This is a genomic window from Sulfobacillus harzensis, from assembly GCF_012933365.1.
Lineage (GTDB): Bacteria > Bacillota > Sulfobacillia > Sulfobacillales > Sulfobacillaceae > Sulfobacillus_B > Sulfobacillus_B harzensis.
Genome location: NZ_JABBVZ010000019.1, coordinates 1 through 55,233 on the forward strand (window position 1 = coordinate 1; position 55,233 = coordinate 55,233).

General features: G+C 56.1%; 49 protein-coding genes. 39 read left to right on the forward strand and 10 right to left on the reverse strand.

Going from position 1 to position 55,233, the window contains the following annotated elements; genetic code table 11:
* Window positions 1-602: spore germination protein (locus HIJ39_RS07650; protein WP_207711535.1), on the reverse strand; the 602-nt coding region annotated here is incomplete at its 3' end.
* A gap of 765 nt (window positions 603-1,367) precedes the next feature.
* Window positions 1,368-1,658, reverse strand: a complete 291-nt coding sequence (locus HIJ39_RS25120) for a Spo0E family sporulation regulatory protein-aspartic acid phosphatase (RefSeq protein ID WP_420824565.1) — start codon at window positions 1,656-1,658, stop codon at window positions 1,368-1,370.
* A 320-nt stretch (window positions 1,659-1,978) separates the two neighbouring features.
* Between HIJ39_RS25120 and HIJ39_RS07660 the strand changes: the two genes are divergently transcribed.
* The 10 genes from HIJ39_RS07660 (at window position 1,979) to HIJ39_RS07705 (ending at window position 15,310) form a co-directional block, all read left to right on the forward strand.
* Window positions 1,979-3,388 (forward strand): MFS transporter, encoded by a 1,410-nt coding sequence (locus HIJ39_RS07660; RefSeq protein WP_169098338.1) that lies wholly within the window; start codon window positions 1,979-1,981, stop codon window positions 3,386-3,388.
* A 73-nt stretch (window positions 3,389-3,461) separates the two neighbouring features.
* The gene (locus HIJ39_RS07665; RefSeq protein ID WP_169098340.1) at window positions 3,462-4,838 is read left to right on the forward strand and encodes an MmgE/PrpD family protein; all 1,377 of its coding nucleotides are present in this window, start codon (window positions 3,462-3,464) and stop codon (window positions 4,836-4,838) included.
* 15 nt (window positions 4,839-4,853) lie between these two features.
* Window positions 4,854-6,230: an MmgE/PrpD family protein gene (locus tag HIJ39_RS07670; RefSeq protein WP_169098342.1), complete on the forward strand. Its 1,377-nt coding sequence runs from the start codon at window positions 4,854-4,856 to the stop codon at window positions 6,228-6,230.
* Window positions 6,231-6,292: 62 nt separating this feature from the next.
* Window positions 6,293-7,582 (forward strand): MmgE/PrpD family protein, encoded by a 1,290-nt coding sequence (locus tag HIJ39_RS07675; RefSeq protein WP_169098345.1) that lies wholly within the window; start codon window positions 6,293-6,295, stop codon window positions 7,580-7,582.
* Window positions 7,583-7,727: 145 nt separating this feature from the next.
* Window positions 7,728-8,414, forward strand: coding sequence for an FCD domain-containing protein (locus HIJ39_RS07680; protein ID WP_169098347.1), 687 nt, complete (start codon window positions 7,728-7,730; stop codon window positions 8,412-8,414).
* 376 nt (window positions 8,415-8,790) lie between these two features.
* The gene (locus HIJ39_RS07685; RefSeq protein WP_243239425.1) at window positions 8,791-10,353 is read left to right on the forward strand and encodes a GAF domain-containing protein; all 1,563 of its coding nucleotides are present in this window, start codon (window positions 8,791-8,793) and stop codon (window positions 10,351-10,353) included.
* Window positions 10,354-10,441: 88 nt separating this feature from the next.
* Window positions 10,442-11,632 carry a M20 metallopeptidase family protein gene (locus tag HIJ39_RS07690; RefSeq protein ID WP_169098349.1) on the forward strand — a complete coding sequence of 397 codons (1,191 nt, stop codon included), beginning with the start codon at window positions 10,442-10,444 and terminating at the stop codon, window positions 11,630-11,632.
* Window positions 11,629-12,795, forward strand: a complete 1,167-nt coding sequence (locus HIJ39_RS07695; protein ID WP_169098351.1) for a M20 metallopeptidase family protein — start codon at window positions 11,629-11,631, stop codon at window positions 12,793-12,795. The genes HIJ39_RS07690 and HIJ39_RS07695 overlap by 4 nt, the downstream gene beginning before the upstream one ends.
* Before the next feature lie 13 nt (window positions 12,796-12,808).
* A complete protein-coding gene (locus tag HIJ39_RS07700; protein WP_243239426.1) occupies window positions 12,809-14,035 on the forward strand; it encodes an MFS transporter in 1,227 nt (408 codons plus the stop codon).
* A gap of 27 nt (window positions 14,036-14,062) precedes the next feature.
* Window positions 14,063-15,310, forward strand: a complete 1,248-nt coding sequence (locus HIJ39_RS07705) for a metal-dependent hydrolase family protein (protein WP_169098353.1) — start codon at window positions 14,063-14,065, stop codon at window positions 15,308-15,310.
* Window positions 15,311-15,449: 139 nt separating this feature from the next.
* Here HIJ39_RS07705 and HIJ39_RS07710 read toward each other — a convergent pair whose 3' ends face one another.
* The gene (locus HIJ39_RS07710) at window positions 15,450-16,349 is read right to left on the reverse strand and encodes a LysR family transcriptional regulator (RefSeq protein WP_169098355.1); all 900 of its coding nucleotides are present in this window, start codon (window positions 16,347-16,349) and stop codon (window positions 15,450-15,452) included.
* 125 nt (window positions 16,350-16,474) lie between these two features.
* On the opposite strand from HIJ39_RS07710, the gene cuyA reads away from it, so the two are divergent.
* The 10 genes from cuyA (at window position 16,475) to HIJ39_RS07760 (ending at window position 26,753) form a co-directional block, all read left to right on the forward strand.
* Entirely contained in the window at window positions 16,475-17,491 is a 1,017-nt protein-coding gene (gene cuyA / locus HIJ39_RS07715) for a D-cysteate sulfo-lyase (protein WP_169098357.1), read from the forward strand.
* A gap of 19 nt (window positions 17,492-17,510) precedes the next feature.
* Window positions 17,511-18,236: an aspartate/glutamate racemase family protein gene (locus HIJ39_RS07720; protein ID WP_169098359.1), complete on the forward strand. Its 726-nt coding sequence runs from the start codon at window positions 17,511-17,513 to the stop codon at window positions 18,234-18,236.
* 180 nt (window positions 18,237-18,416) lie between these two features.
* Window positions 18,417-18,659 carry a DUF3311 domain-containing protein gene (locus tag HIJ39_RS07725; protein WP_169098361.1) on the forward strand — a complete coding sequence of 81 codons (243 nt, stop codon included), beginning with the start codon at window positions 18,417-18,419 and terminating at the stop codon, window positions 18,657-18,659.
* Window positions 18,659-20,179, forward strand: coding sequence for a sodium:solute symporter family protein (locus HIJ39_RS07730; RefSeq protein ID WP_169098363.1), 1,521 nt, complete (start codon window positions 18,659-18,661; stop codon window positions 20,177-20,179). Before HIJ39_RS07725 ends, HIJ39_RS07730 begins: the two co-directional genes overlap by 1 nt.
* Window positions 20,180-20,200: 21 nt before the next feature.
* The gene (locus HIJ39_RS07735) at window positions 20,201-21,328 is read left to right on the forward strand and encodes an amidohydrolase (protein ID WP_169098365.1); all 1,128 of its coding nucleotides are present in this window, start codon (window positions 20,201-20,203) and stop codon (window positions 21,326-21,328) included.
* Between the two features lie 238 nt (window positions 21,329-21,566).
* On the forward strand, window positions 21,567-22,631 hold the full coding sequence (locus tag HIJ39_RS07740) for a sugar ABC transporter substrate-binding protein (protein ID WP_169098367.1): 1,065 nt from the start codon (window positions 21,567-21,569) through the stop codon (window positions 22,629-22,631).
* Between the two features lie 59 nt (window positions 22,632-22,690).
* A complete protein-coding gene (locus HIJ39_RS07745; protein WP_169098369.1) occupies window positions 22,691-23,446 on the forward strand; it encodes an ATP-binding cassette domain-containing protein in 756 nt (251 codons plus the stop codon).
* Complete coding sequence (locus tag HIJ39_RS07750; protein ID WP_169098371.1) at window positions 23,443-24,405, forward strand: ABC transporter permease subunit; 963 nt, start codon at window positions 23,443-23,445, stop codon at window positions 24,403-24,405. Before HIJ39_RS07745 ends, HIJ39_RS07750 begins: the two co-directional genes overlap by 4 nt.
* A complete protein-coding gene (locus tag HIJ39_RS07755; RefSeq protein WP_169098373.1) occupies window positions 24,406-25,392 on the forward strand; it encodes a LacI family DNA-binding transcriptional regulator in 987 nt (328 codons plus the stop codon).
* 206 nt (window positions 25,393-25,598) lie between these two features.
* Window positions 25,599-26,753 (forward strand): aminotransferase class V-fold PLP-dependent enzyme, encoded by a 1,155-nt coding sequence (locus HIJ39_RS07760; RefSeq protein ID WP_207711537.1) that lies wholly within the window; start codon window positions 25,599-25,601, stop codon window positions 26,751-26,753.
* Between the two features lie 144 nt (window positions 26,754-26,897).
* Here HIJ39_RS07760 and HIJ39_RS07765 read toward each other — a convergent pair whose 3' ends face one another.
* Window positions 26,898-28,478 carry a putative PEP-binding protein gene (locus HIJ39_RS07765; RefSeq protein ID WP_169098375.1) on the reverse strand — a complete coding sequence of 527 codons (1,581 nt, stop codon included), beginning with the start codon at window positions 28,476-28,478 and terminating at the stop codon, window positions 26,898-26,900.
* A gap of 161 nt (window positions 28,479-28,639) precedes the next feature.
* On the opposite strand from HIJ39_RS07765, the gene HIJ39_RS07770 reads away from it, so the two are divergent.
* From HIJ39_RS07770 to HIJ39_RS07820, 11 genes are all read left to right on the forward strand, one after another.
* On the forward strand, window positions 28,640-30,115 hold the full coding sequence (locus HIJ39_RS07770; protein ID WP_169098377.1) for an FAD-dependent oxidoreductase: 1,476 nt from the start codon (window positions 28,640-28,642) through the stop codon (window positions 30,113-30,115).
* Window positions 30,102-31,268: an FAD-binding protein gene (locus HIJ39_RS07775; RefSeq protein ID WP_169098379.1), complete on the forward strand. Its 1,167-nt coding sequence runs from the start codon at window positions 30,102-30,104 to the stop codon at window positions 31,266-31,268. Before HIJ39_RS07770 ends, HIJ39_RS07775 begins: the two co-directional genes overlap by 14 nt.
* A gap of 2 nt (window positions 31,269-31,270) precedes the next feature.
* On the forward strand, window positions 31,271-32,443 hold the full coding sequence (locus HIJ39_RS07780) for a heterodisulfide reductase-related iron-sulfur binding cluster (RefSeq protein ID WP_243239427.1): 1,173 nt from the start codon (window positions 31,271-31,273) through the stop codon (window positions 32,441-32,443).
* Window position 32,444: 1 nt separating this feature from the next.
* Window positions 32,445-33,032, forward strand: coding sequence for a glycerol-3-phosphate responsive antiterminator (locus tag HIJ39_RS07785; RefSeq protein ID WP_207711538.1), 588 nt, complete (start codon window positions 32,445-32,447; stop codon window positions 33,030-33,032).
* The gene (locus tag HIJ39_RS07790) at window positions 33,029-33,289 is read left to right on the forward strand and encodes an HPr family phosphocarrier protein (RefSeq protein WP_169098381.1); all 261 of its coding nucleotides are present in this window, start codon (window positions 33,029-33,031) and stop codon (window positions 33,287-33,289) included. The genes HIJ39_RS07785 and HIJ39_RS07790 overlap by 4 nt, the downstream gene beginning before the upstream one ends.
* Window positions 33,290-33,434: 145 nt before the next feature.
* Window positions 33,435-34,331, forward strand: a complete 897-nt coding sequence (locus HIJ39_RS07795) for an MIP/aquaporin family protein (RefSeq protein ID WP_169098424.1) — start codon at window positions 33,435-33,437, stop codon at window positions 34,329-34,331.
* Between the two features lie 26 nt (window positions 34,332-34,357).
* On the forward strand, window positions 34,358-35,875 hold the full coding sequence (gene glpK / locus HIJ39_RS07800; protein WP_169098383.1) for a glycerol kinase GlpK: 1,518 nt from the start codon (window positions 34,358-34,360) through the stop codon (window positions 35,873-35,875).
* Window positions 35,872-36,882, forward strand: a complete 1,011-nt coding sequence (gene dhaK, locus HIJ39_RS07805) for a dihydroxyacetone kinase subunit DhaK (RefSeq protein ID WP_169098385.1) — start codon at window positions 35,872-35,874, stop codon at window positions 36,880-36,882. Before glpK ends, dhaK begins: the two co-directional genes overlap by 4 nt.
* Window positions 36,875-37,471, forward strand: coding sequence for a dihydroxyacetone kinase subunit DhaL (dhaL, locus tag HIJ39_RS07810; RefSeq protein WP_169098387.1), 597 nt, complete (start codon window positions 36,875-36,877; stop codon window positions 37,469-37,471). The genes dhaK and dhaL overlap by 8 nt, the downstream gene beginning before the upstream one ends.
* On the forward strand, window positions 37,468-37,848 hold the full coding sequence (locus HIJ39_RS07815; protein WP_169098389.1) for a PTS sugar transporter subunit IIA domain-containing protein: 381 nt from the start codon (window positions 37,468-37,470) through the stop codon (window positions 37,846-37,848). Before dhaL ends, HIJ39_RS07815 begins: the two co-directional genes overlap by 4 nt.
* Window positions 37,849-37,887: 39 nt before the next feature.
* Complete coding sequence (locus HIJ39_RS07820) at window positions 37,888-39,003, forward strand: PucR family transcriptional regulator (RefSeq protein WP_169098391.1); 1,116 nt, start codon at window positions 37,888-37,890, stop codon at window positions 39,001-39,003.
* 35 nt (window positions 39,004-39,038) lie between these two features.
* On the opposite strand, the gene HIJ39_RS07825 is transcribed toward HIJ39_RS07820, so the two are convergent.
* Both HIJ39_RS07825 and HIJ39_RS25125 read right to left on the reverse strand, forming a co-directional pair.
* Window positions 39,039-40,172, reverse strand: coding sequence for a glutathione-independent formaldehyde dehydrogenase (locus HIJ39_RS07825; RefSeq protein WP_169098393.1), 1,134 nt, complete (start codon window positions 40,170-40,172; stop codon window positions 39,039-39,041).
* Window positions 40,173-40,595: 423 nt separating this feature from the next.
* Window positions 40,596-41,780 carry an MFS transporter gene (locus HIJ39_RS25125; RefSeq protein WP_420824566.1) on the reverse strand — a complete coding sequence of 395 codons (1,185 nt, stop codon included), beginning with the start codon at window positions 41,778-41,780 and terminating at the stop codon, window positions 40,596-40,598.
* A 235-nt stretch (window positions 41,781-42,015) separates the two neighbouring features.
* Between HIJ39_RS25125 and HIJ39_RS07835 the strand changes: the two genes are divergently transcribed.
* The 8 genes from HIJ39_RS07835 to HIJ39_RS07870 all read left to right on the forward strand — a co-directional run bounded on the left by HIJ39_RS07835 (window position 42,016) and on the right by HIJ39_RS07870 (window position 50,867).
* Window positions 42,016-42,750 (forward strand): UTRA domain-containing protein, encoded by a 735-nt coding sequence (locus HIJ39_RS07835; protein ID WP_169098397.1) that lies wholly within the window; start codon window positions 42,016-42,018, stop codon window positions 42,748-42,750.
* A 146-nt stretch (window positions 42,751-42,896) separates the two neighbouring features.
* Complete coding sequence (locus HIJ39_RS07840) at window positions 42,897-44,567, forward strand: ABC transporter substrate-binding protein (protein ID WP_169098399.1); 1,671 nt, start codon at window positions 42,897-42,899, stop codon at window positions 44,565-44,567.
* Window positions 44,568-44,620: 53 nt separating this feature from the next.
* Window positions 44,621-45,598, forward strand: a complete 978-nt coding sequence (locus HIJ39_RS07845) for an ABC transporter permease (RefSeq protein WP_169098401.1) — start codon at window positions 44,621-44,623, stop codon at window positions 45,596-45,598.
* Window positions 45,599-45,614: 16 nt separating this feature from the next.
* Window positions 45,615-46,568 carry an ABC transporter permease gene (locus HIJ39_RS07850; protein WP_169098403.1) on the forward strand — a complete coding sequence of 318 codons (954 nt, stop codon included), beginning with the start codon at window positions 45,615-45,617 and terminating at the stop codon, window positions 46,566-46,568.
* Entirely contained in the window at window positions 46,565-47,542 is a 978-nt protein-coding gene (locus HIJ39_RS07855; protein WP_169098405.1) for an ABC transporter ATP-binding protein, read from the forward strand. The genes HIJ39_RS07850 and HIJ39_RS07855 overlap by 4 nt, the downstream gene beginning before the upstream one ends.
* Entirely contained in the window at window positions 47,532-48,536 is a 1,005-nt protein-coding gene (locus tag HIJ39_RS07860) for an oligopeptide/dipeptide ABC transporter ATP-binding protein (RefSeq protein WP_207711539.1), read from the forward strand. Before HIJ39_RS07855 ends, HIJ39_RS07860 begins: the two co-directional genes overlap by 11 nt.
* Window positions 48,529-49,455: a carbohydrate kinase family protein gene (locus HIJ39_RS07865; protein WP_169098407.1), complete on the forward strand. Its 927-nt coding sequence runs from the start codon at window positions 48,529-48,531 to the stop codon at window positions 49,453-49,455. The genes HIJ39_RS07860 and HIJ39_RS07865 overlap by 8 nt, the downstream gene beginning before the upstream one ends.
* 50 nt (window positions 49,456-49,505) lie before the next feature.
* Window positions 49,506-50,867, forward strand: coding sequence for a family 4 glycosyl hydrolase (locus HIJ39_RS07870; protein WP_169098409.1), 1,362 nt, complete (start codon window positions 49,506-49,508; stop codon window positions 50,865-50,867).
* A 596-nt stretch (window positions 50,868-51,463) separates the two neighbouring features.
* On the opposite strand, the gene HIJ39_RS07875 is transcribed toward HIJ39_RS07870, so the two are convergent.
* The 4 genes from HIJ39_RS07875 to HIJ39_RS25135 form a co-directional block, all read right to left on the reverse strand.
* Window positions 51,464-52,360 (reverse strand): dihydrodipicolinate synthase family protein, encoded by an 897-nt coding sequence (locus HIJ39_RS07875; protein ID WP_169098411.1) that lies wholly within the window; start codon window positions 52,358-52,360, stop codon window positions 51,464-51,466.
* A 35-nt stretch (window positions 52,361-52,395) separates the two neighbouring features.
* Window positions 52,396-53,733 carry an MFS transporter gene (locus HIJ39_RS07880; protein ID WP_207711540.1) on the reverse strand — a complete coding sequence of 446 codons (1,338 nt, stop codon included), beginning with the start codon at window positions 53,731-53,733 and terminating at the stop codon, window positions 52,396-52,398.
* Between the two features lie 548 nt (window positions 53,734-54,281).
* Entirely contained in the window at window positions 54,282-54,383 is a 102-nt protein-coding gene (locus tag HIJ39_RS25130; RefSeq protein ID WP_169098412.1) for an FCD domain-containing protein, read from the reverse strand.
* An 8-nt stretch (window positions 54,384-54,391) separates the two neighbouring features.
* A complete protein-coding gene (locus HIJ39_RS25135) occupies window positions 54,392-54,562 on the reverse strand; it encodes a GntR family transcriptional regulator (RefSeq protein ID WP_420824567.1) in 171 nt (56 codons plus the stop codon).
* Between the last annotated feature and the right edge of the window lie 671 nt (window positions 54,563-55,233).

Here is a 55,233-nt window from a genome sequence, read left to right on the forward strand (position 1 = left end):
GCCATCGCTACGGCCACGGGATAGCGCGTGCCGAGGCTCAGTTGTTCGAAGACCAGGTGGGGCGTGGCCAGACGATGACGCAATTGGCTCAGTTGAATGGCTAACACGTCGGTAAAGGCTTCCTGCGGACCGCGCACTGCGATCTCGGTTTCGGGACGATCAATGCTGCGCTGGGGGATCTTGGCGGTGTCAAAGAGCCAGGCTTCGGGCACGGCCTCGAGACAGACCGCGGTTTGCCTCTGCAAGATGGCGTCCAGGATGGGGTCCCACTGGGTCTGTCGGGCGACCGGGCCCACAGGCAGGCGCCGAATGGTCCCCTCTTCCCGTTCAAGCAACGGGGCCAAAATATCCCGGTCGACTTGGTTCAGGTCCACCAGATTGTCCAGGTAACAGATAAGTCCCGCTCGGCCCGTCCGCTGATGGAACCGGCGAATCACCACGTCGGGACTGGGGCCCAACACCGCGATTAAGCGGTCGGTGGCCGCCTCGAGGTCCGGAACGTATGCAGTGGCATCGCCTTTGGCGTGCAGGCCGGGCAGCAGGCTGGTTAGATACCGCTCTAGACGCTCTAAGTCGCTCACCAGCGATTGGAGAAGCTCCATACGTGGCCTCCCCTAAAGAGTTTTATGGATATTTTGTGGTATCGCCGCCGTCATTATGCACATACGGCGTGATGCTGCACCCTAGCATGGGTCGGTTGAGTTTTGGATTCCTCGGTCCGAAGGCATAAATTAATGTCGTTCTTGGGATTGTACTTTTACCAGGCCGGATGTTACCGACAAGCGGGGTGTTGAATTCACCGTGGCCTTCGAGTCAGCGATGCACCCGGGTCGAGTGGCCCCCGGGGCTGACCGTATTGCCTACTGGCTGCGCGCAAAGCATTTTTTAGTGGGTCGTTTGTCGTCCGCTCGGTCGTCTTTACATCATCCAATATGTGTCCGGACCGAGACGGCACCCAGCTCGACGTCGTTTGCCGCGTTACGAACGGGGCTCACGTATGAATGCTTGATAAAGAGGCTTTTCCATTCAGGGGAGAACATTAAGGGCGACCTGAGTCGGGTGTTGGGGATGCTGTTGGAGCGGTGGCAGCTCCTTGTGGAGCGAATGACGCTTTCGTACACAAGAGTGGCAGGGTCCCGGGCACGGTAGCGAAGGGGGATGGCATTGGATTTAAATATACGGCCGCACGCCCTCGGGATCAAGTCTACAACCCTGAAGCGCCCATGCCCGAGAAGGCTCAGGGCTGGGCGCGGCGCACGCAGAATGAACTTCCGAGGGCGCCTCGGACGCCGTCCTGAGGAACAGATTGGGGGTGATCGCACGATGCCGGAGATTCGCTCCATCGTTCCAAACCTTTCCGTAGGGTTTTAGTCCCATGTGCTACTGGCACACTCAGTTCGATAACACTCCACGATTAGCCGATCTAATTGCACGGAGCATTCAAGAACGGCTGGATGCGTGAAAGCCGCATGCGTCTCGTACAGACGACATAGTTGACGCGACAGCGTTGCGATATCATCGCTGATGGTTCGTTCTAACCCGTCCATGGAGCCCTTCTCCAATACTAGAAATTTTCTGTCCCACGATACTATACTCCGCCGGTTTCCACGAAGATCGTCGAAATGGGTCGGCCTGAAAGAAAACTCGTGACCATCCATAGAACGATGACTGCTCGTGTCACTTTTATCCGTGATGCTCCTGAAGGCCGAGATGGGGGATGGGACCGTTGGTCCTCGTTCTCAGTTGCGGTGGTGGAACCCCAAGAAACCCTCTGCGCCGTTATTTTCGTCGATCAACGCCGTTCGAATGAGTCTCGAATTTTCAATGTCGACTCCTCGGGGCGATCGATGTCGCATGATTCAGATACAACATGGCAATTTTCAGTTGACAGATAATAATAAAATATAATTAATTAGAGTTGGGAGCTGGGCTTCTGTCTGATTGGACGCCGCCTGGTATGGGCGGAAAGGAGATGGATATGTCTACGATTGCCAGTGTCGACACAGATATGGCGAGTATTGCCGCTCGCGTTGACCGTCTTCCCCCCTCACGGGGATTGGTTGGATTGGTTGCTCGCATTGCAGCGGGCGGTTGGTTGGAGTTCTTCGAGCTAGCACTTCCAGGCTATATTTCGCTCGGACTCATTAATGCAGGGCTCTACACCAAAACCGCGACGGGTCCCTTGTTTGGTCTTCTCGATCCGAAGGCTTACGCGACCTTCATTGCGGCGTTCCCGGCGGGCATGTGGATTGGAACGTTGGTTCTTGGCCGATTGTCGGACAAATACGGGAGACGGACAGTGTTCACCATTCCCATGATTGGCTATTCAATCATGATGCTCTTAATTGCCGTTTCGAGCTCGCCGCTTTTGATTGATATCCTACGGGTCCTCGCAGGAATCGGCGTCGGTATTCAATTAATCAACAATGATGCCTTCATCTCAGAAATCACCCCTCGACGCTTGCGGGGAAAATACTTAGCGACTGCGCTTGTGATTATCCTGACGTCGTATCCGATTACCGCCCTCCTTGGCTATGCACTGGTACCCAACCATCCGTTTGGGATTGCGGGATGGCGCTGGGTGGTCGTGATTGGCGGAATTATGGGCTTTGTTGTGTTGCTGGTACGACGTGGGTTGCCGGAATCGCCCCGGTGGCTGGCTGCCCATGGTCGAAACGAAGAGGCGATGACGGTGCTGGCGGAGATTGAGCAAAAAATCCGAAACGAGATTGGCCGTGATCTTCCCGCTCCCGATGCCGTGGTCGTGGAACAAACGGTGAAGGGTTCATGGGTCGAGATGTTTCAACGGAAGTACGGCCGACGTACGCTAATGATGTCCATCTTCCAGTTTACGCAGACTATCTCCGTGTTCGGGTTCACCAGTTGGGTCCCGGTGTTTTTGGCGGATAAGGGGCTTAGTATCGTCCATTCGCTCCAATACACGTTCGAGATTGCCATTTTGACGCCCTTTGGCGGGCTTCTGGCGATGCTCTTGGCGGAACGCATGGAAAGAAAATGGCAACTGGTTTCAACCGGGGTTATTATCGCCATTGTCGGGCTAATCTTTGCGGCGATGAACGCCCCGGCCTGGATTGTCATTATCGGTGGCATGTTGACACTCGCAAACTACTGGATGATCGGAATATTCCACACGTACAATGCCGAGATCTTCCCCACCCGGATTCGTGCCCAAGCCGTGAGCTTTACTTTCAGCTGGAGCCGGATTTCTGCAATATTCGTCGGCTATGCTGTCTCGAGCTTGTTGGCGGCGTATGGCGCCGGGGCAGTGTTCGCCATGATTGCTGGTGCCATGGCCGTTCTGGTGGTTGCCGTCGCAACCATGGGGCCTCGGACAAATGGCCAACGCTTGGAAGAGCTAGCGTCCTAGTCGGTTGCTGTGGCCCCGTTGTGCAGAGTTCATGCGGGCGGGGCCATTAAGGTGTCGCGGGGGAGGGTAGGACATGGACCGAGTCATTGAACGCATCGTATCGATGGAACAGACAATCGCCTACAATCGGCTACCAACAAACGCGGTTCAGGCAGCGCGACGCCATCTGGTTGATGCCATAGGCTGTGCCCTAAAGGGCTATCGAGAGCCGGTTGCGGAGATAGCGCGCGCCCTGGCATCCGAAGTGACCGGTGCCCGTCCGGTCAGTGTATTGGGGATGGGACGCGGGACCACGGCCGAAATGGCGGCATTTGCTAACGGGGTAATGATCCGCTGCCTCGATTTGAACGATACCTACTCTTCCAGTGGAGGGGTTGGTCATCCTAGTGACTATATCCCGGCCGTCCTAGCAGCCGGTGAAGAGGCTGGGGCACCGGGAACGGTGATTATTGAAGGCATTGTGCTTGCCTATGAGGTGTTTTGCCGACTGACTGACGCCACGCACTATGGAGTCACGGGATGGGATCACGTGTGCAATGGGGTCATCGCCAGCGCGGTCGCTTCGGCCCATGTGCTGGGATTGGCGCCGGAGGAAATCGCGAATGCGGTATCGCTTGCCGCCATTTCGAATTTCGCCCTTCATGAAACCCGCGTGGGTGTGGTGTCCATGTGGAAAGGGGCCCAAAGTGCCAATGCTTGTCGAAACGGCGTATTTGCCACGCAACTGGCTCGACGCGGCATGACAGGACCTGAGGCCGCCTTCGAAGGGCGGGTGGGCATCATTAAGGTGGCCGCTCCACAATTCGATCTCGACTTGTTGACGACGGACATGGACCGCTTGGCGATTTTGGAATGCCACGTTAAACGCTATCCTGCCGGGTTCTTCTCGCAAAGTGCCATCGATGCGGCGCGGGAGATCCATCGACGCATTGGCCATCCCGCACGCCTCCGAAGCGTTCAATTGGGCACCTTTCCTTTCGGCGTTCAGGTGATGGCGGGCGATCGCGAAAAATGGGCGCCTAAGACCCGTGAATCCGCCGATCATAGTCTCCCTTATCTCGTAGCGAAGGCACTTCAGACGGGCGATGTGAGTTTTGACGCTTTTGCCCCCGAAGCTTTGGCAGACCCGGACGTGGCACGCATCTTGAGTGTTCTGAGCGTCGTGGAGGATCCCGATTCGGCAGCGTCTTGGCCCAATGAAGCGCGAAATGTTCTGGAAGTGACCTTAGATGATGGAACGGTTGAACGCGTGGTGGTGGAAAATTACCTAGGTCATAGCAGAAACCCCATGCCGGATGACATGATCAGTGAAAAATTTCTGGATGGTGCGCGACCGCTTCTCGGTGATTCGGCGGCCGACACCTTTCTTCAGCGGTTGTGGCATGTTGACGAGCTTTCGAATATCGATGAGCTCATGGCAACGTCGTTGGTTCGGCAGCCGCAGCGGTAAAAGAGGAGGATACCCATGTCAAGCATCAGTGAGGAAATGGCGCAGTTAGCTAACTACCTGGCCAATGTAAGGCACCAAACACTGCCCGACGAGGTTTCGCACCGAGCCTCCTTGCACATTTTGGACACCATTGGTGCCATTGTGTCGGGAGCCGAGATGCCAGCCGGACGGGCGGCGAAGAACTGGGTGGATTTGGTGTGTGGTCAAGGCGGAACCGGGTCGGCTACGGTATTTGGACGGACGGGACGGGTCGGCCCCATCGCAGCGGCGCTGGCTAACGGGATGTCAGCACATGCAGATGAGACGGATGATTCGCATATGGAGTCCCATGGCCATCCCGGATGCAGCATTGTGCCAACGGCTCTTGCCGCAGCCGAGGATGTTGGAGCAACGGGCAGGGATGTGGTGCGGGCGGTTGTCGCGGGTTATGATGTGGGGTGCCGCGTGAGTCGAAGCGTCGGGGCTGCGGATTTTGATCTTCGTACTGGGCAGCGCAGCAGCCATGCATTGGTGGGCGCCTTTGGATCTGCCGCTGCCGCAGCGGTGCTGTATGGGTTGAGTGAGCGAGAAATTCGATACGTTCTCTCCTATACCGCACAGCTCAACTCCGGCGTAACCAGTTGGATGCGTGATGTTAACCATGTTGAAAAGGCGTTTGTGTTTGCGGGAATGCCGGCTAGCCAGGGAATGGAGGCCGTGTCCCTTGTCCGGTCTGGGTGCACGGGGGTAGAAGATGTGTTTTCGGGCACCCCCAACTGGTTCGAAGCGATTGTGCCAAACGCAGACCGCGGAGCCTTAATCCGAGGACTTGGATCCGACTACGAAATTCTCAAAGCCACCATCAAAAAGTACTCTGTTGGTTCTCCAGCTCAAGCTGCCGTTGTGGCAATCGAAGAGATGATGGCCGAGGAAGGACTCATGGCGAGTGGCGTCCAGAGTATTCTTATTCAACTCCCGACAAGTTCTTATGTCATCGTGAACAATCGTACTATGCCCAGCATCAACGTGCAGTATCTCGTATGCGGCACGCTTCTGGATGGCAAATTTAGCTTTGCCATGGCGCATGATGAGGAGCGGATGACCCACCCGGACATTGTCTCGTTGATGGAAAGGACCACGCTCGTCCCAGAAGATGCCATCACGGGCACACGGAACGCCATTGTGACAGTGGTAAGGGATACGCCCGAGGGCACCAAAACGTATCGCCGCCACGTGACGCATGTGCGTGGCACCTCGTATCTTCCCATGACGGCTGACGAAGTGCGCACCAAGGTGATGGATTTGGTGGAGGGGATTCTTGGCGCCGCCCCCGCCGCCAAGCTGTGCGACCGTATTCTTAACCTTCAGGAGGAACCGCGGGTCCGAGATGTGATTGCCGAGCTTTATCCCTAGGATTTCACCGTGGAGAACATCCAAACGAAGAGACGATCTCAATTCCTCGGGAGGGACGAATCATGACATTGCTTCAGCGTGTAGCAGAATTTATTGATGAGCAGAAGGCTGCTGCTTTGCCGGAAGAGGTAGCAGAGCAAGCGCGGCGGGCATTAGCGAATTGGACGGCGGTCGCGTTGCACGCCGCAAAAACTTCGGAGGGGCAGATTTTCTTAGAGGCCGCCAAGGCTCTCGGACCCGGCACGGCATCGTTAGCGGATGGCACGCGGGTCATTGCCGCGGAAGCTGCCTTAGTAAACGGCGCGTTAGCGCACGTCGACGACTTTGATGACACGCATTTAGCCACCGTGACCCATCCCAGCACCCCAGTGGTTGCAGCCGCACTCGCCGCATGCGGGGGTGACACGGATTGGAAGGCCTTTTTGAAGGCGATTGCCATCGGAACCGAGATTAATATTCGAATTGCGGAATTGCTAAACCCCGGGCATTATGATGCCGGTTGGCACATTACGGCGAGCGTCGGAGCCATTGGGAGCGCCGCGGCGGTGAGCTATTTGTGGGATCTTCCGGTTGATCAAACAGTCCATGCGTGTGCGCTGGCTGCCATGCAACCGGTTGGCCTTCGCGCCGCTTTCGGCACGATGGCGAAGTCATATCAGGTGGGCTGCAGCGCTCAGAACGGATGGAAATCCTCATACTATGCGCGGTTCGGAACCACCGGTCCTAAGGATGCGCTCGAGCATCGCAGGGGTCTTCGTATTACCAGCCCGGATTTCAATCCGGAACGATTGAATACGTTAGGGAGGGAGTGGACCTTTCTCCATGATACGTTCAAACCCTACCCATCCGGGATTGTGACCCACCCCGCCATTGATGCCGCCCGAGCGCTCCATGGCCAAATCACTCGGACGGCTGACATCGAACGCGTTGTCGCGGAGGTTAATCCGTGGGTCGTCGAGTTGACGGGTCTGCGAGCTCCCAAAGATGGATTGGAGATTAAATTCAGTGCGACCGGACTGGTGGCCTTGGGACTTGTCCAAGGAAATATCGGACCCGAGGATTTTGTGGCCGGATTGTCCGAGGAAGCATCGCGTCTAGAACAAAGTGTTACCCTGTCAGCGTCGGAGGGTCTAGAGCGTGACGCGGCGGTGGTCACAGTATTCTTGCGTTCCGGAAAAGAGCTCTCAGAACGCATAGCCCACGCACGCGGAAGTCTCGAGCTGCCACTTACTTGGGCGGAATTGGAGGAAAAATTCCGTGTGTGTACCGCGTCGTATTCGAGGAGCTATGCCGACAGCGTGTGGGACCGTATTGCGGTCGGGACAGACGGGCCGACCAACCTCTTTGGATAGCGGCTTGCCATATCTTCGCAAGTGACAGGAGTCATATTAGGGCTTATTCGGCGACACAGAGGCTGGTGTCGCCGAATCTCTTGCATAGCGACGGGTAACTTTGAATTAGCGCTGGGATATCATTTATAATTATGAGAAAACGGGGGTGGGCCAGACGCACAGCACCTTGGCTCGGCAGATCCATGAGAGTCTTCGGGCTCGCTTCGTTGCCGGAGAATATTTGCCCGGGGTCCGGTTATATGAAGAGAAATTAGCCAAGGAGTTCGACGTGTCTTTGACGCCGGTGCGCGAGGCAGTCAAGTTGCTGGAGTCGGACGGGCTGGTGGTGAGAAAGGCGCATCGAGCGCTCTTCGCGCGGCAATTTACCTTGAAAGAGGCTCAGGAAGTCTATGATGTGCGTCAAATTCTTGAGCCGCATGCAGCGTCGCTCGTCGCGCAGCAGCTTGATCCCCAATGGCTTGATTCCATGAAGCTTTTGTTGCAGGAACAGAAGCAGGCGTTGAATGCGGAGGAATTTGGGAAAGTCCAAACCCTCACAGCCACCTTCCATATTCGCATAGCCCAAAAGTCGGACAATCACCTGCTGGCATCAATGATTGAACGGATATGGCTAATGGTGCCATTGTTGCGGGCTTTGGCGTGGTATGAAAGCCATTACATGCGGCCTGTGCATGTTGTCGATGAACATCGTGCCATGCTGGATGGAATGCTGCTCGGACCAGAACAGGCTGCCCAATTGGCGTTAAATCACGTGCGTACAAGTTGGGAAGGGGTCAAAGGCGCCTTGGAAAGGGCGCTTGGCGCCTCGGAGTCGGGCCGAGATTCCGTATAGGTTGGAGTTGGCTTTGGCGTGTGCAAACTTGATACGGTTCAACGAGATGCTTATGGTCTCCGCCAGTCCGCGTCGAACCATGGTTTCCTTTCGGGAGAGATGATCCAACCTCGCCAGTAGTACCATCGCGCAAGAAGGCGCGTCCCAGAAGTGGAGACGGCAATCTCCTTGGCGGGTGTTGCCAACGTGCTTGACGTTATGGCGACCGTATATCCGTGTTCATTGTGGGCTCGCAATTCGGGGTAGGTTGCGAAGTGGGAGCAGGCCATCTATGAGGAACCGGCTAGCGGCGCTTCCCCGACCGCAGTTGTTGCTCAATGGGTCAGAATTTGAATCATAGTCGAGGAGTCAGCGCCCAAGGTCAAGGAGGAGCGGGATGTTTAGAGACGTGCCACCGAACACGTTGGAAAAACTTTTGTCCTTGACGCGCCGATTGACGGCCCGGCGTGACATGGACAGCTTGCTGCAAGAGCTTCTGGACGGGAGCACAGCGTTGATTCCGGGGGCTGATTTTGTCTGCGTGTTTTTGTATCGGCCTGATCTCAATGCACTAGTGCCGGTCGGAGGGATTGGCTTCGATCTCGGCATCTTGAGCCAAATCCAATTAAAGCCCGGCGAATCCATGACGGGAAAGGCATTTGTTGAGGGCCGGCCGTTGCTCTTGCCTAGTCCAGAGGTGATTCGAGAGGCTCAAGCAAACCTTTCGCCCGACCATGACAGGGCGGTGCGCCGCGCGGTGGGGCGGCCGGACAATCCGGTGCGGAGTTCCCTTGCGGTTCCCATGGCGACGGACGATCGCATTCTCGGGGTGCTCGTGATCGACAATTATGATACCGACCGCGATTTCACGACCGTAGACTTAGCTGTCGCAACCTCCTTGGCAGATCACGCTGCGGTGGCTGTACTAAACGCCGAAGAATACCAAGCTGTGCAGACTCTGTCTCAGGAGCTTCAGCGCACGATGACCGTTCAACATCGACTGCTCTCCAGCATGATGTCCTCACACGGAAGTCTCGAAAACCTTCTGCGCTCGTTATGGCGAACGATTCGCCGGCCGTTTCGGCTGTTGGAGGCGAACGGCGAGGTCGTGGCCGAGCGGGGGGCGTTGGCGCAGCCCGCGAGCTTTGCGGTCATGGCAGGTCAGGAGCACTTGGGCGAGCTTCAGGTTTCGGGCCCCGTACACGGGTTTGAACGGTTGGCGGTCGAACAGGCCCTGCCGTTAATCGCGCTCGAGTTCCTCAAAGAGGCAGCGCGCCGCCAAGAGCGATTGCACGCCCAAGCCGAAGCCTTTCGACGGATCTGGGATCGGGATTACGGGGCCGTCGACGCACTGCTTCAGCAGTACGGTCTTCATCAGGGTCATCCCCGCATGGCGCTCATTTCAGGGCCGCCCCCGACTATCGTGGGTCGCCTGACGCGCATGAAAGACGTGCCGGTAATGCAACGCTCACAGGACCTCCTGCTCCTAGTGAGCGACGAGACCTGGCCGCGCATTCGTGCGATGGTGGATGCGGACACGCCCGTCATTCTGGGATGGCCGTTGGATGACAGCCATGATTTGCGGTCGGAGTTTGCAGGACTTCTATTGCTTTTGGAAGCCGCCCGCCGGCTGGGATATCCACGCTTGCACGGGGAGGTGCGGCTCAGCGAGTTCCCGGAGATGACATTGATTGCTGCCGTGCCGGGGCCGGTGCGAAGGTGGTTTTGCGATGCGGTGCTGTCCCCGCTGGCCGGGGAATGCGAGCTCTTCGAGACTATCAAAGTGTGGGTGTTTGCCGATCGGTCGTATGAGCGGACCGCTGCCGTCATGCATACCCATCCGAATACGATCCGCTATCGCGTGGACAAGGCGCGGCGCCGTTGGGGCCAACCGTGGGACGACCGCACGGCGGCGCTCCTTCGGTGGGCGTTTCTTGCCGAATTGGACGCCGATTTGTAATCATATCCAAAGGATTAAGAAAATATTGGAATCACCTCCATGGCGGATGTCGACCCGATGAGATGAGAATGGCCATGGGAGGGATTCCATGTCACTCTTGCGTGAGGCGCAAGCCATGAGCGCCCAATTAACGGCATGGCGCCGGCATTTGCATCAGTTCCCCGACCTTAGCTTTGATGAACGCGCGACCCAAGCCTATCTCATGGAGCAATTGCAATCCATGGGTCTGGTTCCTCGCCCGGTGGCCGGGACCGGGGTGGTGGTGGACCTCGGAGACGGGCCGCGCGGTGTGGTTATTCGCGCAGACATTGATGCGCTGCCTCTGATGGAAGAATCAGACCATCCTTTTCGGTCGCAACATGCGGGCATTATGCACGCCTGTGGGCACGATGGCCATACGGCGATGCTTCTTGGCGTCGCCTCCGTGTTAGCGCGTCAGGAAATATTGCCGGGGCGGATACGTCTTCTATTCCAGCCCGCCGAGGAGCGATTCCCCGGGGGCGCTCAGCCACTCATTGCCGACGGGGCCTTGGACGGCATTGACCGTGTCTTGGGTCTCCACCTGGCCTCGGATTTGGACACGGGGTTGGTAGGCGTGATGACGGGTCCGGTGACGGCCAACGCCGATGAGTTCAGGATCTTGGTGGAAGGGCGCGGGGGTCATGGATCGCAACCAGAAAGCGCCGTCGATCCGATCGTGGCGGCAGCTAGCTTGGTCACGGGTCTTCAGACCATCGTCAGCCGAAACATCAGCCCGCGACAGGCGTCAGTGGTCACGGTGGGGACCATTCAAGGCGGCAGCAATTTTAACATCATCGCTCCCCGGGTCGCGCTGACCGGTACCGTGCGGACGTTTCGCGAGGAAGATCGGGCTCGGGTCCACGATCGGATGAAGACCTTAGTCGACCGCATCTGCCAAGCGCACGAGTGCCAGGGTACGCTTGACTACGCCTATGGATATCCGAGTGTGATGAACAGCCCTCGGGAGGCACAAGTGGCCGAACGCGTCGTGCTGGAACTCCTAGGTCCCGGAGCGGTTTGCCAACATGGCCCATTAATGGCCGGGGAGGACTTCGCCTATTACCTCGAACGAGTCCCGGGGTCATTTTTGATGCTTGGGTGTCGGAATCCCGCTGTGGGTGCGATCTACCCCCACCACCACCCCCGCTTTACCCTGGACGAGGCCGCACTGCCGATTGGGACAGCGGTGTTGGCCGAGACAGCGCTCGCCTATCTCACCTTGGAGATCGAACCCTTAGGAATGGAGGCACGGTCATGATTCCCGCAGCGATTCAATCGTTATTGCCGACTTTGACCGCCTGGCGTCGGCATCTTCATCAGCATCCGGAGCTGGGCTATGAGGAACAGGAGACCCAAGCTTTCATTATGCGGCAACTTGCCGATATGGGGCTCAAACCGTATGCGGCGGGCGAGACGGGCGTGGCCGTGGACCTGGGAACGTCGGGCCCCCGGGTTCTGGCGCGGGCCGACATTGACGCACTACCTATCGATGAGGAAGCAGACGTCCCGTATCGCTCGCAACGCCCCGGCGCTATGCATGCGTGCGGCCACGATGGCCACACCGCGATGATGCTAGGCGTGGCGTCTATTCTCCCCGATCTTCTGGCACAACGCGGAGGCCGGGCCCGTTTGATCTTTCAGCCCGCCGAGGAACGACATCCCGGCGGGGCCTTAAAGATGATTCGCGATGGGGTCCTGGACGATGTTGTCCGGGTCACCGGACTCCATCTCCAGGCCGAGATGGAAAGCGGTCGGATTGGCGCCCGGGTTGGGGTGCAGTCGGCCAACTCCGACCGCTTTGTGATTCGCATCGAAGGGCAAGGGGGGCACGGGTCGGCGCCGCACGAAACGCGTGACCCCGTGCCGGTGTTGGGACAAATGGTGACAGCACTCCAGACTTTGGTCTCCCGCATGGTCAACCCCGTCGACGCGGCGGTGGTCACTATTGGCGCGGTGCAAGCGGGTTCGGCATTTAATGCCATCCCGTCTTCGGCGGAAATTCGCGGTACGGTCCGGACGTTCCGACCGGAGGTTCAAGACCATCTTGAAGAGGCCATGGTCCGCATGGTGGCGGGCATTGCGGAAGCGTCCGGCCTTGAAGCCACATTGACTTACATGCGCGGGTATCCCAGCGTGGTAAACACGCCTGAGGAGCAGCGCCTGCTGCAAGCGGTGGTTGAGGAGCATGCAGGCTCCGGCGTCTGGATGGACGTACCGGAGCGCATGGGCGGCGAGGACTTCGCGTATTATCTCCACGAACGCCCCGGGGTGTTCTGGAATCTCGGCGCCCAACCGAGCCCGCATCCGTACCCTCACCACCATGGGAAGTTTACCTTTGATGAGTCAGTCATGCCGCTTGGCGTTTGGATTATGGCTCAGACCATTCTCGCCTTTTCCCACGCCGCTGTCACACAGTCATAAAGGAGGTCCTCACATGGCGCATATGGAAACACCTGCCCACGGGCAGCCCAAAGAAACGGTTCGCTCGGCCGCGCGACAAAGTTCAGGGCGCTTCATCCTGATTTTGATTGTGGCCGCTATTCCGGCATTTCTTGAGGGGTTCGACAACAACCTTTTCACCTATGGGGCACCGTACATTGTCCATAATGTGCATGGTACGGCGGCGCTGTTGGGGAGCGTGGCCACGGGCTATGCGCTGGGCATCGCCGTGTTTAGCATGCTCGGGGGTTATCTCTTTGACCGGACCCCCGTCAAGTATACGGTCATGGCCTCGATTGTGCTCTTCGCCGGGTTCACGGTGCTGACCGGCTATGTTACCAGCCCGGTGGGCCTTTGGATTTCCCGCCTTGGGGTGGGGCTGGGGGTTGGCGTTTTCCAACCAGCCGGCGCAGCACTGTTGGGCGACATTTTTTGGGAAACACGGGGTCGGGCGCTCTCCGTGTTCTCGGTGCTCTTTGGCCTTGGACTGTTTGTGGGGCCGTACCTCATCAATCCCTTTCTGCCCCATTACCAAACGCCGTTTGTCCTGTCGGGCGTCGCAGCCCTCATTTCGCTTGTGCTGTTTCAGATTTTCATTCCGCGCACGTACAAAGTCCTTGAGCGGCAGCAGTTGAAGCTCTCTGGAATGTTCAACCGCAACGTGATTATTCTTTCTATCGCCATTTTTCTCTTCGGCATCACGCTATTCGGTTTCCTTGGATACTACTCGGACTACCTGATTACCATCCTCCATCTGCCCGGCGGCACGTCGGCCGGCATCTACTCCATGGGCGGACTCGGGGGGCTGATTTGTGCCTTCCCGATTGGGTACGTGGCCGACAAAATTGGCCGTAAGCGCGGCGTGAGCCTGGCGTCGCTCCTCATCGTGATTGGCAGCATCGGGATGTTTTTGGTGTCCCGCGATGTGCCGCTCCTATATGTCCTGACCTTCTTGTTCGGCGCCGGGTGGGGCATCTTTGTGGGCCTCTCGGTCGGCTTGGCTCAGGATTCGACGGATGATGCCATCGCCGGGTCGGTGACCGGGTGGATCTACCTGGTGTTCAACATCGGCGCACTGTTTGGCGGGCCGATCTTCGCGGCACTGATTCCCGTCGGCTTTGTAACGGCCGGCCTCATCACGCTGGGTCTCACAAGCCTCTTGTCGCTGGTGCTGACGTTGTTTACGCGACCCGTCGTGCAGAGCAATATTGTCATCGAGTAGCCAGAACACGAGAGGGAAGGGATCAGGATGCGCACAGCCATTTATCACGTGATGATCGTCAATCCGGAGACGGAGCGGGTGGCGCCGGGAACGGTGCTCATTGGGGACGACGGAGGGATTGAGGCGGTGCAGGGACCGGGCGATCCGCCTTCCGAAAGTTCTGTTGCCGTTCTGGACGGTGGGGGCTTGTATCTGTTGCCCGGCCTTATTGACGCCCATGTGCATCTTAGGTCCGATGCGGTCGGCAATCGCGATATGGATGCCAAGCTCACCGCTGCCGATTTTATGGCGCGGGCGTTGATGAATGCGCGCATCACCCTAGAACGGGGCATTACGGCGGTACGGGACGCCGGTTCCTCGTTTGGCATTGGGGTGGCCGTGCGGCGGGCCGTGGAGGCTGGGTGGCACCCCGGTCCTCATGTGCGCACCGCTGGCGAACCGTTCAGCATAACCGGGGGGCACGGTGATCCCCAAAACAGTTGGCCGTCGCATGTGCACTGGGAGACGGGGACGATTGTGGACTCGGCCGATGATGCACGGCGAGCGGCGCGTCGTCAAGTCCGCGACAAGGTGGACTTCTTAAAATTCATGGCCTCCGGCGGCGTCTCCTCGGTCGGGGACAAAAGCACGGAGATTGGGTTGGGAGAAGAGGAAATGCGGGCCGCCATTGACGTGGCCCGAAATGCAGGCATTCGGACCATGGCTCACGCCCAGGCCGAGCAGGCCATCGACAACGCCATTCGAGCCGGTGTGGACAGCATCGAACACGGCTTTTATCTGTCCGACTGGGCGATTGAGACGATGGCGGCGCGCGGGATAGCGCTGGTGCCCACACTAAGCGCCATGGTGCAGATTTTGCAGCATGAAAGCCAGGTGGCGCCGACAACCGTGGAAAAAGCCAAGCTGGCACGGGATGCGCACTTTGCGAGCGTCCAGCGCGCATACGCTGGGGGCGTGCCGATTGTCATGGGGACCGATGCTGGGACCCCATTCAACTTCCATGGAGAAAACGCCCAGGAGTTGGTCTATCTAAGCCAGGCGGGGCTTTCTATGTGGGACAGCCTTAAAGCCGCGACCTCTGCGGCGGCCCGCCTTCTGGATTTGCCGACCGGTCGGCTGCAATCGGGATATTGGGCTGACCTGACCTTGTGGGCGGAGAACCCGGCGCAGGACTTGGGCGTTTTGTTGAAGGCGGACGCGTTCAAGGGCGTTGTCCAACGTGGGCGGGTCGTGCGATGGGAAGAGCCGAAGACCCAGACTTCGTCCGCCGTGTGACCCTTAAATGAAGGCAACGGCGCGTGAGGCAGCATGGTGAGAGGAATATTGAGATCATCATGAATGGCGTGGGAACATCCCACGCCGGTTGCCTGTGCGCCATTCTCATGGGCACGGGAAGGGGGGAGCAACAACAACGCTAGACGTGGCTGGATTCTGGGATGCGGAATTCTGTGAGGAAGTCCCGAAACACGGTGACCACTTTGGGTTGAAACTCGGAGGCGGCAATGACACAGCAAAAGTTGCTGATGACGGGATAGTTTCGCAAACGGAGCGGCACCAATAATCCCTGACGCACTTCGGAGCGAATGGACCATTCCGACATCATGGCAATACCCAGTCCGGCGATAACGGACGCCTTGATAATTTGGGAACTGCCAAATTCCATCAGGCGATTGGGTGCAATGTGATGGTCCGAGAATACCCGATCGACAATTTGCCGAATGGCGGACCCCGATTCGCGAAGAATCCAGGGTTCGTTGGCGAGATCAGCGAGGCCTATCTCGGGAGTCTGGGCCAGGCGATGTTGGGGAGGCACCACGACGACTAACTCGTCCTCGGCGAACGGCATCCGTATGATGCCATCGACGGTGATGTCGCCTTCAACGATACCGAGCTGCAAGATGCCTTCCGACACCCGCCGGGCAATCCGTCCTGAATTCATAATGGTAATCTTCGGCTGGACCAAGGGGTAGCGGCGGATGAACGCGGCGATCGCGTGGGGCAAAATATATTCGCCGTAAGTGAAACCGGCTCCGATGCTCAACAGGCCCGCGGGTTCATCGCGGAGTTCCCGGAGTTGTTGTCGGGTTTCGGAATCCCGCGTCAAAGCGCTGACCGCGTAATGGTACACAATCTTGCCGGCCGCCGTTGGGCGAACTGACTTCGTGGTTCGGTCCAGCAAGCGAACCCCATATTCTTCCTCAAGCGCCTCAATGATGCGGCTGACCGATGACTGTGTGAGAAACAGCTTTTCCCCCGCCCGCGTAAAGCTTCCCTGTTCCACTACCGTCCTATAGACCAGCAAGCTTCGGATCATGGTGTTCCTCCTCGCAGCATGAAAGATTTGCATGGGATTCACGATATAATCGCATTTTACACATTATTAGTACAACCATACACTGGTCTTGAATCGCGACATCCACTGCGACAGGAGGCAATTTGGTGAATCTCGCTCAATTTCCCCGTAGGCGTTATACCACTGGCTCTACCCCCATCCAACCGCTGAACCGTCTGTCAGACCTCTTGGGGGGGCCGTCCCTTTACATCAAGCGCGATGACATGTTGGGACTTGCCGGAGGGGGCAACAAGGCCCGCAAGTTGGAGTTTTTGATGGCTGACGCCATTGCCCAGGGTGCCGATATGGTGATCACCTGTGGCGCCGTACAATCCAATCATTGCCGGTTGACGCTGGCGGCCGCGGTCCAAGAGGGACTGCAATGCCATCTTGTCATCGAGGAACGGGTCCCGGGGAGCTACCGGCCCGATGCCAGCGGAAACAACTTCTTATTTCACCTCATGGGTGTGGATGGCATGACGGTGGTTCCCCCCGATACGAACATGATGTTGGCCATGCAGGAAGTTGCCGAGAGACTGTCCCGCCAGGGGCGCCGCCCATATATTATCCCAGGAGGCGGGTCCAATGCCATCGGCGCTACGGGCTATATTGCCTGTGCGGATGAATTAGAGTCGCAGCTCTTTGACGAGGCGCTCAATATCGACACGGTGGTGTGCGCCAGCGGCAGCGGCGGAACGCATGCCGGGCTTGTCGCCGGCTTTCACGGCAGCAACTCCCGAATTCCGGTGGTGGGCATCAACGTCCGTTTTCCCAAGGAGCAGCAAGAAGACACCATCTATCGCCTGGCCAGCGAAGCCGCCGACCGGGTGGGCGTTCTTTCTGTCATTCCGCGGGAGAATGTGGTGTGTTTCGACGAGTATGTGGGCCCCGGCTACTCCTTGCCCACATCGGAGATGGTCGAGGCCGTCAACTTGGTGGCGAGACTGGAAGGCATCCTGCTCGATCCGGTCTATACCGGCAAAGCCATGGCTGGCCTGATCGGGCTTATACGTCAGGGATATTTTACGAAATCCCAACGGGTTTTGTTTCTCCACACCGGCGGATGGCCTGCTCTGTTCGCATACACCGACCTCTTTTACGCCGACTGGGCGCGAAATCAGTAGATCCGAGGAAGTGATCGCTTTGAAGACCCTGGGAATCATCGGCGGACTCGGTCCGCTGGCCGGCGCACATTTTTACGAGCGTCTGGTCCATTTCACCCCTGCTGCAGGTGATGCGGGCCACATCCCGACAATTCTCATCTCCGATCCGGCCATTCCCAGCCGAATCCTTCACCTTACGGGTCGGGGCCCCTCGCCGGTGCCGCAATTGGTGTCCGTCGCCGAACGCTTAATTCAGGCCGGCGCCGACATCGTGGCCATGCCGTCAACCACGACCAGTTACTATTGCGATGAAATCCAGACTCAGATATCGGTCCCGCTCATTTCGCTAATCGGAGCGGTACGGGACACCCTGAGCCGCTGCGGAATTCGCAATGTAGGTATTCTGGCGACGACGCCAACCCGCACCCACCGCATCTACGAGGCTAGTTTTCGTGAGCGGGACATTCGATGGGTGTATCCCGATGATGCCTCGCAGCGGCGCGTGATGGACCTCATCACGGCGGTGAAGGGGATGGCTCCGACCGAGGATGCACGAAATCTTGGGTCTGAACTCCACGCGTTGATTGCGGGATCGTGGGCGGACGGCACCGATGCCGTGCTACTGGGATGTACGGAACTGCCGGTGATATGGAATCGATGGGATCCCCGGAATATTTCCGAAACCCGTTTTGTCTTCAGTGCGACGGATATCTTGGCAGAGACGACCGTATCCTTGGTGGTCGGCCATGTTGTCAGGCCGCTTTGACCGCGTCTACCACACACATCGCGAGATCCTGCAGCCAGTCAATGGGAGACCTGTGACTGTTCTAAAGCCACCGCACTTGTCTCGTTTAGGACCAGACCGTGCAGCAAGACCGCATAGCCAAAGGCCGAACAGCCTGTCTTGCCACTTCGACCATGCATTTTAGGAGAGGAGCGTGCATTCATGTTTCGAGCGCGTCGTCATTGGCTGTTGCTCGTGATCCCTTATTTATGGATTGTGTTCGCGGTTCCGCTCATCAATCGAATTCACTATGAACCCGGGGGGATTCCCTTCCTTATGCTCTGGATGGGTGCCGGCGTGGTCGTGACGTCCTTGTCGGTTGGCGCTGTCTTCTCCATTGACCGGCGTCGGAAGGCCCAGGGCAATGCCGGCTCGACAAGCGGCACGGAGGGAGGGCTGAACTGATGCGCTTTTTGATATCGGCCATCATCGTGCTGGGGACGACCATTGGCAGCGCCTGGATGGCCAGTCGCGGGAAGAAAATTAATCTGCAGGACTGGGCGGTCGGTGGACGTCAGTTCGGTGGGGTGCTCTATTGGTTTCTGAGCGCGGGCGACATCTTTACGACTTTCGCCTTCCTCGGCGCCAGTGGTTGGGCTTACGCGTACGGAGCGCCGGGGTTTTACATCTTCGGGAACGTCGCCTTGGGATACACCTTGGGCTATTGGCTCCTGCCGCGTCTTTGGGAAATCGGCAAAAAGCACCGCTTGCTCACTCAAGCCGATTTTTACAATAAGCGTTTCGGCACGCCTTGGCTCGGTTCGGTGTTGGCGGTCGTTGGGATTGTCGCCCTCATCCCATACATTGAGCTCCAATTCACCGGGCTTGGCCTCATTCTCAAGTTGACATTCGGATCGGCGGTTTCGACAGACTGGATGATTGTGTTCGCGGGCTTTATCGTGCTGGTCTTTACATTCTTGACCGGTCTGAAGAGCGTGGCGCTGGGGAGCATCGTAAAAGATGTGCTCATGGTGGCGATTCTCGCTTACATGGCCGTCATGGTGGGGGTGTTTACCCATGATGGCTCGCTAATCACCATATTTCACCACATGGACCAAACGCACCCGTCTTATTCCCGACTGCCGGGGTTGGTTCCGGCCAAGCACTACACCTCGTTATGGTTTATGTCCGCACTGATTGTGACCAACTTGGGATATTGGGTATGGCCCCAGACCTTTCAGTATGCGTTTTCCGCCCGCAGCGGCGATGTGGTCCGTCGCAACGCGGTATTTCAGCCGCTGTATGCCTTGGCGTATTTCTTCACTTTTGCCATCGGGTTTGCAGCCCTGTTGGCCGTCCCTGGACTCTCCAGCAGCAACGATGCCTTATTGGCGTTGGCCGCCAAATATTTCCCCGGGTGGTTTCTTGGCCTCTTGGCCGGTGGGGGGATGCTGGTGGCCATTGTACCGGGATCGCTGCTCATGTTGACGGCAGCTGCGCTTTTTGCCGACAACATCTACCGTGGCCTTCTTAAGCCGAGGGCGGACGACCAAGAGGTTCTCAAGGTCTCCCGCTATGCCTTGATTGGTGTGGCTGCCGTCTCGGTTGGGGTGGCGCTCTCCAACGACAAAACGCTGGTCTCCATTCTGCTGATTGCGTACTCCATGGTGAGCCAGCTAGCTCCCAGCGTTCTATTGAGCCTGCTGTGGCGGCGAATTACGAAATGGGGCGTCTTGAGCGGCGTCGTGGTGGGGCTTCTCGGGGTTACGGTTCCCACCCTCATCCACATCGAAACCCTCATTGGCAAGTCGATTGACACGGCCTTAATTGCGGTCGCCGCCAACTTTGTGGTGACGGTGGTCGTAAGCCTGTTCACCCAGCCGCCAAGCGAAGAGGCAATTCGGGTGGGCATCGAGCCGGCGTCCGGGGAGATGTATGCCGCGCCGGTGGTGGCGGCCGCGCCCCAGCCCGAACTTCATCAGTAATTGGGTAAGGAGGACAAGACTTTGGACGATAGAACGGCAGCGCTCCTCAAACGATCAAGGGAACGTCTGACGAGTGAGATTCTCGACGTCAGCCATTTCATCCATCAACATCCGGAAACTAGATTTGAAGAACGAGAATCCAGCCGGTTTTTGCGCGAAACACTTGAGCGAGCGGGGTTCGCCGTCACGAGCCCTGTTGGGACACTCGCTACCGCGTTTATCGCCAAGACGGGGACACCCGGCGGACCAGTGATAGCTCTCATGGCGGAATATGATGCGCTGCCGGGGATCGGTCATGCATGTGGTCATAACATTATAGCGGCCATGTCTGTCGGCGCCGGTCTCATGCTCAAAAGCGTATGGGATGAGCTAAACATCCAGGGGGAGCTTTGGATCATGGGGACCCCGGGTGAGGAAGGCGGTGGCGGAAAAATTGCGCTGTTGGACCAAGGCGCGTTTGACGGCGTGACGGCAGCAGCCATGCTGCACCCGGCGTCCAGCAACACGGCGTCGCCAATAATGTTGGCACGAGAGGGCATAGACGTGACCTTCTTGGGACAGGCATCCCACGCGGCGTCGGCTCCAGAGCGCGGCCGGGACGCCTTGGGGGCCGCGGTAGCGTTTTTGACGGTTATCAATGCGATGCGCGCCACCTTGAGAAGCGACGCCAACATCTACGGCAATGTTCGCGAGGGGGGTCAATCGCCGAACATCATCGTGGATCGCTGCAGCGTGCGCCTGCAAATTCGGGCGGCGGATACGGACTACATGAGTGAATTGGTTCGGCGCATCAAATCGGCTGCTGAAGGCGTGAGCGCCGCGCTTGGAACCCAGTTGGAATGGACGCGCTTTGTTCCGCCGTATCAGGAACTACGAACAGATCCGACTATGGCCGCCATTTTGGAAGACGCCTTTGCCTGGCTCGACCGGCCTGTTTGTACCGCCCCGCGTTCTGGCGGCTCCACGGATGCGGGAAACATCAGCCATCATGTCCCTACGCTGCATGGCAACATAGACATCGGGCCAATCCCGGGTCATTCCGAAGCTTTCGAATTGGCGGCCGGCGGTGAGTCCGGGGACCGTGCGGCGTTGGATGGCGCCTTTGCACTCGCGTACGTCGCTGCCACCATGCTGCAAGCTGTTCACTAGCCACCCCGTCTCGGCAACAAGAAACATACCGGGCGCCTTACGACTTCGATCGCAGGGCGCTCGTGTTGTTCTAAGCCGGGTTCCAAAACCGGGTCCACACCGCCAACCCACCAAGGTGGTGAAGGTCCATGTATAGGCCATTACGAGGCTAAATAGATGAACGATTCCAGTTAGTATTGACATACTATACTTATCTGGATTTAATATGGAAACGTATCCATATGAAAGGGGTGCAACCATGTTGAAAGGACGCTTAGCTGCGTTGGCACTAGGGTCGCTGTTGGCCAGTGCTGCACTCGCCGGGTGCGGGGGCGGGACCTCAAATTCGGCTTCCGGGTCCGGTAAGGATTTGGTGTACTTCATCTTTACCGGCTATAGTTCACCATATTTTGCTCCGATGGCAACGGCTGTAAAACAGGCCGCTCAGTACTATCCCAATCTCAACCTGAAGATTGTGAACGCCAATGGCTCCCCGTCCCAAGAAGTGACTGACATTAACGAGGCCGTTGCAAACAACGCCAAGGGTATTATCCTGAACCCAGTCAACGGGGCGGTAACTAGTGCGGCCATGCACGCCATGAAACAAGGCGTCCCGGTCATCACCATCGACCGAGACGTCAACAACCCCAAGGGTCGCAAGCTCTTTATTGGCGACAACGACCACCAGTTGGGTGTTGAGCAGACTAAGTACGCGATAAAGTACCTCATCGCGAACAAGGTTCCAAAGCCTTGGAATGTTGTGGTTTTGACGGGGACGCCGGGTTCCAGCACCGCAATTGATCGCGCGGCAGGTGCCATGTCGGTGTTGAATCCTTATGTGTCAAATGGCTCGGCTAAAATTGTCCTCAACCAAACTGGGCAGTTTGCTACGAACACCGCCCAAACCGTGATGTCGGAATTCTTAGCAAAAAATAGCCACGTCCAATTGGTGGTCGCAGGAAATGACGCGATGGCTTTGGGGGCGATTACGGCGTTGCAAAACGCGGGACTCAAGCCTGGAAAAAGCGTCTTTGTCGTCGGTGCCGATGCACAGCCGCAGAGTTTGACGGACATTCAGAAGGGGACGCAATTGGACACCGTGACGCATGCACCGTTTGTTGAGGCCTATTGGGCGGTAGAGGCGATGGACAACATCTTGCAATACCACGTCAACCCACCGGCCAAATACGCAGCAAAGGGCCTCATCATTCCCATGACATTGGTCACGAAGAGTAATGTCAGCCAGATCTCAGGATGGGGGACTCCGAAAACAGTTCCCGCATTGCCCTATGGGCACGCATCTAGTCACAAAGTGAGTCAATAGAGTGGGGAGAGGCCCTGGGAGACAATCTGGGGCCTCCGCATCTTAGGGAGGGATGCCTCGTGGCAGTTGCTCACGATACACCATTGTTGTCTATTCGCGGTCTCTCCAAAGCGTTTGGACCTGTTCAGGCGGTGAATAATGTCAATCTTGACATTTATAGTGGCGAGGTTGTCGGGCTGGTTGGGGACAATGCCGCCGGTAAATCCACGTTTCTAAGTCTTTTGACCGGCTATAACCAGCGCGATGCCGGAGAGATTTTCTACAAGGGCGAGCCCAAACAGGTCGCATCGCCGCGTGCTAGTCGCAACCTGCTGAAGATTGAGATGGTGTATCAGAATCTTTCATTGGCACCAGATCTAACGGTATGGCAGAACATGTTTTTGGGCGAGGAGAAGACCAAGGGGCGGTGGTTCAATAACCGATCGGCGATGATTGCCGATGCCGATCGGGTATTGTCAGAGCTTAACGCACGTGCGCGTGCGTCTGATTTAGTTGGTACGCTATCGGGAGGAGAGCAGCAGTTGGTGGCCATTGGCCGGGCGTTGCTATTCGACCGGGAACTCATCATCATGGATGAACCAACCGCCGCTATTTCGGTGGCTAAGATTTCCGATGTGCTGAAGCTCATTTTGCAACTAAAGGAACGGGGAAAGTCGGTGATCCTCGTGAGCCATCGCTTAGAGGATATTCTAACGGTTGCAGACCGCATTGTGGTGTTCTCGCATGGTGCCGTGAAGACTATTTTGACGAACCAAAACCTTGATATCACTGATTTGGTGAAGGAAATGTTTGAACCAAGGGGGGCGGCGAAGTGAAAAGTATCAGCACAAAAGTATTCGGGCCCTCCGGGAGTGTCCGCCGGCCAATTCTCTTTTTGGTAATTGCACTTATCCTTTCGGGCATTGTTGCCCCGTCATTTTTGACCTCTCGCAACATCAATGCGCTCCTGGTGAGCTCCAGTTTCTTGGTGGTTATCACGATCGGTGAAGCGCTAGTGATCATGACCGGAATGATTGACCTTGGTGTTGAAAGCATTTTAGCCTCAGGTGGAATGCTCGTCGCCTTCTTAACCGTTATGCAGCATCTATCCGCGGGCGTTGCCATTCCGTTCACCCTGGTGAGCGGCCTCTTTGTGGGGCTGGTTGTGGGCCTCTTGGTCACCAAGGGACGGATTCCCTCTTTTATTGTAACTTTAGGAACCTATTGGGGCCTTAAGGGTATTGCTCTCTTATTCAACGGTGGAAACTACATCAGCCCTAATAGCGGGGAGTTCTCATTCAGTGGTCTCTCGGGAACGTTTTTAGGTATGCCGACGTTGGTGGTCCTAATGGTGGTATTGGTGGCCGTCGCCCAACTACTCTTTTCCTACACCCCAGCTGGCACATGGATTCGGGCTGTTGGCTCGAACGAGATGTCAGCCAAGACAGTTGGTCTTAACATTGATGCCATGAAGATCGGCATGTTTATGATATCGGGCCTCCTTGCTGCTTTTGCCGGGATTCTCATTGCCTCGTGGCAGGGGTCCATGTACCCGACGACTGGCGCAGGATACTCCTTGCAGGCAATCGCCGCCGTCATACTAGGAGGCATCCCCTTCACGGGCGGCCGCGGATCTATCGTGGGCGCCGCCATTGGTGCATTGATTATCGGTCTAATCAACGACATCATCGTCTTGGTTGGTTTGCCGTCGCTCTACGAATACATTTTTGTTGCCATCATCCTTGTCATTGCCGGACTGCAAGCCCGGGCGGCTCGTGGGGCGGTCGTTAAGTAGATGGCGACAATTAAGGATATTGCACGACGTGCGGGAGTTGGGGTTGCGACCGTCTCCCGCGCCCTAAATCGGAGCGGGTATGTCAGACCGGAAACATTGACGAAGATCGAGCAAGTCGCTGACGAGCTTGGGTACGTCCCAAATCGCCAAGCCCGTGCCATGGTAAATGGTTCAACTCAGACATTCGGAATTTTAATTCCTGATATGGATAACGCGCTCTTCATGCGCATCGTCCGCGGGATCAACGATTTTGCCTATCCCTTGGGATACTCTCTGTTGGTTATGGACTCTCGGGGAAATCCGGAGCGCGAGCGGCGGATATGTCGAACTATGCAGGAACTCCGCGTGGATGGATTGGTGCTGTTTGCGACCCCCGGTACCGCGAATTTGTTAACCACGCTTGATCGGACGCTGCCCGCAGTCGTTATTGACCGATTGTTGCCATCGTCGGATGTTCCCCAAGTGTCTGTCGACCATTATAAGGGTGCCAAGGATGCTGTCGGTCTTCTGTTAAGCGTCTGCCAGTACCCCCCGGCCATGATTTCCGGTCCTGAACAGGTAACGAGTTCGGAAGCCCGTCTACAAGGATACCGAGATGCACTCCGCAGCGCGGGCGTTTCGCCCAAAGACGAAAGGATTGAGAGTGGAGGTTATACTTACGAGGGCGGTTATCAGGCAATGAGGGGTCTTCTAACGCGTGGCCGTTCCTTAGATGGGGTGTTTGCCGCTAATGACCTCTCCGCTTTAGGGGCCTTGAGAGCTATTCGAGACGTGGGGCTCCGCTGCCCCGACGATGTCCGAGTTGTTGGATTTGACGATATTGAGGCAACCAGGTATGTGTACCCGTCGCTTACGACGATTCGTCAACCAATGGATGAAATCGGCCGCGTCGCGGTGGACATGCTGGTCAAGCGGGTAACCGGGGAACTGGTTGAGGTCGATCCTGTACTGTTGGCAGGCAAGTTAATCCGGAGAGAGTCATGTTAAGAGTGTCGAGTGATGGCCCCCGGTCCTGGCCACGGCCGTTGCCGACGTAGAGTCGGTGGACACAACCGTGGAGAGCGTATCGTAATCGACCTTGGTACCCCCGGCGCTAAGATGGAGGGGGAGACGGTTATTCGGGCACGGCGCCACGATGTGTTCCCAAATCCGCGTGTATATGTTTGTCTAGGTACATAGAGGAGGGGCATATCGTGCAGGCAGAGGAATTTCGTCAACATTTTCCAGGTCTTAGGGATATCGTTCACTTATGCAGCTGCAGTCAAGGTGCACAATCGGACCGCACGATTGTGGCTATGAACGAATTCATGAACAGTTGGCGGAACGGGATTGCGCCTTGGGATGAATGGATGGGGATGGCGGACCGGGCTCGTGAGGCATTTGCTGCGCTTATCAACGCGTCGCCGCGTGATGTGGCAGTGGTATCGTGTGCGTCGGAAGCCGCGTTTCAAGTGGCGTCCACTCAGGAGTACCGGCCAGAGCGGGCAGCAATCGTAACCAATGACTTGGAGTTTCCCTCGATCGCCCATGTCTGGTTAGCAGCCCAACAAAAGGGGGCGGAGGTCCGTTTTGCCACGGAGACGGATGGGGTTGTGGCGACGGAGCAGTACCTCGAACTCATCGACGAGAGCGTGGCGTTGGTATCTGTTCCCCTGGTCACCTACGCCAACGGGATGCGGTTTGCCGTGGAGGAAATCAGCCAGAAGGCGCACCAGGTGGGCGCCAAGGTGGTCGTTGATGCGTATCAAGGAGCCGGTGTGATACCAATCGATGTGAATACCATGGGCTGTGACTACCTCTTTTCGGGGGCTCTCAAGTACTTGTTAGGGATTCCGGGGATCGCATTTCTCTGGACGCGTCCGGAGGTTGGAAGAGAAGTCGAACCCATTTTGACGGGGTGGTTTGCAAGACAGAGTCCCTTTGCCTTCACACCGCGGGTGCTGGATTACAGTCCGGATGCCCGCCGCTTTCAGACAGGCACCCCAGGAATTGCGGCGGCCTATGCGTCGGCTGCGGGCTTGTCGCTGATTAACGAGACCGACCCCCGGGACGTGCTTCAGCACGTGGAAACCCTTGCTGATGTGCTTCAAGAAGGCCTGATTGACCTCGGATATGACCTATATTCACCGCTTTCGGTCCCTGCCAGGGGCCCCCAAGTTGCGGTCTATTCGCAGAACCCCGAGCCTCTTTCCGCGTTTCTCAAGGCTCGGCACATCTATGCAAGCCCTCGGGGGAGGGCCATCCGATTGAGTCTTCATTTCTATAACAATGTCGAGGACGTGAAGCGGACGATTCAGGCGTTTGCTGCCTTTCGCGATGAGCATCCGAGAAGCGTCTCGGTGCTGTGACGAAGATTGTTTCTGGAAGTTCAGCATGATGTCCGTGTCTTTTTGTGGACCGCGAGGTCATGAAGAGTTCGGCGGACCGGCGCTCAGCCTTCTTTAGTTCACGAGGAGAAATGACTGCGCAGACCCACGGGTCGCATCCCGCGGCTAAAGCTGCATCAACTGTTGGGCAAACGCCCTTTCACTTAGGCGCCCGTCCGCCCACGCGCCGATGTCGGTTGGGAGGGGCTTGCTGAGGGCGTCCCGGATGACGTCTAGGCGCGACACCGGAACGCTGAGATGGCGTGCACCTAAACCCACGAGATAGCGCGCCCAGTGGGGATCGGCAGCGAGATTTCCACACACATGGATCGTCAGAGAATGGCGCTCGGCTTCGGATATCAGCATGGTGATGGCGCGGGCCAACGCAAGCGGGCTGTCCGTGCCGCGGCTCGTGGTTCGGTCACTGGCAAAAAGGTATTGACTCAAGTCATTTGTCCCTAAGGAAATAAACTGGCAGCCCTCCCGGTGGAGATCAGGAAGCAGCCAAAGCAGCGCGGGAACTTCGGCCATGACCCCCAACTCTATGGCGCCTGCCGGGACATGTTGCGCTCGACATGCCTTCTCAAACGCCAATCGACAGAATAGCCAGTCCGATATGCTGGCAATCATGGGAAACATGACTGACAAGGACGGTTGATGATGGCGCCAGGCGCTTACAATGGCGGTCAGATGCTCGTAAAACAGTTCGGGGTGCTGGCGGTACACGCGAACCCCGCGCCTACCTAAGGCCGGATTGGTTTCCTTTTCCATGCTCCATGGCAAAAGAGGTTTGTCGGAACCAATATCCAGGGTCCGAATAATGATCGGCTTAGGTGCCTGTTGAAAAAGGCGGGTTAGGAGCCGCGTCTGACCATCCATGTCGGGCAGCCGTCCCTCGGCTGCGAAGGCAAGTTCAGTCCGAAGAAGTCCGATTCCCTGCGCGCCCAATTGCGTCGCCTTCGCCGCCTCGGCTATCGAGCCGATATTGGCTTGGACGGTGACATCCTTGACGACCGGGGGTGGTGGGGCGGGGGGCGCGACTTCCACGGGCTCGAATGGGGGGGATCCGTCCAAGAGTTCGATTATGCCATGGTCTCCATCCACGAACACCCAATCCCAGGACGCCAACCGCTCCCAGTCGTCGCCATGATCCACGGCGACCACGGGAACGCCCAGGCCTTGGGCAATGAGGGCTGCATGCATGGTCGGGCTTCCATGTTGCACAATCGCGCCCTTTACCGTGTCAGGCCAGGTCGAGACCTCCTGCACGGTGAGCCTTGATGTCACAATAATGCTGTTTTCGGGAATGGGACTCGGAACGTGGGTCGGGGAAAGCTGCTCAACCCAGAGTTCGGCCACGTCACGCACGTCCTGAGATCGCTCGCGAAGATACGGGTCATCCAGCGCCTCGAGTTGCGACGCGAAGTGCTCGGCTGCCTGTCGTATGGCTTGTGTCGGCGGCAATCCTCGCCGCGAGGCTTCCTCGACTTGGCCTATTAAGGCGGGATCAGCCAACAATGCGCGGTAGACGTCGAGAATTTCATCGGTAGCATGCCTCGGCCTCTCCGGAGTGTCCAGCGCAGCCTGCGCCCGAATTCGGGCCTCATCGATAGTCACCGCACCCTCGGATTTGACCTCGGTTTTTGCGACCGGATACACGCGGCCGCGCGCCTGGCCTCCTGACAACGGCCGGGCACTGATCTCCATGAAAATCACCTTCATCCCAAAAACTACTTGCCGCATTGCACGAGATAGGCCATAATAGCATCACAATCGAATGAATTGTCAATCTGGTTCGCTGGGAGAGACAATGAGACAAACCCGGCAACGCGTCTGCGTTGCGGGGTTTTTTATTTGGAGGGTTACGAATGGTTGTTGTTGTGGGGGGCGGCGCGTCAGGCTTGGGCACGGCGTGGGACCTCCTCTTGCGCGGCATTCCCGTGACCGTGGTGGAGGCGGAAGATATCGGGCGAGGCACCTCTGGTCGCTTTCACGGTCTACTCCACAGCGGTGGGCGCTATGTGGTGTCCGATCCCCGTTCTGCTCGGGAATGCCGCGAAGAAAATGACATCTTGCGGCGCATCGCTCCGTCCGCTATTGAGCCGACCGGCGGCTACTTTGTCGGCGTCGGAGATCAAGACACCAGCTATATCGACGAGTGGTTAAAAGGGGCAGATCAGGCTGGGATTCCCGTACGCCCGGTCTCACGGAAAGAATTAGAGGAAAAGGTGCCAGGCATCCGACGCGAATCCCATGCGGCATACTTCGTGCCGGACGGCGTATTGGAGGGCTTCACCCTCTTAACCTTGCTGAAAGATAATATTGAAAAAGCAGGAGGAACCATTTTACCGAACACGCGCCTTGAGGCCGTCCGGCATACAAACGGCCGGGTTTCAGGGGTTTCCGTCAGCACGCGGAACGGGGTTCTCGACATCAATTGCAATGTCGTGGTGAATGCGGCCGGCCCTTGGGCGAGCGACGTGGCGCATCTCTTCGACGACGGATTTTCGATGCAGCGTGCCGCGGGTATGATGCTCATCTTTGCAAACCGCATGGTGCCCCAAGTAGTGAACCGATTGGCGCCGCCGGGCGATGGTGATATCTTTGTGCCTCATGGCGAAACCGTCATTCTCGGCACCACCGATGTACCTCAGGATAGTCCGGAAGCACCGGTGCCGACACGCGCCGAGGCCCGTCGGCTGCTGGCGTTGGGAAGCGAGTTGTTCCCCGCTATTGAAAGTTGGCGGGTTCTGCGCGCGTTTTGCGGTGTGCGCCCACTCTTTCAGAAAGACGTCCGGGACGTCAAATCGCGCTATGTCAGCCGCGACTTCAGCGTCATAGACCATGGTGCCCGACATGGGCTGGAAGGCGCATTCTCGCTGGTGGGCGGCAAGTGGACGACGTATCGTTTGATGGCTGAAAGCGTGGGTGACGAGGTGTGTATGTACTTGGGGGTTGACACCGCGTCAATCACGGCATCGACCGCGCTGTCTCCAGTAAATCGGCCAGGGCCCGCGGGCGGCCCTTTGGTGTGCGAGTGCGAGGGTGTCACCCGCGATTCGCTGGCGTCGCGCATGGACTGGTCCGTCGATGATTGGCGGACCGGGACTTGGTTTGCCATGGGGCCGTGTCAAGGAACCATGTGTGCACACCGCGCGATCGCCCTGAGAACCCCGCGGTATGGCCCCGAACACACTTTGGGGGAGTTGGCCCGTCTTCGAGAAGAGCGGGACAAAGGGATGTGGCCGGTGGCTTGGGGAGACAACGCGCGAGAGGCCGTGTTCAATCGCGCCGTTCGATTCCAAACGCTGGCCGAGGAGGCAGGGAGCGATGAATGGGAGTGACGTGGTCATTATTGGGCGAGGACCAGCCGGATTGCTCATGGCTACCCTGGTGGCAGAATCTGGCGGTCGCGCTATGATTGTGGCAGATGGGCAAGGTTCACTGCCGCTGTGGGGCGGTCAGTTTGACTTTCGCAATTACAACGACGAGGGCAAGCCACTGAAGGATCCCTTTGCCTGGTGGACTCGTCAACCTGACCATCCCGGGGGAACCGTCTCGGGCGCCGAGTGGAATGGCTGGTGGGATCATTTACGTCAATTGTGGCACCGTATCGGCATCCCGACCACACCCCGCGTTCCGCGGAAAAACACGGTGCTGCTGACGCCGTTGGGACGGCTTCGTCCGACCTTCTTGGCGCCCCAATGGCACTTTACCCAGTCAAGGGCGGGTCCGGTCACGCTGGTCAGCATCCCCGGGCTCATGGATTTTCAAGCGACGGCTGCCGCGCAGCATTACCAGGTGGAGACTGGGCAGGCGGCAAATGTCATCGAAATTTCGACGCCACCGTCTTGGCACGCGAGATGGCAGCCGCTGCAGTGGGCATGGTTTTTGGACAGCATGGAAGGACGACGGTGGATGCTCCAAGAGCTCCGTCGCGTGCGCCTCGAACCGGACCGCCCACTCCTCTTTCCGCAGATGCTCGGTGTGGAGGAGGTTGAGCCGTTGATGCAATCGATAGCGGAAGTGACGGGGCGATTCGTTGGGGAGGTCCCGCTGTTGCCTCCGGCAATTGGTGGCCTTCGGATTCAACGGCGTTGGGAGCGGTGGCTAAAGCGTCAGGGGGTAAGGTTTGTCAGCGGTCGGGCCTCCGAGATTTCACGCCGCAACGTGCTGGTGTTGACCAATGGCCGTCGTATTCCTGCGGGCCACCTGGTTTTAGCGACGGGCGGCGTGCTCGGAGGCGGTATCCGGGTTTGCCCTGATGGCCACTTGGAACATTCTGTGACTGGCTTGGAAATCGGTAGCGTATCAACCCTATCGGACTTAGGGCGGGCAGGATTCGCCCAAACCGACAATGTGCCGATCGCGGTGGGTCGGGAAGTCGGGGACTGTGACCCGGATCGCCACGGGGACGGCGGAGCCGTGATTTTATGGACAGTCCACCAAGCGTACCAAGCCCTTGCGCACCATGACGCGCAGGCGGAGGAGCGATGACGATGGCGCAAGAGATGTGGGAGCATTTTGATGCGTGTCTAAAATGCACGCTTTGTGTGAGCCAATGTCCGGTGATGTCGGTGAATCCCGACTTTCCCGGGCCCAAGGCGCTGGGGCCGGAATGGTCGCGGACAGCGCACCAACACGATATGGCGCCCATGGAGCATGTGGATGACTGTACCTTTTGCCAAATTTGCGAGTCGGCCTGCCCGGTCGACGTACCGATTGCCCATCTCATCGCTGACCATAAAGCCAAAGTCACGCGTGATTGGCGAAGACGGGTGCGGGATGGATTGCTTGCCCGACCACACTTAGCGGCCCGTACCGCCGTAATCGGTGATGTTCCGGGTCCGCTGCGACGTCTAGCGGGCATTTCTCCGGGGGTTCGCCTCCCACGCCGTCGGCCCAGTGCGGTGACCGGATTGGGCGAGCCGCTGGGGTTGCCGCGCGGCAAAGTGGGCTTGTTTCTCGACTGCTACACCAAAGGCTATGATCCGGGGCTGGGGCGGCAAGCGTCAGAGCTTTTGCGCCTTTGGGGATTTGAGGTGGTGGCGCTGCCCGCGCACAGCGGCTGCTGCGGCGCAGCCGCGTACGCGTCCGGTAATCCATCATTGGCACGGACGAACGGTCGCCGCCTCAAGGGCATCATGGAGCCGGCCCTTTCGAAACTTGATATGGTGATTACGCTGAACGCGACGTGCGATGGGACGTTGCGCGATGAATGGCCCAAATATTATGGGTTATCTTTTGATGTCCCGGTGGTTCCGTTCGATGAGGCCGCCATGGAGGCCCCCAAGGAATTTTGGGACCGACTTCGGACCGTGTCCGATGATCCCGTTCTTCTCACCCATACGACCTGCCGGGGAAAAGTCGCGCGCGGCGATGGCCAGTTGTATTCGCTGGCAGAGCGAGCCGGCTATACCGGCGCCACACCGGCTGAAGCGCTTTGTTGCGGGGCCGCGGGTTCGTATGCGTTCAAGGTGGAGCATGAGAAAACCGCAGGTCGGCTGGGGGGAGCCTTGGCAAAAGAGGTTCAGCGAGTGCGCGCTCAAGGGGTGATGACGGACAGTGGAACCTGTGCCATTCATATTGAGCAGGAAAGCGGCGTCACAGCGCGTCATCCCGCCTTTTGGCTATACACGCGCTATGTAAAGTACATCGAGGAGGCCAACTAAGATGGCACACCATCCGCTGGAGATTCCGACTATCATACCCGCTATTCGCGATCCAGACGAATGGACCGCGTTGCCCCCGCCGCTATCCTCTCCCCGTTGGGTCTTCATTCTTGGCGGCACGCCTGATGCGCTGGCGGAGGCTACCGGGCTTTTGCACCGCCAGGGGTGGCGTGTCTTCGTGCACGTGGATATGATGCGGGGCATCACGACGGATTTAGAGGGACTTCGGTTTTTAACCGAGTTTGTCGACCCTGACGGGATTATTAGCACGCACTCTCCGGCTATTATTCATGCCAAGCGCATTGGCCTTGTGGCCATTCAGCGGATTTTTCTACTCGACAGCCAGTCCGTTGACACGGGGATCCAACAAGCGCAATCGACGCGTCCCGACGCGGTGGAAGTGTTGCCCGGCATCCTGCCGCGAGTCACGGCCCGTGTTGTCCGCGAAGCCCATTGTCCGGTGATTGCCGGGGGACTGGTGACAACCATCCAGGAGGTTGAGGTCATGAAAAGGGCGGGTGTGCGCGGATTGTCTACCAGTGCTCAATCGTTGTGGCTCGATGCCCGCTCGGAGGGGGTTAAACCATGATTCGTCGTTATCGCATTCGGGATTCCTTGGGCGTACACGCCCGGCCCGCCGCGAAGCTGGTCAAAGCCTTGGCGTCAATCCCGGGCAGCGTCGTTATTGAATACGACGGCCGACGGGTCAATGCCAAGAGCATTCTTGAGGTGATGAGTCTCGGGATACGGGGCGGAGAGTCGTTTGCATTGGAGTGCGAGGCGGACCAAATCGACGCATTGGATCGGGTCGACGTCGAATTGTTGGACATTCTGTCGAGTGAATAAAAATTCACATAAGTTAGAACGGGCAGGGAAATGCGCCTACCGTGGAGAATGAGAAAGATACCACACAGGAGACACGGAGAGTTGCAGCTGTTGGCTGAGCTCTCCGTGTCTATTTCTTTTCAGCGAGGAGGTTGTTAACGTGGCAATGCGAACTGCCCGTGGGAAAACCGGATGGCGTGCGACCACATGGGGGGAACTGCTGTCTGAGTTTCTAGGCACCTTTGTTTTGCTGTCATTCGGGGATGGGGTCGTGGCCGTGGCGGTGGTGGGCCTCACCATGTCGGGCCGGACGTCGGTGATTTTCCAAGGTGCGGGAGGTTGGCTTCTCATCACCTGGGGCTGGGCCTTGGCGGTAGCGATGGGTGTCTACGTCGCAGGCGGGGTGTCGGGCGCCCATATGAATCCTGCAGTGACCTTCGCCATGGCCCTGAAGGGGGACCTGCCATGGAAAAAGGTTGTTCCGTACTGGCTTGCCCAAGTGGTCGGGGCATTTGCTGGGGCTGCGCTTGTTTATTTAGATTATTATCATGCCATCAATGCATGGAACCTCGCCCATCACGTGGCAACCCGCGCATCGGCGGGGGGACTCACGACGTTTAGCATCTTTGCAACATTTCCCGCTCAATATTTTCACGGCAATATGCTGGGGCCATTTTTGGACCAGGTGATTGGCACGTTCTTCCTAGTACTCTTTGTGCTGGGCATAACCGATGCGAAGAACAGCGGCGTAAAAAGCAACTTGGGCGGATTTATGGTGGGCATGGCTGTGGCGGCCATTGGCATGTCCTTTGGCGTGGACGCCGGATATGCAATTAATCCGGCCCGTGATTTTGGCCCTCGACTGTTTACCTGGCTGGCTGGATGGGGGACTAATGCCTTTCCCGGGCCGTCGGGCTATTGGTGGGTGCCCATTTTGGGACCATTGGTCGGCGGCGGTATCGCACCATTTATTTACCAGTGGTTTATCGCGAAAACCTTGGAACGACGGCAGGCGACAGACGTCCGTTCGGCTCAAGCCCACGATCCGGCCGCTTCGGAGTGATTCACGCGACGAGAAAGGAGAAGTCCATGAGCAACGAATACATTTTAGCGTTGGACCAGGGCACGACCAGTTCGCGGGCTATTTTGTTTGACGTCAATGGCCAACCGGTGGCCGTTGGCCAGCGCGAGTTCACCCAGTACTACCCCAAGCCGGGATGGGTTGAACATGACCCGGAGGAAATTTGGTTTTCTCAGTGGTCGGCCATTCAAGACTGTTTGAAAAACGCCAAAGTCGATGCCGGCCAAATTAAAGCGATTGGCATCACGAACCAGCGGGAAACGACGATTATGTGGGACAAGGAAACAGGAAAGGCCGTCCACAACGCGATCGTTTGGCAGTGCCGGCGCACCGCGGAATATTGCGACCGGCTGCGCGAGCAGGGATACCAAGAAGTTTTTCAACAAAAGACGGGATTGATTTTGGACGCCTATTTCTCCGGTACCAAAGTGGCATGGCTTTTGGACCAGGTATCCGGACTTCGAGAGCGGGCGGAGCGGGGCGAGATTTGCTTCGGCACGGTGGATAGTTGGCTGATTTATAAGCTGACGGGCGGCCAAACTCACGTGACGGACTATTCCAATGCCTCAAGAACAATGATGTTCAACATCCATTCGCTGCAATGGGATCCGGAGCTCTTACAGATTCTCAATATCCCCGAGTCCGTTTGCCCTCAGGTCGTAGACTCCTCGGCAGTGGTAGCCCACACCACCATCGATTTATTCGGTCGGGAGATCCCGATAGCGGGCATCGCCGGTGATCAGCAGGCGGCCTTATTTGGGCAGGGATGCTATTCGCCGGGGATGGCGAAAAACACCTATGGAACCGGATCCTTTCTCCTCATGAACACCGGAAAGGAACCTGTGCCGTCGAAAAATGGACTGGTGACCACGATCGCGTGGGGCATCGACGGACAAGTGGAGTATGCGCTTGAGGGATCGCTCTTTGTTTCAGGCGCGGTGGTCCAGTGGCTTCGCGACGAACTGAGGATTATCGGGCAGGCCGCGGAGACGGAGGCATTGGCACTCTCGGTTCCCGATACAGGCGACGTCTACCTGGTGCCCGCCTTCGTCGGGTTAGGAGCGCCGTATTGGGACAGCTACGCGCGCGGGACCATTGTGGGCATTACGCGCGGCACCAATCGAGCCCACCTTTCCCGCGCGGCGTTGGAATCGATTGCCTACCAAACGCGCGACGTCTTGAGTGCCATGATCCAAGACAGCGGCAAAACGGTGGACGTGTTGCGGGTAGACGGCGGGGCCATCAACAATGCGTTTCTTGCCCAGTTTCAGGCGGACATTTTGGGTTGTCGCGTGGAACGGCCCGCGGTGACTGAGACGACGGCCATGGGCGCCGCGTTTTTAGCGGGACTTGCGGTCGGGCTCTGGCCTGACCGGGATGCGCTGTCCAAGACCCTGGCAGTGGAGGCGACCTTCTCCCCTCAAATTAGTGAGGCCGATCGCGACGCATTGTACGGGCGCTGGCAGCAGGCGGTCGAACGTTCGCGGGACTGGGTTCAGCGGGAAGGGGGGGGCCGGCCAAGATGAAAAAGGTGGTCAATCGCGTTGAGGATGTCGTGGACGAGGCCTTGGACGGGATGGCCTTGGCGTTCCCCGCTTATGTGCGCCGGATTCCCAATACCAATGTCTTGGCGCGGGCTGTGCCCAAGAAAGGCGGACGCGTCGGGCTGGTGTCCGGCGGCGGATCCGGCCACGAGCCCGCGCACGGCGGATATGTAGGGTACGGGATGCTGGATGCAGCGGTAGCCGGCGAGGTCTTTACTTCACCGACCCCCGACCAAGTGCTCGAAGGGATTCGAGCGGCCAACCACGGTGCCGGAGTTCTCCTCATCGTCAAGAACTATACCGGAGATGTGATGAACTTTGATATTGCGCGTGAGCTGGCCGAGGCAGAAGGCATCGAAGTGGCCTCCGTGACGGTCGATGACGATGTTGCCGTTCAGGATTCCCTTTACACGACCGGGCGGAGAGGCATTGCCGGCACGATCTATGTGCATAAGATTGCAGGCGCCCTTGCCGAACGGGGCGCCTCGCTGGCCGAGGTCAAAGCCGTTGCGGAATCGGTCATTTCTCGGGTCCGCTCGATGGGGTTTGCACTCACGCCGTGCACAGTTCCCGCCAATGGCACGCCAACTTTTACGCTTGAGGAAAATGAACTGGAGATGGGCATCGGGATTCACGGGGAGCCTGGCATCCAGCGTGAATCGGTCCGTCAAGCTGATGAGTTAGCCGAGTCCATGCTGGACCGCCTGTCGTCGGATTTGGACCTTAATTCGCCGGCGAGGCTTGCGGCAATGATTAATGGGATGGGCGGCACGCCCATGCTTGAACTGGCCATTTTAGCCCGAAAAGTGGCGCACTGGAGTCAGGACAAGGGTCATGACCTTCGCCGCATTTGGATGGGAGAATATATGACCTCGCTTGAGATGCAGGGCGCTTCGCTGACCCTTCTGAGTCTAGATGACAGGCTTCAAGAACTGTTGGATGCTCCTTCAGACACGCCGGCATTAAGGCAGGGGGTGGCGCATGACTGAATCGGACTTCGTTGCACTGTGGCGCGCTTTTTATGACAAGGTAACCGCCAAGCGCGATGAATTGAATCAGTTGGATGCGGCTATTGGTGATGGCGACCATGGGACCAATCTGGCCCGGGGTCTTGGCCGCGTCGTCGAGGAGCTGAAGCCTTCGGGATCGCTGCGGGCATCGTGTCGAATGGTGGGCATGCGGCTTTTGAGCACCGTGGGAGGAGCGTCAGGGGCCCTTTGGGGATCGGCCCTGGTGAGCGCTTCCACCGTGTTGCCGGACGAAGCGCAGATGAATCATGAAACAGCCTTGGCAGCGTTGAGCCGGGGCATTGACCAAATGAGGGCGCGGGGGAAGGCCGAGGTCGGAGACAAGACGATGATGGATGTCTGGATTCCGGCCGTCACGGCGTTAGAGAGCGGAGCCCCGGTGGGCGACGTCGCTGCTCAGGCTATGTCATCGGCCGAAGCAACCCGGCCTCTTCAGGCCAGACGGGGACGCGCGGCATACCTAGGAAGCCGCAGCATTGGCCATGTCGATCCCGGGTCTCTCTCGACCGCGCTTTGGTGGGAGGCGCTAGCCGAGGTGGTCGACTCGTGATCGCACTTCTTCTCGTGTCGCACTTGGACCGGGTGGCCGCGGCGGTGCGTGACTTAATCACAGAGCTTGCAGGTGCGGATGTGGTGGTCGGCACGGCGGGCGGCACTTCCGGTTTTGGGGTGGATCTGGCCACCATTGAAGCCGAGATACGCCGCCTTTCCGATAGAGGAGCGACCCATATCGTGGCTCTCGGGGATATGGGAAGTTCAGTGATTTTGCTGGAAGAATCCGCTTGTGGCGCCGATGTCCCAATCGAGGTGGTGGATGCACCGTTTCTGGAAGGTGCGGTGGCCTCAGCCATGGTGCTTGCAACCGGGGGCGGCGCCAGTGAAGCGAGAACGGCAGCTGAGGCCGCTTACGACCTGAGAAAGCGCTGATGGTCATAGAGGATGGTCCTTTTGGGTGGAGGGATGGCATTGTCGCGACGTTGGCATGAACCAGACACCAACCCGACGTACTGGGAACCGCTGATCCGCGAAGCGGAAATGCGCGGAAAGCGTCTCCTCGGGCACCTTCACGAGGTGGTCGCAGAGTGGGAACGTCAGGTCCCGGGCAGTGCGGTTATCATGGATGCGTGGCGGGTTCCGCTCCCCGGCCAGCGCAGTCGTCCGGGACCGGGGCTTCGGTATCAAAATCCGATTGAGCGGCTGGACGAGCGAATTGGCGTTGTTGTATCCGATTGTGATCTTCAACATATTCTAAGCCATCCCAAACTTGATGCGTTGATTTTGCGGCTCGAGATGGTGTTGACGGAGCTCCGGGAGTGGGCGGAAATTGAAGCGGAACGACGCGGTGAGAAGCTGAGACTCGTTGAGGACAGGGGAATTACGCCAGACGTTGAGCGTCTTCTGACGCTTTGCCATTTTCCCATACAGGACCATCCTCTTGAAATGCAAGCTTATGAAGTCGCGGCTACACCGTTTCAACGAATGGATGTTTTGAGGCGATTCATCATCAGCCGCACATGGCGGTATACTGGGGCCTTTCCTTGGATCGCCTTTACGCCAAACGGGGTAATCCGTATCACAACGGTCGCTTCTGAACGGTCAACGCGTGAAGATGCCGAAACCATGCTGCGCCATTGGGAGGAGCTCAATCCGGACACACCGATCCGGGTCTATCGCACCATGCTTGCCGATTGGACCAGGCTTCCCGAAGGATTGCAAGAGGTGTACGCCACGATGGGATTTGCGGAAAGTGCCGGAATTGAGGGATTGATTAATGACCGCATCGAGGGACGTTGGGCGTATCTCTTTGGCGGGTTGCCGCCGGAGCGCATCGATTCGGTCGTGCGCCACATATTGGGGCCCTTAATGCGGCCCGAGTCCAAAGGGCTCCTCGATACGCTAATGAGCTATTTGGAACATGATCAGTCTATTGCTCGGACAGCCGAAGCGATGTACGTACATCCGAACACGGTGCTGTATCGAATTCGTCGGGTGGAGAATCTTCTAGGCATCGACCTTAGACGAACTGACAACCTGACCCAAGTATTTTTGGCCGTTAAGCTCTACCAACTGTTTTTTCACTGACCTCAGGCAAAAGCGGGGCTCGCGCCCCGCTTCCATTACGCGTTGGGATGAATCAGCACTTTGGTATAGCCTTCCACCCGCTTGTCGAACTTCTGATAGGCCGCGGGCGCTTCGTCCAGTGCGATTTCATGCGAGACCACAAAGCTAGGACGAGCCTTTCCCGCTATAATCATGTCCCGGAGATAGCGGTTGTAGCTCTTGACATTGCACTGGCCCGTTCCCATCTTGAGGCCTTTTTCGAAGAACTTACCCACCGGAAACGAGAGGAATCCTTCTTTGGCCTGGGGATCGGCGCCCCCTGGGTCGGATGGCACGTAGAGTCCGGGAACCCCCAATCCGCCGGTTGGCCGTACCACCCGAACCATCGAGACGAGTACCGTGTTGGGCACCTCTCGCCCGTTTTGGACAGCCTGGTATCCTACGGCGTCGACCGCCCGGTCGACCATCGCACCGTGCCGGTAGTCAAGAATCTGATCGACAGCGTCCGCTTTATCGAAGTTGATGGGGATGGCGCCGATTGACCGAGCCTTTTCCAGTCGCTCAGCGACACGGTCAACAACGTACACCTCCGATGCTCCACGCAGGACGGCGCTGTAGGCGGCCATGAGGCCGACTGGACCACCGCCAAATACGGCGACAGATTCTCCCGGTTGGAATCCGGAGAGCGTCACGCCGTGCCATCCGGTAGGAAAGATATCGGCCAGCAAGGCGAAGTCGGACTCGTTCTCTTCCCCTTGAGGCAGGCCTAAGGCGTTAAAGTCCGCCCACGGCACACGAAGGTATTGCGCTTGCCCGCCCGGATACGGCCCCATCGCTACATAGCCGTACGCCCCGCCGGCGAATCCGGGGTTCACCTCCGTGCAGAAACCCGTAAATCCCGCTTCACAGTTTTGACAGTGGCCGCAGCCGATGTTAAATGGCATGACGACGCGGTCGCCAACTTTCAGGCGGCTTACGGCGGATCCCACCTCAACAATCACACCCATATTCTCGTGCCCGAAGATGATGCCGGGCTCTGCTGCGGTGCGGCCTTCATACATATGGAGGTCTGATCCACAAATACAGGTCGTCGTGATTTTCACGATGGCGTCAGCGGGGTGCTGGATTTTGGGCTCTGGCACTTCCTCGACGGCCACCTCAAACGGTCCGTGGTATACAACAGCCTTCATAACGTCCCCTCCTTAAGGGTCGGTAATATAAGTTGAGAGCTTGCAGCGAAAATCAATTGGACACTTCACGAAGGCCTCAAAGGACTCCTGTGGGATATACCAGAATTTGTTATGCGCAATAAAAGGCACTCAATGTTTTTGTGTTGAACCATAAAGTTACTAGGCAGGTTCGGCCTTGGGTGGGAGATAGACCATCCTGTTTAAACTACTGCGCAGGTTGAACCAGTCGAGGTTCCAACTGGTTGGCACCCGAAGAGAACACGTGAGGATTCCTTAAATTAGGTGACTTGCAAGGATGGCATTATGCCAGGGAACACAGTTGGATTCCCAAACGACAGACAAGTGAGGCGGGTTCTTAAGGTTGTCAGGATTGTATGAAGATGCAACGGGGGAGGTTGGGGGGCGGGCTAGTCAGAAGTTGGATTACATGTAGCCTTTCTCACTCGTAGAATGCCGGCGATTATCCCGGGCGCGAAGCATACGTAATACTAAGGAAATTGTGAAAAGCCCTATCCATATGAGCGAAGCTACACCAACTAATAGTATCAATGTATCGTGTATAGAGAGACGGTCCATTTCGTATCCGAAAGTCGCCGGAAATATCGCATTTCCGAGTCCTGACATCATTAGAATGGCGCTAGTAATGCTCTGCGTTTGACCCGGAAATGTGTGATTCGCGTACACGAGAAACAACGAATAGATCGCTGCCATACCTAATCCGAGCGTTGCTACCAGAAGGAAGCCAATCCCGGATGACCGTACATTGGCCAAAATAGCTAAGGAAGCGACCGTGGCTGATACGGACACCCAAAGATACTGGTCATATCGGAGATGCTGGGCAACCCAGTGGATGCCAAGCCGACCTAGGACCATAAAGGCCCAAAATGTGCTTGAGGTAAGGGTAGCCGCGACGGCGGTCGCTTTGAACCCGGCTAGAAAGAGTGCCGGTAGGAAATTGTTGATGCTACCTTCTAATCCCACGTATATGACAGTCGTGAAAAGAAACGACGATAAAACTAATATCTTGGTGCTTCTTTGGAGGAAGCGCGGTGGGTTAGACATGGGAGCATCACGTTGAGTGGCGGTCTCGCTTGAGGGTTCGGGCATCGTGATGCGGAACCAGCAGAAGGCGAGGGATAAACTTAAAAGGCCAGTTGCCAAAAAGGATAATTGCCAATGCCCTAACAGTATTAGAGTGCCCGTAAGAGCGGGCAAAGTCAGTGCTCCCAGACCAAAAGATGCTTCTAACCGACTCATGTATATAGCTTGCTGTTGAGGAAAGGTCTCAAGAATGGAAGGCGCAACAAGTGTTTCGAGGGCCCCGACACCCAGACCATTACATATCACGACCAGGTAAATCCATCTAAATTGCGGAAGAGTCAATAAGGCGCCCTGCGCCACGGCGATGGTCAGTCCTGATAGCGCCAACACCTTAGGTCGAGGTAACAGGTTAGCAAGACGTGTCGATAGAGGGACCCCGATTATGAACCCTATTGCTTGGACCAATACAATACGTCCTCCGGCAGCATATGTGGCCCGATAGTGTTGGAGGAATTCTGGCATGACGGCGCCTAAGAGAACCGCCGAAACGCCAGAAAGGAAGAACATGCCATAGGATGCCCATGAAAATCTCCTCAATAGGCTCTAACCCCCTACCTTCTATCATCGCACAAGACGAGGTTATACGTTTTAATGGATGACATCATGGTCTGAGGGGGTAGGCCATGGACGTCAAATTGGGTTCCTAGTCTGTGGTCTATAGCCGTCGTCCCAAAGTTGTTGATTGTATAGATAACATTGTCTATTCTGGGGATCGTAGCAGATGATAGAACGGAGGTTCTCCGTGAATACCTTGGATGAGCAGACCCTGCGTTATATTCCAAAGTACTATCGAATCCGGCAGGATTTGTTAGAAAAAATTCGAGACGGCCGTTTTCCGGCCGGGTCATCAATTCCGTCCGAAACGGAACTCTGTGCGATATATGGTGTGTCACGCGGAACCATTCGCCGGGCTCTGGACGAATTAGACCGAAGCGGACTCATCGAAAGAGCGCCCGGACGATCGACCACGGTGTGCACTCCTAAAATTCCTTTGTTGGCCAGCGGATTCCGGTCCGACATTGCAAACAAAGGGCTGAGACCGGGAACTGAAGTCCTGTCTATCACGGCAGCCGAACCGCCTTGGGACGTGGCGCGCCTATTAGGAATTCCAGGGGGGAGAACTGTCGACATTATTGAGCGGGTTATTAGTGCGAACGATACACCACTGGTCGTGGAGACAGTATTCATTCGAAGTCTTAAAGAGGCGATCGTTGAATCTGAAGTGAAAAGCAATTCGTTGCTTACATTAATTCCAGTAAAAAGCCGTGCAATACTATCCCGGGCTGTGGAAACATATGAACCGATCATATTGGCTGCAGAAGACGCAACCTTGTTGGGTTGCAGCCAGGGTGACCTAGCAATCAGGGACCAAGCCGTGCTGTACGATGGCGATGGCTGTCCCTTGTACGTTTCGATTGCTATTGTTCGCGGGGACAGAGCGAAAATTGTGACCGAAGCGACGTTCTCGGTAATTTAAATTATATTCCAAGTAGTCATATGCGGAAATGAATAGTCGGATGATTATAGTTATAGACATTTAAACGTATTGACAAGGTATTCCCTATGGATTTAATTTAACATGAATGTTGGTTCTTGTCTTAACGTTGGGAATGGAGGGTAAAGATGAAAAAGGGTATCCGTGGCTTAGCGGTGGCAGGAGGCGTTGTAACTTCTGCGTTGCTGTTAGCCGGGTGTGGAAGCTCTGGTAGCCCAGCCTCAGCAGGATCATCGAGCAACACGGCAACGTTCGTGGAGGCACCTAATAGTCCATTTGTGGACAACTTCAACCCGTGGTCGCCGTCGAATGCCATGATATCGAGTGCCTTTAGCGAAATCTATGAGCCCTTGTTGTACTTCAACACCTATACGGGTACAATCACGGGAAAGCTGGCAACCTCGTATAGCTATTCCAACAACCACCAAACAATCACGTTCACCTTGAGAAAAGGCGTGAAGTGGTCTGATGGCCAACCATTTACCTCCAACGATGTGGTCTTCACCTTTGACATGATTTTGAAAAATCCCAGTATCGATCTAAACGGATTGTCGAATATTATCCAATCCGTGTCGGCCAAAGGAAAATACACCGTTGTAATCAATCTCAAGAGCCCCAATGAGGCCGACTTATATTGGATTGCGGGAGACACACCCATAGTGCCCGAACACATTTGGAGCAAGGTCTCCAACCCGGCCAGCTACACGGACACTAATCCAGTGACAACCGGGCCATTTCTCCTCAAATCCTTTTCCACGTCGTTAATTGTCTTGAAAAAGAATCCGCATTATTGGAACCCGGGTGAACCGCATATTGATACCCTCAAGATTCCCCTGTACTTGTCGAACAACAGCGCGAGTTTAGCTATGGTCAAGGGCGATTTCTCGATCGCAACCCAGTTTGTTCCTAGCATCAAGACGACATTGTTAAGCCGGGATCCGCAACACTACTTTGACTGGTTCCCGCCCATTTCCGAAAACGTTCTGTTCACCAATGATGCAGTATATCCGTTCAGCAGTGTCACTTTTCGGCGCGCATTGAGCTATGCGATTAATCGGAAAGCCATTACATCCCGGGGCGAGTATAACTACGAAACCCCAGCGAATGCGACGGGGTTGCCTGAATCCAAGGCGGATCAGCCGGTAATCGATCAATCGATTGTAAGTCAAAATCCCATGACTTACGATCCTTCGAAAGCGAGAGCAATTCTGAAGAAAGCCGGATATACCTGGAATTCCAAGAATCAGTTGATTGACCCGAAAGGGCAACCGGTATCGGCTAACATTATTGCCGAGTCAGGCGCGACCGACTGGGTGTCCGATGCGCAAATCATTGCAAAAGAACTCGATAACTTCGGCATTAATGCGACTGTTCAGACGCCGTCGCCGTCCACGTTTCTCTCCGACTTGTCGAACGGCAATTTCCAGCTCGGAGTATACTTTACGACATACGGTCCCGGTCCCTACTTCGAATACAATACGCTCTTAAACAGCTCGTTTTCGGCTCCAATCGGCCATTCGGCCACGAGCAACTATGAGCGATGGATTAACCCCCAGACTAACGCGCTTCTTCAGCAGTACACGCAGGAGTTTACGCAATCGGCTCAGCAAGCAACGCTCGACAAAATCGAACAAATCATGGCGAAAGATCTTCCGGTTATTCCGTTGATGGATTTTCCTGCGTGGGAGCAATACAACAACACGGATTTTACAGGATTTCCGAGCGCACACAACCAATATGCAGCAATGGCGTCACCCATTGACAACATGTACGTTGAAGCGCAACTGCGGAAGCGATAAACGCGAGAAGCCAGGCGGCGTTGAACCGCCTGGCTTCATCTGGAGGGAAAGCCATGAAGTATTTGCTCCGTAAGGTGGTTTTCTACATTGTCGCATTGTGGGTAGCTGTGACACTAAACTTTCTAATGCCTCGGATTATGCCCGGCAACCCGGTCGAGATTATGGTGGCCAAATTTCGCGGCCGCATTAACCCTCAGGCCATTCACGCTTTTACACAGGCGTTTGGGCTAAACAACCATGTTAGTCTCGTTCAACAATACGGCATATATCTGGGGCAATTGGTCCACGGCAATCTGGGTATTTCATTAGCCATGTATCCCGAACCAGTGTCCCGGGTGTTGGCTCAGGCATTTCCCTGGACCCTCTTGCTAATGGGTGTGTCTACCGTAATTAGCTTTGTCGTTGGATCACTATTAGGAGTTCTGGCTACATGGCGGCGTGGAGGGATTCTCGACCTTGTAGCGCCGACTGTCTCTACGTTTACGGCTGCCTTTCCCTATTTTTGGCTAGCCCTCATTTTTCTTTATATCTTGGCGTTTAGACTCCCGTTGTTTCCGTTGGCGCATGCGTATTCGGGCGGCAACGCTAGTTGGAGTCCGTCGAATTGGGGCGACATTCTCTATCATGCGGCTCTCCCGGGTTTGACCATTGTGGTTAGCTCCATTGGCGGGTGGCTCTTAAGCATGCGGAATAACATGATCACTACGATGGGACAGGATTACATTACCACGGCACGCGCCAAGGGATTGAAACCTCGTCGCATCATGTTTCGATATGCAGCACGAAACGCGATTTTGCCAAACATGACTGGGTTTGCCATGTCCTTGGGCTTTGTGTTGAGCGGAGCACTGTTGACCGAGGTGGTGTTTTCCTATCCCGGTTTGGGGTACACACTCTATCAAGCAGTTCAGGCTGATGACTACCCCCTAATGCAAGGGACTTTGCTATTGATCGCCGTTGGGGTCTTGTTGGCCAACTTTCTTGTAGATATCTTGTATGTTCGGTTGGACCCGCGGGCGCAAAATCAATAGTTGGAGGTAAGCCCTGATGATCACAACACCGACTGCAACGACTCCGAACACGGTTCCGGGTGGACGAATGAAGCGGTTTCGACAGTTTTTGTCGGACCCCAAGGCCGCCGTGGGAATTGGCATTGTAGTCCTGTTCGTGCTGATTGCCATTTTTGCTCCGGTATTAACGCATGTTTCACCGACCGATCAGAATTTCACTCCGTCTCAACCACCTAGCCTACATCACTTGTTCGGTACCACTGACCAAGGCCAGGATGTCTTTAGCCAATTTGTCTGGGGAACGCGGGCGTCCTTGGTGACTGGAGCGTTGGCGGGTGGTTTTGCGACCATCCTGGCAATGCTGATAGGAATGTTGTCCGGGTACATCGGAGGATGGGTAGATGAGGCACTTCAGTTACTAGTCAACGTCTTTTTGGTCATACCGGGCCTTCCCCTCATGATTGTACTGGCCGCGTATATCACCTTGGGCGGGAATCTACCGATCATTATTGTTGTAGCTGTCACGGGTTGGGCTTGGGGCGCACGTGTGCTCCGATCGCAGGTACTGGCGATGCGATCCTTGCAGTTCGTGGAAGCGGCGGACATGGCTGGGCAATCAAAGTTTCGCATCGTGTTTCAGGAGATTCTCCCCAATATGACTTCGTTGGTGTTTGCGAATTTCCTATTTACCGTGGTCTATGCGATTTTATCGGCCGCATCATTGGAGTTCTTAGGGTTGGGTAACTTGAACCAAGTTAGTTGGGGCTCCATGCTGTATTGGTCCAACAACGACGGCGCTATCCTGACTGGGTCATGGTGGTGGTTTGTTCCTCCGGGACTCGCAATTGCGATTTTAGGTGCAGGATTAGCCTTGCTTAACTATTCTATCGACGAGTCTACAAACCCGAGATTGAGGGCATTCCGGGTAGGACGGCTGGTGAAGAAGCAGGGCAAAAACCTGCAGACGGGTGGTAAAGGGGTTAGCCTATGAGCAACGTGTTGTGCCAAATTGACCACGTCAGTGTCACGTATCATGGAGACGTCGACGTAAGAGCGGTTCAGGACGTCTCGTTGACTATCGGAGAAGGAGAGATTGTGGGACTCGCAGGGGAGTCGGGATGCGGGAAATCTACTCTTGCAATGGCCCTTGCACAGTTGTTGCCTGATAATGCCTTTGTTAGCGACGGTCGGATTTTGTTCAAGGGGCAGGACATCTTACGCCTTTCGGGGGAGGAACTTCGACAATTTCGCTGGGATCAAGTGTCCTTGGTATCCCAGTCGGCCATGAATTCACTCAATCCGGTCTTGACTGTTGGCGAGCAAATTGAGGATGCGATTTGGAGTCATCAAGGAAAGCGATCGGTCGAAACCCGACAACGTGCACGGGAGTTGTTGCGGTTAGTCGAGGTTGATCCCGATCGAGTTAGCAGTTATCCGCATCAACTGTCTGGTGGTATGCGTCAGCGCGCGATGATCGCTATGGCCTTGGCGTTGGACCCCAAGCTTATTATCATGGACGAACCCACGACGGCCCTCGACGTGGTGGTTCAGGAGCAAATCATCCAGCAAATCAAGGACCTGCAGAGAAAACTAGGGTTCTCTGTCCTATTCATTACCCACGATATGTCGTTGCTGTTGTCGATCGCAGACCGCATTGCCATTATGTATGCTGGGCAATTGGTGGAACAGGGATCCTCCGACGACCTGTTGGTCTCACCGGCTCATCCTTACACACAAGGACTCATTGATGCATTCCCCTCAGTGTTTGAAAGCCGTGAACTAGTGGGGATTGGCGGTTCGCCACCGTCAATGGCACATCCTCCTTCGGGATGCCGTTTCCACGAACGGTGTCCGAAACGGCTTTCTAAATGCGATAGCCAGGAACCGGGAATGATCGGTGTTGGCGCGGCTCATCACGCGAAATGCCACTTGCTGGAGAAGGGGGCGGTTCCAAGTGAGTCGTGACAATAATCCAGTATTACAGGTCATGAATTTGCATAAGGTATTTAATTCCGGTGTTCGAGGCGTGGGCGGCATCCGTGCTGTCTCGGATGTCACCTTTACCCTCCAACGACGGTCGGTGGTCGCGATTGTCGGAGAAAGTGGTAGTGGAAAATCCACCGTTGCCCGACTTATAGCAGGTCTTCTTCCGCCAACATCTGGCCAAATTTGGCTTGATGGGCAACGTGTGCCACAGCGTATGGCATTTCATCAAAAGCGACAGCATCGCAAAAATGTCCAGATGATCTTTCAAGATCCGTTCAGTGCGCTGAACCCCTATTATACAGTCAGATATCATCTTGAACGTTCTTTACGGAATTTGGTCCAGGTACCCAAGGCCGAAATCAAGGCCCGCGCTAGCGAAGCCTTGGAAAGCGTGGGACTAACTCCAGCTAGCGACTATTTAGATAAGAGGCCTCACGAGTTGTCGGGAGGCCAGCGTCAGCGACTTGTGGCTGCTCAGGCCCTCATAGTAGAACCGAAAGTTATTTTGGCAGATGAGCCGACTTCGATGCTGGATGTTTCTATCCGCATCGGGATCTTAAATTTGATGAAGCGTTTAAAGGACGAAAATGAGTTGTCCTTTGTTTTTATTACACACGATCTGGCCAGCGCACGATACATTTCGGATTATATTTTGGTGATGTACGCTGGGCGGGTGATCGAGTATGGCAAGACAGATGATGTGATCGATGAGCCAACGCATCCGTATACCCGCATGTTACTTGCGGCGGTCCCCGATCCGAAACGACTTCGGGGTGAGCGGAACGAGCGGATCCCTCTTGTGGGCGAGCCGCCCAATTTGTCGCAGTTGCCGAGTGGATGCCACTTTCATCCCCGATGTCCTTATGCGATGCCGGAATGTCGCGAAGTGATGCCGGTGGATCACATGTTGACCCCGGATCATAAGGTGGCCTGTCATTTAGTCAAGTCCCAGGAGGCGGCAGCTAATGTATGACCTCATTGTGTATGGAATTGCGTTTGCAGATATGGTTTATGCGGATATACCCCATCTGCCCGAGCCGGGAGAGGAGGTGTACGCAGGGTCGTTTGCCTTCGCGGGTGGAGCAGCATACATCACGGCGGTGGCAGCGGCAAGACTTGGACTCAAGGTCGCGCTGATCGCTCCATTTGGCAACGATGCGATTTCCCGGCTATTGGAGGAAATGCTGGCTCGGGAAGGAGTCGACACCGGCCTCTTATTTCGCGCTGAGCGGCCAGTTTATAGTATCACGGTAGCGATCAACCACGGTGGGGATCGGGCGTTTTTGTCCTACCAAGAGGGCATGGATGTTGAGGGGTTGTCGCTCCATGCGGTCCACGCGCTTGAACAGGTCAACGCGAAGTGGGTGCATCTAGGGGCGGGCCATCGGACGGCCGAGGTGGCCCGGGTGGCGAAGCGTCAGGGCATGAGCATTTCCATGGACGTCGGTTGGGATGAGGCGTGGCTTAAGAGCGAGGAATTAAAGAGCGTGATCGCCTTGGCGGACTTGTTCATGCCAAATCTCAAAGAAGCCCAAGCGATTACGGGGTCAATGGAGGCAACCCGTGCAGCGGAGCAGCTTGGGTCGATTATACCCTTTGTCGTCGTAAAGTTGGGACCTGAGGGTGCACTCTTGAAGCTGCGATCAGCGGTGCCGCAGGTAGTAGAGGCTCCCCGTGTTGACCGGGTTCGCGATACCACCGGTGCTGGCGACAACTTTGCTTCGGGAATGCTATACGGGTTAATTCGGGGGATGGACGCCTCGGAGGCGGTTCGTGTGGGAAACTTTTGTGGCAGTGAATCGACCAAGGGCTTGGGTGGCAATGGCACGTCACCATCGCTTGAAGCGCTCAAGGATTGGCTGAGCGTACAGGAAAGCGGGGCGACGCGATGACATAGTTGGCGCTGACCCGAAATCCACACTCGAAACGGAGGCGAATTGTCGTGCAACTAACCATTCTTGGCGGAGGTGGGCTCCGAACCCCATTGTTTATCAACGGATTGGCCCATGCAAACGAACGTCAAATGTTTGACCGTGTTGTACTGTTCGATAACGATACGGAGCGCATCGAACTTTTGGGTCGTCTGAACCAATATATTGTTGAACAAGCAGGACAACCGTTTGAGCTAGTCTATACAGACAACACAAAAGAGGCCTTTGCGGGCACGGATTTTGTGTTTGCGGCGATACGGGTGGGTCAAGACCGAAGTCGGGTAATCGATGAACGAGTAGCGCTGAAATACGACGTGATTGGCCAGGAAACTACGGGCCCCGGCGGTTTTGCGATGGCCTTGCGCACCATTCCGGTTATGATTGAGTACGGGAAGGCTTTAAAGCAATATGCTCCTGATGCATGGTTCATGAACTTCACGAATCCGGCTGGGATTATTACACAGGCATTGTCTACGGTCGACATCAAGGCAGTGGGGATTTGCGATTCCCCCTCGGGGATGAAGCGGCGGTTAGCGACCTTCTTAGGTAAAGACAACCGCGACGTGGAAGTCTCGTATTTTGGGCTAAATCACTTGGGATGGATTTCCCGCGTTTTGGTCGACGGCAAGGATCAGATGCCCTACATCATAGACCATTACGAGGAACTCAGTGCTAACGATGCCGAATTCGGGTGTTTCGACCCTGAACTCGTCCGAGGTCTTGGACTGTTGCCGAGTGAGTACCTATATTATTACTACTCCAATCGCGAGGCCGTACGGAACATCGTATCCTCAGGACAGACCCGAGGCGAGCAAATTGAGGCGCTTAACAATGCGTTGATGATTCAGTTGCGTGAGTTGATGCCAAAGAAACAATATGCGTCGGCACTGGACGCATATACCCGCACTATTGGCACGCGGCATCAAACGTATATGCAACGCGAGTTCGAAGGTCGGGTAGAGGGGCGCGAAGATCGCGCAGGAGAACAGGTGTTTTCGGGAGGATACGAAGAAGTGGCGCTGGGGATTATCAGTGCGGTACTTCAACGGGACATGGCACAATTGATCTTGAACGTGCCGAATAACGGGGCCATTGGGGGTATTTCGGCGGGCGATGTCGTGGAAGTTCCAACGATGGTGACCAATAATCAACTAAGGCCGTTGGCTGTAGGGCCTCTTCCACCAAGTGTCGCGGGATTAGTCGAATCGGTCAAGCAATACGAGCGACAAACAGTGGCGGCTGCGACCGAGGGCGATTACCGTCTTGCGCTGGATGCATTGGCCGGTCACCCGTTGGTTCCGTCGTTCGCCACTGCAAAGAAAATACTAGATGATTACCTCCGAGAACACGGAGACTTTCTGCCGCAATTTTGAGTCCGCACTGCGGTGGGGAACCGGATTCCCCCAGACGACAGCGACGATGAACTGAATCCGGCTATTTCAACGGATTAGTAGAAAGAGGCCTACCTTCGCAAGTCGGGGTGGGCTTTTTCGAGTTCGTAATCCGTATTATCTTGCATTAATTAAGGGGAATCTGATGAGTAACGTGGCACCGGATTAGATGGAAAACGCGCCAGTTTGACGATCGGCCCAGTATTACATGACGCCCAGTATGAGTCGGGAAGGCAACTGTTGGGATAATGCGTGTATCGAATCCTGGCACAGCCACCTTAAAAAGGTTTTATCGGGAACACTGGCCCACACGGGCGGCGGTGGAATGGGCGATCTTTGAGTCCCATCCTTGGGGGCGGTCAAAGACTCTGGCCGGCCGGGAGGAGCGGTCAAGGTCGGCGTAACCGCCCGAAGGGTAGCCTTGACCCGGGAACCCCCCGGTGGCAATTCTCTCGTTCCAGAGGATGGGGACCGTTTAAATGGTTTTGCATTGCCCCGAATTTCAGATGTCTGTGCACTTGACTCAAGTCTAAACACTTTACACCCTTGGCCTGCGCGATTCAGTGTTGTCGACGATGTTAGATGGGACGGCTCTCGATTTTTTGTAAGCGCTCGCGAACCAATTCTAATAATGGGCGTGGTGCGGGTGACCCGGGAAACAACGGATCACCGACTGACACACCGATGAGTTCCATGGCCACCCTAAGCACTTGGATATACGCTACGCTTCCCTGTCCTGCTGCATAGCACTCGATCATCGACCGGATGTGATTGCGAAATTCCGTTGTCTCGTCAAGATTTTCGTTTTTGAGTGCCGCCCACCATCGGGAGTACAACTCCGGCAACACGTTCGCGAGGCCAGGAACGATCCCGACTGCGTTGGGCACTTCGCGCAATACAGTCGGATCGTCCGCTCCGAGTATTACTGGAAAAGGATTAGTCAGTTGGCTTAGCGCTTGGTTCAGCGTGCTACGATCTTCTGAGGAATCTTTCATCCCGATGATGTTTTCCGTTTGAGATAGTTCTTTCATAACGGAACGTGTATCCACACCGGTACGTTGCGGAATATTGTAGACAATGACGGGTAGAGGACTTTCTCTCGCCAATGTCGCATAGTACCGAATTACTTCTTCATCCGTTAAGGGAAAGTACCCCGGCACAACTGAGGCGATGTAGTCAGCACCAACGTTGCTTGCCCACTCCATTCGCATACGGACACTCGGTAGCGAGTTGTGAGATACATTTACAACGGTTGTAGCGGTTCGGCCGACCTCACTGACGGCAACCTGGACCAGGATGCGCCACTGATCGTCAGAGAGATACGGAAATTCTCCCGTTGTGCCAGCAATCATGACGCCTTGACAGCCACTGTCCAAAATATAACGGACAAGCTGTGTGACGCCTTCTACCGCAATCTCGCCTTCTTTAGTAGTCGGCGTTAACATTGGACAGATGATTCCGCTGAGGTCTCTCACTAAACACCTCCTGGTTGGCACGATGTGGGTCTTTTCTATATATGATTAGCAGCGCGTGTCAAAGGAACCTCAAGTCCCTCGCCCGATATTGGTTTGCGAACCAAAATGGCATACACCAGAGCCGAAGCTACCGCCACTAGAGCTCCCACAATTAAGGCTGATACGAATGATCCGCCGCTTGCTGCAACCAATAACCCTGTGACCACTGGAGCAAGCGAAGCTCCAAAATATCCGCCAAAGTTTTGCATTCCTCCCAACGATGCCACATAATTCGGCGGTGCAACGGCGGTCGGCAATGCCCAGGCTGTGGCACTCGATATGTTGCCGAAGAATTCCGCGAGAGATATAAAGACTACTGCCCAGACTGCACTGTGTACTAACGCAGCCGGAACCGTGAATACGGCCATTCCGAAGAGCCCTGCGACCAATGGGTACTTGCGGCTGGCGATCGGACTCACGCCTCGCTTCGCAAACCAATCTGACACAAGCCCTCCGACGATTGAACCGACAAAGCCTAAGGCGAAGGGAATGCTCGACAACAAGCCTGTAGCTGCAATGCTTTCGTGGCGAGCCAACTCGAGATATCCCGGAAGCCAGGTGATGTATAGCCATAAAAGATAAACCGTTCCGAAGAACCCGAAGATCATACCCCAGGTTTCTTTATACCGGAACATGCGCAGCCACTGAATGAATCGGACTTGACTTGTTTCCTGGGTATCTCCCTTGCGGAGCTCAATCTGGTCGACCGTGTCAATTTGAGTCTCTTGAGGATTGCGATACACAAAATACCAAATTGCCGCCACGATAAAGCCCAGCACGGCCATCACGATAAACATACCGCGCCATCCGATTCCGAGCATGATTGCTGTTAAGATCGGCGAGGCTATGGCTGGACCTAGAGTGGATGCGGAGTTAAAGATTCCGATGGGGCGACCTCGCTCTCGGACTTTATGCCAACTGTTTACACTACGAGCCCCACCAGGCCACACAGGCGCTTCCCCAATTCCTAAGAAGATGCGAGCGAAAATAAATTGGCCCAACCCGACTACGAATCCTGAAGCTGCCTGTGCTAATGACCAAATTGTCATTCCTACTGCAATCAAGCGTCGGGGGCCGACACGGTCTACGAAGCCGCCAGCCGGCAATTGGGCCAACGCGTAGCTCCACGAGAAAGCCGAGAGCAATACACCCATCTGCGCAACGGATAAGTGTAAGCTACTACGTATCAAGGGGTTGCCGATGGACAGGGTGCTCCGGTCCATATAGTCAATTGTGCCGATAAGCAATAATAGGAGTGTTACCGTCCATTGACCACGCTTAAGAAGGGACAGAGACCGAGACCGACCGGTCTGGGAGGAGACATTGGCCGCCAAATGGATCGCCTCTTTCAGAAGTCATATTTAAATTGGCAGAAGAACTTCCCATACACCGAACTGTGGTAATTTAACGCAATGAGTGTTTCGTCGCGTTAACCTACTGGCGTGTTGTTGTTAGACATCTAAATCAAATAGTGGCGTGATGAATTCACGTAAGTTATGGCAAGCGTGGTAAGATATCACAAAGGCAGTATGAGACATCATCGAATATTGTGTCAATGCAGGAAGGTAAATATAGGCAAAAAATTAGGAGCATCGCAAGCATCTGCGACGAGACGGCGTGGTGTGTTGCTCCCGGGTTGACGGATCCGCTCGTGGTGCAGATGTAGAGGGGGCCACTTCAGCCTAAAGCCTGCTCATAGACGGATGACCGGTCCTCAGGTATAAGGTTCGTCCGAAATGACATTGGGCTATATCAGAAAGTAACCAGCGAATAGAAGATGTGCTCGCGTCGGGCGGGACAGGTCTGCTTTCTGTTGCGTTGGATGACATAAGCCGGTGGGGCTTTAACCAGGACTTGCAAGATATGGTTGGAATCGGGCCAACTAATTGTCCGAATGTTGCGATATCGCTTGGCGGGCGGCGTTGGCATCTCGGGCACGGAGTGCTTCGATAATGACGGAATGCTCGATGCACCCCTCGGACATGCCAATAACTAGCTCAAAAGCCGTGCAACCATGAATCCGCGGTTGGGCCGATAAAAGACGCGCCGTTCACTGGCTAGTTGAAAAAGGGATTCGCGTACTACGCTGATGCTGCAGCCTAGTTCCCGCGAGAGTTGATCGATCAAGAGCTTTTTTCCCGGCGGCAGTTGGTGGTCAAGGATTTTTTTGTTTTAGATGTTCGTAAACCTGTTGATTTAGCACGGGTACCTGAACGGCCTTGGCGGTCGTGGGCCGTCGCCTTGCTGGCTAGGTCTTGTGGCTTGTCAAGGTGCAGATTATACCAAAAAGCATTGACTAATCATGGCAGGCTTTGTAAAATGCGGCAAAGTTCCCAAACACAGGAAAAAATTATCGATCGGTAAAAGTGGACACGACGCGATGCCGCGCGATATAAGGAGGTGCTGGCGATTAGCGGTGCTGATTTGGCTAAGGAACAGGACGCTCGAACACTAGGCTCGGATCCGTTGGTTCAATTAATTCATGTTACTAAGCGCTTCGGTCACACCGACTACTGCGCCTCCACCAGCAAGTACAGGTTTTGCCTGATGATGAGCCCGCTAAATATCATCGGCGGCGCAGGTTCGCCGGTCAATCCATTAGCCTTGCTTTAGTTTAGGAACGGACGACTGAATACCGATACATGGTGCTGCTGACCGGCATGCTGAGACAACGAAGCCAGTTGCTAATAAGCCTGCGTTGCGCCACCCTCTTGACGAATGACTCACATCGGTCGTTTCCGTGTTGCCTACAAATCTCTAGGAGCCTTTTCATTTAATCCGAACCCGCACGGCGCGCGGGTTTGACGCATTGGACGCTGCGATTTTCCTACACT

Excerpts from the sequence above, each read along its gene's own strand:
- HIJ39_RS07695 (WP_169098351.1), top strand. The coding sequence starts at position 11,629 with ATGATTCCCGCAGCGATTCAATCGTTATTGCCGACTTTGACCGCCTGG.
- HIJ39_RS07795 (WP_169098424.1), top strand. The coding sequence starts at position 33,435 with ATGCGAACTGCCCGTGGGAAAACCGGATGGCGTGCGACCACATGGGGG.
- dhaK (WP_169098385.1), top strand. The coding sequence starts at position 35,872 with ATGAAAAAGGTGGTCAATCGCGTTGAGGATGTCGTGGACGAGGCCTTG.
- HIJ39_RS07790 (WP_169098381.1), top strand. The coding sequence starts at position 33,029 with ATGATTCGTCGTTATCGCATTCGGGATTCCTTGGGCGTACACGCCCGG.
- HIJ39_RS07670 (WP_169098342.1), top strand. The coding sequence starts at position 4,854 with ATGTCAAGCATCAGTGAGGAAATGGCGCAGTTAGCTAACTACCTGGCC.
- HIJ39_RS07740 (WP_169098367.1), top strand. The coding sequence starts at position 21,567 with ATGTTGAAAGGACGCTTAGCTGCGTTGGCACTAGGGTCGCTGTTGGCC.
- HIJ39_RS07865 (WP_169098407.1), top strand. The coding sequence starts at position 48,529 with ATGTATGACCTCATTGTGTATGGAATTGCGTTTGCAGATATGGTTTAT.
- HIJ39_RS07850 (WP_169098403.1), top strand. The coding sequence starts at position 45,615 with ATGATCACAACACCGACTGCAACGACTCCGAACACGGTTCCGGGTGGA.
- HIJ39_RS07710 (WP_169098355.1), bottom strand. The coding sequence starts at position 16,349 with ATGATCCGAAGCTTGCTGGTCTATAGGACGGTAGTGGAACAGGGAAGC.
- HIJ39_RS07700 (WP_243239426.1), top strand. The coding sequence starts at position 12,809 with ATGGCGCATATGGAAACACCTGCCCACGGGCAGCCCAAAGAAACGGTT.
- HIJ39_RS07840 (WP_169098399.1), top strand. The coding sequence starts at position 42,897 with ATGAAAAAGGGTATCCGTGGCTTAGCGGTGGCAGGAGGCGTTGTAACT.
- HIJ39_RS07775 (WP_169098379.1), top strand. The coding sequence starts at position 30,102 with ATGAATGGGAGTGACGTGGTCATTATTGGGCGAGGACCAGCCGGATTG.
- HIJ39_RS07675 (WP_169098345.1), top strand. The coding sequence starts at position 6,293 with ATGACATTGCTTCAGCGTGTAGCAGAATTTATTGATGAGCAGAAGGCT.
- HIJ39_RS25130 (WP_169098412.1), bottom strand. The coding sequence starts at position 54,383 with ATGTCCGAGGGGTGCATCGAGCATTCCGTCATTATCGAAGCACTCCGT.
- HIJ39_RS25120 (WP_420824565.1), bottom strand. The coding sequence starts at position 1,658 with ATGGATGGTCACGAGTTTTCTTTCAGGCCGACCCATTTCGACGATCTT.
- dhaL (WP_169098387.1), top strand. The coding sequence starts at position 36,875 with ATGACTGAATCGGACTTCGTTGCACTGTGGCGCGCTTTTTATGACAAG.
- HIJ39_RS07770 (WP_169098377.1), top strand. The coding sequence starts at position 28,640 with ATGGTTGTTGTTGTGGGGGGCGGCGCGTCAGGCTTGGGCACGGCGTGG.
- HIJ39_RS07730 (WP_169098363.1), top strand. The coding sequence starts at position 18,659 with ATGCGCTTTTTGATATCGGCCATCATCGTGCTGGGGACGACCATTGGC.
- HIJ39_RS07660 (WP_169098338.1), top strand. The coding sequence starts at position 1,979 with ATGTCTACGATTGCCAGTGTCGACACAGATATGGCGAGTATTGCCGCT.
- glpK (WP_169098383.1), top strand. The coding sequence starts at position 34,358 with ATGAGCAACGAATACATTTTAGCGTTGGACCAGGGCACGACCAGTTCG.
- HIJ39_RS07685 (WP_243239425.1), top strand. The coding sequence starts at position 8,791 with ATGTTTAGAGACGTGCCACCGAACACGTTGGAAAAACTTTTGTCCTTG.
- HIJ39_RS07755 (WP_169098373.1), top strand. The coding sequence starts at position 24,406 with ATGGCGACAATTAAGGATATTGCACGACGTGCGGGAGTTGGGGTTGCG.
- HIJ39_RS07845 (WP_169098401.1), top strand. The coding sequence starts at position 44,621 with ATGAAGTATTTGCTCCGTAAGGTGGTTTTCTACATTGTCGCATTGTGG.
- HIJ39_RS07665 (WP_169098340.1), top strand. The coding sequence starts at position 3,462 with ATGGACCGAGTCATTGAACGCATCGTATCGATGGAACAGACAATCGCC.
- HIJ39_RS07780 (WP_243239427.1), top strand. The coding sequence starts at position 31,271 with ATGGCGCAAGAGATGTGGGAGCATTTTGATGCGTGTCTAAAATGCACG.
- HIJ39_RS07855 (WP_169098405.1), top strand. The coding sequence starts at position 46,565 with ATGAGCAACGTGTTGTGCCAAATTGACCACGTCAGTGTCACGTATCAT.
- HIJ39_RS07825 (WP_169098393.1), bottom strand. The coding sequence starts at position 40,172 with ATGAAGGCTGTTGTATACCACGGACCGTTTGAGGTGGCCGTCGAGGAA.
- HIJ39_RS07725 (WP_169098361.1), top strand. The coding sequence starts at position 18,417 with ATGTTTCGAGCGCGTCGTCATTGGCTGTTGCTCGTGATCCCTTATTTA.
- HIJ39_RS07765 (WP_169098375.1), bottom strand. The coding sequence starts at position 28,478 with ATGGAGATCAGTGCCCGGCCGTTGTCAGGAGGCCAGGCGCGCGGCCGC.
- HIJ39_RS07705 (WP_169098353.1), top strand. The coding sequence starts at position 14,063 with ATGCGCACAGCCATTTATCACGTGATGATCGTCAATCCGGAGACGGAG.
- HIJ39_RS07690 (WP_169098349.1), top strand. The coding sequence starts at position 10,442 with ATGTCACTCTTGCGTGAGGCGCAAGCCATGAGCGCCCAATTAACGGCA.
- HIJ39_RS07785 (WP_207711538.1), top strand. The coding sequence starts at position 32,445 with ATGGCACACCATCCGCTGGAGATTCCGACTATCATACCCGCTATTCGC.
- HIJ39_RS25125 (WP_420824566.1), bottom strand. The coding sequence starts at position 41,780 with ATGTTCTTCCTTTCTGGCGTTTCGGCGGTTCTCTTAGGCGCCGTCATG.